Source organism: Streptomyces platensis (assembly GCF_008704855.1).
GTDB lineage: Bacteria > Actinomycetota > Actinomycetes > Streptomycetales > Streptomycetaceae > Streptomyces > Streptomyces platensis.
In genome coordinates this window covers 4576225-4632086 of record NZ_CP023691.1, presented here as the reverse complement: position 1 = coordinate 4632086, position 55862 = coordinate 4576225, and the positions used below count along the sequence as shown (strand labels likewise).

Sequence of the window (55862 nt, the reverse complement as noted above, 5' to 3'; positions counted from 1 at the left end):
GGTCGACGCGGAGCGGATCGCACAGGCGCTGTCGCATCTGATCGCGGATGTCGCGGGGGTCGATTCGACGGGCCGGATGCCGGCCGGTGAGGCCGCCCTGGGCGGGCGGCCGGGGCCCGTCCCGGGCGATTCGACGATCGTGGTGGCGGCGGCCAAGCGCGGTGATGTCGTACGGATCGAGGTGCGCGGCCCGTTCGGTGGCGGCGACCCGGTCCATGAGCCGATCGTCCGCGGCATCGTGCGGCAGCACGGCGGGCTGATGCAGACGCACGAGGTGCCCGGTGGCGGGCCCGGTGCGGGCGGCAGCGCGTATGTGCTGGAGCTGCCGGTGGCGGGGGACGGCGCGTCCCCGGACAGCACGTCCCCGGACGGTGGGACGGCCGGGGCGGACGTGCCGACCGGCAACGAGACGACGGTGATGCCGGTACCGGCGGCCCGTGCGCGCGGCACCCAGGGCAACGCGGCGGACGCGGGCGCGGCCGGCGGCGGCCAGGGGCCGGACGACGAAGGACACGAGGGCGGCGAGGGGCCGTCCGGGGGTGACGGCGGGCCGGGCGGTTCCGGCGGGTCCGGTGCGCCGCTCGGTGGCGGTGGTGCCGGGACCGGCCTGGCGGTGCCGGAGCAGACGGGCGGGGCGCAGCCGACCGGTCGCCGGCGGGCGCGGCACTCGGGTGCGGAGCAGGGCGCGCATCCGGGCGGCCAGGAAGCCGGGGTGCCGCAGACCGGTGTGCCGCAGACCGGTGTGCCGCACGGTGTCGTCGCCGATGGTGCGCAGGGTGCGACCGGCCCGGGCTCGGTGGACGGCGGCCCGGGGGCTCGTCCCGGGCAGGGTGACGCGGCGCAGGGTGCCCAGGGTGGCCCTGTCACGGACGGCCGGGGGCTGCCGCCCGGTATGGCGGGGGCCGAGACCGTACCGCCGACGGGACGGCGCCGGGCCCGGCAGGGCGCGACGGAGGGCGGCGGACTGCCCGCGCTTCCCCCCGGGGCCGGCCCGGCTCCGGAGCAGCCGCACGGGCCCGCGGCGGGACCGCAGGGGCGGACACCGCAGGGCCAGGGACCGGCAGTCGGTCCGCAGGGGCCCGCGGCGCCGTCGGCCAACGGGGCGCCGGTGCCGGCCTCCGCGTCGGCACCCAGGCGGACCGGCCCGCAGATTCCAGGTCAGAGCCCGGCTCCGGGGCAGTCTCCGGCGCCGGGCCGGCCGCATGTTCCGGGGCAGGCCACGGGCCCCGGCCAGACACCGCCCCCGGGTCCCCAGGGGCTCGCGCCCGTCCAGGCGGGTGGCCGACGGGCGCGCCGGGCGCTGGCCGAGGCGCCCGAGCGGACCGCCCCGGGTGAGCGGACCGGGGCAGCCGCGGCCTCCGGGGCGCAGCAGCAGACGGGCGCGCGTACCGCCTTCGCGCTGCCGCCCGCCGCCGCGGACCGGACCCCGGAGTCGTCGGTGCCGGCGCTGCCCGCGACCGCCGACCAGGTGCCCGCGCAGTCGGCCGGTCCGCAGGAGGCCGCCGGTACGGGACGCCGCAGGGCGCGTCGGCCGGTGGCCGGCGGGCCGGAGACGGCGGTGCCCGGCGGTCCGGAGGCGTCGGTGCCGGGCGGCCCGAACGCCGCGCTGCCCGGCGGCCCGCACGCGTCCGTGCCCGGCGCTCAGCAGGGCCACGAGCCCGAAGGGGCCGTCAGCTCCGGTGCGCCGCAAGGCGAGTGGGACGGCGAGCCGACCGGCAGACGGCGGGCCCGGCGGGCCGCGGCCGAGGAGCGTGCGGCGGCCGCGATGGCCGACGCCGAGTCGTCCGGCACCTTTGTCGCGGGCCCGGAGGGGCTCGTGGCGCAGCCCACCGAGGCGGCCGAGGCGACGGGTACGGCCGGTGGCACGGCGCCCGGGATCGCGCCCGCGCCGGAGGCCGGTCCGGCCCAGGCGCCCGCCGCGCCGCAGCCGTCCCCCGCTCCCGTCGCGCCTCAGGACCCGCAGAGCCCGCAGGCCCCGCAGGCCCCCACCGGCCGTCGGCGGGGCCGTCCCAGCCCTGCCGAGGAGGCCGCGGGCCCGCCGCCCGTGCCGCCGCAGGGCACGCCCGCCGCGGCGGCGCACCGGCAGCCGCTGCCGCCGGCCGCCGAGGACGACGGGCATGCCGCCGGGCACTCCCAGGGGCGGGCGTTCAGCGTGCGGACGCTCGGTCAGGGGGTGCCGTTCGCCCAGCAGATCGCCGACCAGCAGCGCCCGCCGGTGCCGCCCGGCAGCACCCCGCCGGGCGGTACGTCCGCCGGTTCGGGCCGCCGCCGTAAGCTCGCCGCGCCGCAGGAGGACCGGCGGGCGGCGGGCGCCGAGCCCACGCCGGCCGAGGCGCCCGCGCACCCCGGTGCCCCGCAGCCCGAGCCGCAGGCCCCGGCCCGGCCGCAGGCCCCGCCGCAGCCTCAGCCGCAGCCGCAGCCGCATCTGATGGATGCCAGTGAGGGCCGGGCCTTTGCGATCTCCGCGCCCGATGAGGGCAGCGAGGGCCCCGAGCCGCTGGACGGCCCGAACGGCGCCATAGAGGTGGTGGACCGTCAGCCGATGCCGATGGACGACGAGCTGCCGCCGGAGCCGCTGGACAATCCGCGCCGGCTGCTGGTCTGGCCGGCGCCGGATGTCGCCACCCAGCAGGCGCTGAGCGACCGCGGCTACCGCCCGGTGATCGTCAACTCCCGCGAGGAGGTGGACGCCCAGATCGCCGCGTATCCGGCGGCGCTCTTCGTCGACCCGCTGACGGGGCCGATCACCCGTACCGCGCTGCAGTCGCTGCGTCAGGCGGCGGGCGCGGCCGAGGTCCCCGTCCTGGTGACCGCGGGTCTGGGGCAGGCCACCCGGGAGGCCGCGTACGGTGCCGACCCGGCCGTGCTGCTCAAGGCGCTGGCCCCGCGCGACAGTGACGTGCACCCGCCGCGGGTGCTGCTGATCGAGCAGAACGACGACATCGCGGGCGCCCTGACCGCGTCGCTGGAGCGGCGCGGGATGCAGGTCGCCCGGGCCGGCGGGGATGCCGACGCGGTCACTCTCGCGTCGCAGATGCGGCCGAATCTGGTCGTGATGGATCTGATGCAGGTGCGGCGCCGCCGGGCCGGCATCGTCGACTGGCTGCGCGCCAACGGGCTGCTGGACCACACGCCGCTGGTCGTCTACACCTCCGCCGACATGGACCCGGCGCAGCTGCCCCGGCTGGCGGCCGGCGAGACGGTGCTCTTCCTGGCGGAGCGCTCCACGAGCGCCGAGGTGCAGGGCCGGATCGTCGACCTGCTCGCCAAGATCGGCACGAACTGACCCGTGGTGGGGCCCGGACGCCCGGGCCCCACCGCAGGATGTCCTACGCCAGCAGCGTCACGTCCAGCTCGCCCTCCGCGTACTGCTTGCGCAGCACCTTCTTGTCGAACTTGCCCACGCTGGTCTTGGGCACCGCCGGGATCACCGCCCACCGCTCCGGCAGCTGCCAGCGCGCGATCCGCTCGCCGAGGAACGCTTTCAGCTCCTCGTAGCCGATGGTCGCGCCGTCGTTGAGCACCACCGTCGCCAGCGGCCGCTCACCCCACTTGTCGTCCGGGACGGCGACCACCGCGGCCTCGACGACATGCGGGTGCGCCATCAGGTGGTTCTCCAGCTCGACCGAAGAGATCCATTCGCCGCCGGACTTGATGACGTCCTTGGCGCGGTCGGTCAGCGTGAGGTAGCCGTTCGGGGTGATGGTGCCGACATCGCCGGTGCGCAGCCAGCCGTCGGGGCTGAACTTGTCCTCGGGGCGCAGCGGGTCGCCCTGCGCGCCGCCGTAGTAGGCGCCCGCGATCCACGGCCCGCGGATCTCCAGTTCGCCCGCGGCCCGGCCGTCCCAGGGCAGCTGCTCGCCGTCGGGGCCGATCAGCCGGGCCTCGACGGAGGCGGGGAAGCGGCCCTGGGTGGCGCGGTAGGTCCACTCCTCGTCGCCGCTGACGCCGGCCGGCGGGTGGGCGACGCTGCCGAGCGGGGAGGTCTCGGTCATGCCCCAGGCGTGTACGACGCGGATGCCGTGCCGCTCCTCGAAGCCGCGCATCAGGGCCGGCGGGCAGGCGGAGCCGCCGATGACGACCGTCCGCAGACAGGCCACATCCCGCTTCGTGGCGTCCAGTTCGGCGAGCAGGCCCTGCCAGATGGTGGGGACGGCGGCGCCGATGGTGGGCCGGACGGTCTCGATCATCTCGGCGAGCGGCGCGGGCTGGAGAAAGCGGTCCGGCATCAGCAGCGAGGCGCCGGCCATGAACGCGGCGTGCGGCAGGCCCCAGGCGTTGACGTGGAACATCGGCACGACCGGCAGGGTGATGTCGCGGGAGCTGAGCGCGAACGCCTCGGCGGTGTTGACCTGCATCGAGTGCAGGTAGAGCGAACGGTGGCTGTAGAGGACGCCCTTGGGGTCGCCGGTGGTGCCGGAGGTGTAGCAGAGCGCCGCGGCCGCCCGCTCGTCGATCTCCGGCCAGGCGTAGCTCTCCGGGCGGTCGGCGATCAGCTCTTCGTAGTCGTGCACCCGGGCCTGCGCACCGTCGAGGACCGACCGGTCGCCGGGGCCCGCGACGACGATGTGACGGAGCTTCGGCAGCTGCGGGAGCAGCGGGGCGAGCAGCGGGAGCAGGGTGCCGTTGACGAGCACGACCCGGTCCTCGGCGTGGTTGATGATCCACACCAGCTGTTCGGCGGGCAGCCGCAGATTGAGGGTGTGCAGCACCGCCCCCATGGAGGGGATCGCGAGATAGGCCTCCATGTGTTCCGCGTTGTTCCACATCAGCGTGCCGACCCGTTCCTCGCCGGCCACCGACAGCTCGTCGCGCAGCGCATGGGCGAGCCGGGCGGCCCGGCGGCCGATCCCGGCGAAGCTGCGCCGGTGCGGGTCCCCCTCGGTCCAGGTGATGACCTGCGATTCACCGTGAACCGTCGACCCGTGGGTCAGGATTCGCGAGACGGTGAGCGGTACGTCCTGCATCGTGCTGAGCACCGGGTGCCTCCGCTGTATACGGGCGGGTAATGGTGCTGAGATTGTCGATGCATACCGCTTGGTATGTCACGCCCCCAGGGGTGTGTTCTTGCCCGCTCATGGAGGCATATGGCCGGGAGCGGGGCGGGGCACGGGGCGGGCCGCCGCGGGCCGCGCCGCCCCGCCCGGCAGTTTTCCGGCGCCATCGCCCCACCCGGCCGCCCCGCCCCCGTTCCCCCAGGTCAAAGGGCGGGCGGCCGCCGTTCACCCGGAGGGATGGCCCTTACGGCACGTTGCTTGTGCGGCGTCCGGACGGAGCAGCACGCTGACGAGCGTCCGGTTTTCCCGGTTTCCTCTTCTGACAGGAGCGTCTTATGCGCCCCCACCTCGGTCGTTGCCTCGTCGTTGCCGCCCTGAGCGGTGCCGGTGTCCTGGCCTGCGGCACCGCTCAGGCGGCGCCCTCGGCCGCCCCGGCCCCGCGGGCCTCCGTCGACGGCCCCTCCCTCGGCCGCCCGCTGTTCGGCGGGCAGTTGGACAGCGTCGCCGGGCTGGGCGGCGGCGTGATCTCCGGTGGCGGGCGGCCGGTGGCCACCCAGGCGGGCGGCGGGCGGTGAGGCCGCGGCGCTGACCGCCGGCCACCGGCGGGCCGGCCGGCCGCTCACGGGCGCCGATCGGCCACCGGGGTCACCGCTTGGAGGACCAGCACCGACAGATCGTCCTCGACCGGGCCGGTGCCGAAGTCGTGTGCGGCGCGCCGGACATGCTCGGCGAGGGCCTTGGCGCCCAGCCCGGTGCCGTCCCGCAGTACCTCGATCAGACCGTCGTTGTCGTCCAGCTGCCAGTTGCCGCACCGGCGTTCGGTGACCCCGTCGGTCACACACAGCAGCGTCTCGCCGGGGGCGAGGGCGAAGGAGCTGGCCTGGAATTCGGTGCCCTCGTCGATGCCGAGCAGCATCTGGGGGTCGGAGGCCGCCTCGACCCTGCCGTCCACGAACATGTGCAGCGGCGGCGGATGGCCGGCGGTGGCGACCGTACAGCGGGCCCCGGGGGTGCCCGGATCGACCTCCAGCTCGCCGTACAGCAGGCTCAGAAAGCGGGAGCTGGCCTGTTCGCCGCCGAGCTCCACGGCCTCCGCGCTCTCCTCGGCCATGGCCAGATTCAGTCTGTCGAGCACCGACTCGACGCCGTGCCCCTCGCGGGCCAGCAGCCGCACCAGGTGGCGGGCCAGGCCGGTGACGGACATCGCCTCCGGGTCCTTGCCCTGGACGTCGCCGAGCAGGAAGCACCAGCGCCGGTCGCCCATCGGGAAGACGTCGTAGAAGTCGCCGCCGACGGTCTGGCCCTCGCCGTGCGGCTCGTAGACGATCGCCGTGTCGACGCCGGGGATGCTGGCGAGCGTCGCGGGCAGCTGCCGCCGCTGGAGCGCCAGGCTGATCGTGGTCTGCCGGGTGTACTTCCGGGCGGTGAACACGGCCTGCGCGACCCGGCGCGCCACATCCTCGACCATCCGCACCACGGTGTCGGTCATCTGGAGGTGTCCCGCCCGGCCGAGCAGCAGCATGCCCTGGTCGGTGTCCCGGGCGACCAGCGGGAAGGCCAGCGCGGACCCGCCCGAGGAGGTCGCGCCGGCGCATTCCGGCCAGGGCCAGGGGGTCCCGGCGGTGCGGATGAGGTCGGCCGGCGGGTCCAGCTCCAGGTCGGCGCGGAGCGGCGCGATCCGCCGCTCATCGACATGCCAGACCCGGGAGAGCTGCATCGTGCCGCTGTCGGTGGTCAGCCAGATCGCGCACCAGTCGGCGAGCCGGGGCACCAGCAGCTGGGCGGCGAGCGCGGTGACCATGTCCTGGTCGAGCTGCCCGGCCAGCAGTTCGCTGGTCTCGGCGAGGAAGGACGGCCCGCCGCGGTCGGCCCACTCGGCGGCGTAGCCGTGCGGACGGCGGCGCTGGGCGGCGGGCTGGGCCGGAGGCGCGACGGCCCTCGTCTCGGGCCGGGGTACGGAGCCGATGGTGCCGGGCTCGCCCTCGGTGGCCTCCAGCCGGAACCACACGGTCTTCACCGACTTGCGGTAGGTCACGCCCCACGATTCCGCCAGCGCGCTCACCAGCTGGAGGCCGTATCCCGGCTCGCCGGTACGGGCGTCCACCCCGCCGCGTACACGCCGGGCCGGATGGCGGTCGGAGACCTCCATGACCAGACCCAGCTTGGCCCGGCGACGTTCCCCGTCGCCCTCGGCGGGGTCGTGGTGGTGCTCCAGCCGGCAGGTCACATCGATCTCGGTACCGGCGTACATCACGGCATTGGTGACCAGCTCGCTGGTGAGCAGGACGGCGTCGTGGATGAGCTCCGCGTTGATCGCTGCCGAGCCGGGCCCTGCGGTGGCGGGTGGTGCGGCGGCCCGTTCGGTGAGCAGCGCGCGCACGAATTTGCGTGCGCCGGCGGCCGCGAGCTGGTTCGCGGGCAGGCCTTTCCGGGACACGGATTCCGTCGTGTGCGGGGAGGACAGCGGTACCACTGCGCCCCCTGGATATGCCGGGAAAAAGTGATTACAAGCGCTTTATACTATGTCATACCTGCCCAAATGGATCACTCTGCCCGATGGGATTTCCCCGCTTCGATCACTGGGGGATGGTGTGCCATGGCGCTCGACCCCGCCCGGCCCGAGCCTCCCGAGCCCGCTCAGCCCGCCAAGCCCTCCGATCCGTCCGAGCCGCCGTCCGAGCAGTCCGGGCCCGCCGCGTATGTCCGGCCCGTATCGCCCGCCGCGCCCCCGTCCGACGGCCAGTGGGTACGCACGAGTGAGCTGCGGCCGCTGCTCGCCGCGATGAACGCGGTGCGCGACGGGGATTTCACCACGCGTGTGGAGAGCCCGCCGGCCGGCGGCTCCACGGACGGGGTGCTGGCCGACATGGCCGGCGTCTTCAACCAGATCGTCGCCCGCAACGCCCATCTCGCCTCCGAGCTCCAGCGCGTCCGCGGCGAGATCATCCGGCAGGGCCGGCTGGACGAGCGGATCTCCGCGAGCCCCGGCCAGGGGACCTGGACGACGAACATCGAGGCGGCCAACACCGTGCTGGAGGCGCTGGTGGTCCCGCTCGCCAAGGCCACCCGGGTGCTGGACGCGGTGGCCGACGGCGATCTGACCCAGCGGGTCGATCTGCACGACGGCAACCGCCAGCTCCGCGGCGATCTGCGCCGCCTGGGCAACGGCGTCAACCGGATGGTCGACCAGCTGTCGCTGTTCACCGGCGAGGTCACCCGGGTCGCCCGCGAGGTCGGCACCGAGGGCCGGCTGGGCGGCCGGGCCAAGGTCCAGGGGCTGTCCGGCGACTGGCTGCATGTGACCGAGGCGGTCAACACCATGGCGTCCCGGCTGACGGCGCAGGTCCGGGACATCGCCGTGGTCACCACCGCGGTGGCCACCGGCGACCTGACCCAGCAGGTGACGGTCGAGGCGACCGGTGAGCTGCTGGAGCTGAAGCTCACCGTCAACAAGATGGTGGACCAGCTGCGGGCCTTCGCCGACGAGGTCACCCGCGTCGCCCGCGAGGTCGGCACCGAAGGCCAGCTGGGCGGCCGGGCGCAGGTGCGCGGCGTCTCCGGCGTCTGGAAAGACCTCACCGACAACGTGAACTTCATGGCGTCCAACCTGACCTGGCAGGTCCGCAACATCGCCCAGGTGACCACGGCGGTGGCCAACGGCGACCTGAGCCAGAAGATCACCGTGGACGCCCGGGGCGAGATCCTGGAGCTGAAGTCGACGATCAACACCATGGTCGACCAGCTCTCCGCCTTCGCCGACGAGGTCACCCGCGTCGCCCGCGAGGTCGGCACCGAGGGCCGGCTCGGCGGCCGGGCCCAGGTGCGGGGCGTCTCCGGCGTCTGGAAGGACCTGACCGAGAGCGTCAACTTCATGGCGGACAACCTGACGTCCCAGGTCCGCAACATCGCCCTGGTCGCCACCGCCGTCGCGGAGGGCGACCTCGGCAAGACGATCACCGTCGAGGCCAAGGGCGAGATCCTGGAACTGAAGACGACGATCAACACCATGGTCGACCAGCTCTCCGCCTTCGCCGACGAGGTCACCCGCGTCGCCCGCGAGGTCGGCACGGAAGGCAACCTGGGCGGTCAGGCGCAGGTCAGAGGCGTCTCCGGGGTCTGGAAGGACCTCACCGAGAGCGTCAACTTCATGGCGCTCAACCTGACGTCCCAGGTCCGCAACATCGCCCAGGTGACCACGGCGGTGGCCAACGGCGACCTGTCCAAGAAGATCGATGTGGACGCCCGCGGCGAGGTCCTGGAGCTGAAGGACACCGTGAACACGATGGTCCAGCAGCTGCGGGCCTTCGCGGACGAGGTCACCCGCGTCGCCCGCGAGGTCGGCACCGAGGGCCGGCTCGGCGGCCGGGCCCAGGTCCATGGCGTCTCCGGCGTCTGGAAGAACCTCACCGACAACGTCAACTCCATGGCGGACAACCTGACCTCCCAGGTCCGCAACATCGCCCAGGTCGCCACCGCCGTCGCCAAGGGCGACCTGTCCAAGAAGATCGATGTGGACGCCCGCGGCGAGATCCTCGAACTGAAGACGACGATCAACACGATGGTCGACACCCTGTCCTCGTTCTCGTCCGAGGTCACCCGCGTCGCCCGCGAGGTCGGCAGCGAGGGCCAGCTCGGCGGCCAGGCCCGGGTCGAGGGCGTCTACGGCACCTGGAAGCGGCTGACCACCAGCGTCAATGAGCTGGCGCTGAATCTGACCACACAGGTCCGGGCGATCGCCGAGGTGGCCAGCGCGGTCACCCAGGGCGATATGTCCGGCTCGATCACCGTCGACGCCCAGGGCGAGGTCGCCGCCCTGAAGAACAACATCAACCTGATGGTCGCCAACCTCCGTGAGACCACCCGCGCCAAGGACTGGCTGGAGTCCAACCTGGCCCGTATCGCCAGCCTGATGCAGGGCCACCGCGACCTGGTCGAGGTCGCGGACCTGATCCTGCGCGAGCTGACCCCGCTGGTGAACGCGCAGTTCGGCGCGTTCTTCCTGGCCGAGGCGGGCGCCGAGCCGGGCGAGGGCCTGGAGCTGATCGCCGGTTACGGCACCGGCCAGCCCGAGGGCCGCCGTTCGCTGCCGCGGCTGCGGCTGGGCACCCCCGGCTGGGGCCTGATCACCCAGGCCGCCACGGAGAAGAAGCGCATCGTCGTCGAGGCCGTCCCGCCGGACTACATCACCATCAGCTCCGGACTCGGCGCCTCGGCCCCGGCCAGCATCGTCATCCTGCCCGTCCTCTTCGAGGACCAGGTGCTCGGCGTCATCGAGCTGGCCTCGTTCAGCCGGTTCAGCGAGGTCCACCTCGCCTTCATCGACCAGTTCGTGAACACCATCGGCGTCTCGATCAACACCATCATCGCCAACTCCCGTACGGAATCCCTCCTTTCGGAATCCCAGCGGCTGACCGCCGAACTCCGTCAGCGCTCCGACGAACTCCAGCTGACGAACGCCGAGTTGGAGGAGAAGGCGGCCCTGCTCGCGACCTCCTCGCAGTACAAGTCGGAATTCCTGGCGAATATGTCGCACGAACTGCGCACCCCGCTGAATTCCCTGCTGGTGCTCTCCCGGCTGCTCGCCGACAACCCCGACGGCCGGCTCTCCCCGCAGGAGGTGGAGTTCGCCGTCACCATTCACCGCGCGGGCTCCGACCTGCTCCAGCTCATCAACGACATCCTCGATCTGTCGAAGATCGAGGCCGGCCGGATGGACGTCCACCCCAAGACCCTGCCGCTGATCAAACTCCTCGACTACGTCCGCGCCACCTTCCGGCCGCTCACCGTCGACCGCGGTCTCACCTTCGATGTCACGGTCGGCGAGAACGTCCCCAAGGAACTGTTCTCCGACGAACAGCGCCTCCAGCAGATCCTGCGCAATCTGCTGTCCAACGCGGTGAAGTTCACCTCCTCCGGCGGCGTGGAACTCATCGTGCAGCGCGTTCCGGGCTCGGATTTCGAGGAGGAGTCCCTGCGGACCGCCGACGATGTCATCGCCCTCTCCGTCAAGGACACCGGCATCGGCATCTCGCCGGAGAAACTCGACGGCATCTTCGAGGCGTTCCAGCAGTCCGACGGCACCACCAACCGCAAATACGGCGGCACCGGGCTCGGCCTGTCCATCAGCCGCGATATGGCCGCACTGCTCGGCGGCCGGATCATCGCCGAGAGCGAGCCGGGCGTCGGCTCCACCTTCACCCTGTACGTGCCCGCCCGCTATACGGGCCCGTTCCCCGCCCCGAGCCCCACCGCCGCCACCCGCCCCGCGGACAGCACCGCCCAGTCCGGCCCCGTCCTGGCCGAACAGCTCACGGCCAAGCCCGAGCCGCAGCGGAGCGCGCCGACCGGTGACCTCTTCCCCACCCCGGCGGCGGACCAGGAGCTGACGTCCCCCACGGGAGGGCACTCCCCCGACGGTGCCGCCGTCACCTGGCCCGAAACCACCCGCCTCAAGGACTGGCTCAGCGGACGCGCCGGCCAGGTGCTGGCCCAGCGCCGGATCCTCATCGTCGACGACGACATCCGCAATGTCTTCGCGCTCACGCACGTATTGGGCCGGGTCGGTATCAGCGTGAAGTACGCGGAAAACGGCCGTGAGGGCCTGGAAGTCCTCGACCGGACACCGGATGTCTCGCTGATTCTGATGGACATCATGATGCCGGAAATGGATGGTTACGAGATGATCAAGGCGATCCGGCACGCGCCTCGATTCGCTGATCTGCCGGTGATCGCCCTCACCGCGAAGGCCATGCCCGGCGACCGGGAAAAGGCGATCGAGAGCGGGGCCAATGACTACATCCCCAAACCGGTCGATGTGGACCGGCTGCTGACCGTGATCTGCCGCCTTCTCGACCCGGAGCACGGTGAGCCGTCGCCGCACCCCGAGTCCGGTGACCCCGATATCCCCCATGCCGCCGAAAGCAGCGGCGGCATCGGCCAGGACGACCAGGGAATGACGGGGCAGGAATCATGACGACCACACCCGACACCTCATCCAGCATCCTCATCGTCGACGACATGGAGGAGAACCTCGTCGCGCTGGAGGCCGTTCTTGGCTCCCTCACCCAGAAAGTGGTCCGTGCGCGATCCGGCGAAGAGGCCCTCAAGGCCATGCTCCGCGAGGAATTCGCGGTGGTACTCATCGATGTGCTGATGCCGGGCATGAACGGTTTCGAGACCGCCGCCAATATCAAGGGCCTCGACCAGACCAAGGACGTCCCGATCATTCTCCTCACCGGTGCCTCGGTCGACCCGAATTACGCCTATCGCGGCTACACGGTCGGCGCCGCCGACTTCCTCATCAAGCCCTTCGACCCCTGGCTGCTGCGCACCAAGGTGAACGTCTTCCTGGACCTGCACCGCAAGAACCGTCAACTGGCCGCCCAGGCAGAGCAGTTGAAACGCCTGCTGACCTCGGACGAACAGCCCCGCGGCGAGGGCACACCCCCCGCCCCGCCGCCGGGCGCCGCGCACGCACCACTGCCCGCGACGACGGTGTCCGCCTCGGCCGCCCCTCACCCGCCGGTGGAAACCGAAGGCGCCCGGGAGGCCGAAGAAGCCGGGGAAACCGGAGAGGCTGGGGAAGCCGGGGAGGCCGTAGCGCCCGGAGAGGCCGGAACCCCCGGGGAGGCCACCGCGCGCCCTGTCACACCCCCCGCCGCACCCCCCGAAAGCCAGGAATTCCGGGCGCATTCCGAGCCTCCCCCGCCGCCCGTTTCCCCCGGGGCCGGCGACGCCTCCCGGCTGGCGGAGATCGCCGGTCAGCTCGCCGAGGTGGAACTCCTCCTGCGTGACGCCCAGGGCACCGACAAGGCACGCCTGGCCGACCGCATCGCGGAATTGGAACAGGCGGTGGGCAGGCTCCTGGTGAGCCGGGGCACCTGAATTCCCGTACCCCGCCCCGTACAGCCGTGCCGGCGGCGCCCGGTGGACACCGCCGACACAACCAGTTATTCCCTTTCGGCCCGCTGACGCGTGACGCCAAGAACGCTACGCTTCCGGACCTTCTTGGGCGCTCTCGCCCCGGATCCCCGGAACCTTGTTGACAGTAAAGGCGTACATTCCCCCGAGGACGAATATCGCCAGATACTGAGCCCAGGTGATGTCATCGAGCACACTGTTCACCGCGACGACCACACCGGCCCAGAGAAGAGTGAATACGATCTTGGCCATCAGAATTCCCTAAGCCGTCAGGAGAGCGACGCGAGGCAGCCGGTGGCTCCGGCGACCACGGTCTTCTTCGCGATGTCCGAGGCCGCGTCCTTGCTGACGTAGCGGCCGACGATCAGCGCACCGGCTCCGCCGATCGCCCCCTTGATCAGGCAGTTCTTCACCATCTTCTGCATCTTGGTGTGGTGCATGAGGTAGGCGCAGTCGTCCTTGCTCTTGGACATGGTGCACATCGAACGGGCTTCTTCGATGGGGTTCACCATGCTCGACTGAACCGCGGGCCGCGGGTCCGACTCGGCGTGGGCCACACCGGCGCCACTGGCGAGGACGATGCCTCCCACCATGACGGCCGACATCGCACCCGAGACAAGGCTCTTCATTGAATTTCCCCGATTCAACGTTCTTATGCGGCGCGGATATGGGTCAGATACCGCGCTCTCTTTGCCGCTCACAAACGTAGTTGCCGATATGCACTCGGGGAAACCCCATTGAGCCGATCTTGAGCTTGACGATTTTGTGAAACTCACCCGCGGCAATCGATGTTCGCGTTTCGGTCGACTGATACGCAATGTCCAAATATCTGCGGACGCGGGACGGTTGTGAAGCGGGGACCAGGAGCGGCCCGTGGGGGTGGCTCAGCGAGGCCGACGGATCACTGCTCTGCCCGCGTCCAGGTCGACGCCCGTCCGGGGCGGAGCGCCGTCATGTTGGTTGTCCTGCAAGGTCAGATCCACGCGGCGCTGTTCCAGCTGTATGTGCTTGTTGCCGTTCCACATCGTGTGCAATTCCTCGGTCATGGTGGCACCCAGGCCCACTCCACCAGCTGAGGTACGGCCGGTCAGGCGGCGGCGCAGCCATTTCGGATGTCCCGATCTGAGCACCACCTGCCGCGCCGCGGCCAGTAAGAATCCACCAATGACAGGCACCAAAATGGCCATCAGGCTCGCCAGCATCATCATGTTCGCCCAACGCTCATGGGCGTTCCACGGTTCCTCCCCCCGCTCGCTGGCATCCATGAAGGATGGCCCCGGTCCCTTACGACCGCCCGCCGAACTGCCAGTTGTGCACCTCGATGTCGGTGTACCGGTCCTGGGCCAGGACGGCGCGTGCCGTCTCGGGGTCCGCCGCCCGCACCAGCGCCGCCGTCCCCAGCCAGTCGGCGCCGTCGTCGGACAGCAGGGGCCCGTACGCGATCAACTCGTCCTGCTCGGGCGGCACGTCGAGGTCAGCGGCCGGCCCGGCGCCGAGGCCGAGCACCAGGTACCGGTTGCCGTCGGTCTCGCCACCGGGGAAGTCCCACATGGTGCGCCCCAGTGTGTTGCGCCACCGGCGCAGCATCACATCGCGGTACACGCCCGCTTGATAGCCGGGCTCGTCGAAGGCGAACGCACGGGCGGCGGCCGGATCCGGCAGGTCGACGATGTGCACACTGCCGGTGGGCGTCTCGCCGTCGCCGGCCATGGTCGGCCCACGGGCGATCATTTCCGCCCCGTACCCGTCCATATAGGACCAGTGCTCTTCCAGCAGCTCGTCACGCAGCGCCAGGGAATCGGACCGGTCGCGGTGATAGCAGAAGAATTCCATGCCCACAGTCTTCATCACCATGCGCATCAATCGCCCAACGGGCCGCATTGGAGCCGGAGTTCGGAAGTCGGGTGAGGTCCGGCTCTCCCTATCCTGGCCGCATGACTGAGACGCACACTTACGACGTAGCGATCGAATGGACCGGGAACCTCGGCTCGGGTACGGATACTTACCGTTCCTTCAGCCGTGCCCATGAAGTCCTGGCGACGGGAAAGCCGCCCATCGCGGCCTCCTCCGACCCTGCCTTTCGCGGCGACCCGTCGTGCTGGAATCCCGAGGAACTGCTCGTGGCCTCGGTGGCCCAGTGCCACATGCTCTGGTACCTCCACCTCTGCGCGGTGGGCGGAGTGACCGTCGTCGACTATGAGGACCGCGCTCACGGGGTCATGACCATGGACGCGACCGGCGGCGGAGGCCAGCTCACCGAGGTCGTGCTCCGCCCCGAGGTGACCGTTGCCGAGGCGTCGATGGTGGACACGGCTCGCGCCCTGCACGGCGAGGTGCACGCGGTGTGCTTCATCGCCCGCTCGGTGAACTTTCCCATCCGGCACGAGCCGCTCATCCGGGTCCAGTAGGGAGGCACTCGGCTGCCGCTGGGTGACGACAGTCGCGGCAGCGGCCCGGGGTGGAGGCACGGAAGGCGCGCTCGCAGCCGTCGCAGGTTTGGAGCGGGGCCGGGCGGGCGCGGGTGGTGGCGGCCGGTGACGCGGCCGGGAGGGGCGGCGGGAGCAGTTCCGTGAGGCGGTGGGTGAGCAGGGCTGCCGGGTGGCGGAGGGTGGCCGGGAGGCCGGTGGTCAGGGCGTTGCGTACGGCCTCCGGGGAGGCCCCGCGTTCCAGCCAGGCGGCGACGGCCGGGGTGAGCCGGTGGACGTCCCGTACGGAGAGCAGCAGGCGGGGATCCTCGTACCGGAGGTTCGCGAGGAGGGCGGCGGCCGGGGTGTGCTGCGCACGGGTACAGGGCTCGGGCGGCGGGGGCGGGGGCTCGGGTCGTGCGTGGGGCGGGTCGGTACGGCCGTGGGGAGACGCGGGGGCCGGAGCCGGTGTGGGTGTGGGTGCGGGTGTGCGGGAGGCGCGTGTCGGGGCGACCGAGCCCGGGGCCACCGGCGGCGGCGCAGCAGGGCCCGGGGTGACCGGGGCCGAGGCGACCGGGGCCGGGGTGACGGCGGTGCGGCGCTTGGCTTCCTCGGCGGACTCGCGGGCGCGGCGGGCGCGGGTGGCTGCCGGGTTGTTGTACGAGAGCGTGAGCGTCACCATCCGCCCGTCGTCCGTACGCCGCCGGACCCGCTCCAGGTAGCCGTGCGCCTCCAACTCCCGTAAGGCGGCGGCGATCCGGCCCCGCCCCTCGGGGAAGCGCTTCGCCAGCGTACGGATGTCGACCGGCGCGCCCTCGGGCAGCGACTGGATGTACGCGGCGAGCCCGATCGCCAGGCCCGACAGCGAACGGTGCTGGGTGAGGTGGTTGCCGACGATCGTGTAGCCGGGGTCCTGGAACTCGGTGACCTGCTGGACGCCGGACGGGTGCGGCGACGGTGATCGGCGAATCGCGTACTGAGCGCGCGCAGGCGCATTAGGCTTCTCTTCAGCCATCGGGAAGGGCTCTTCTTCCTCGGCGGTCAGGCCCTCGATCGGGATGCCAGTCCCGGCCGGGGGCCGTCGCATGTGTGCGGGTTTTTGGGGTTGTTGTTGCCGAGGGTGCATGCACGGCGGCTGCGGAAGCCAGTCCTCCGGTCATGGATCACCCGAGCGAGTGACGGCGCGGTGCACCAGGGCAGGCTGGGCTGGGTGGGATCGGTTTCTCTGCCTGGGGTTATGGGTCTTTTACGGGCCCAAACCCCGGCGTTCGGCACACCGGCGCCCGGTTTACCGGCCTCCGGTTGACGGGCGTCCGACCGCGCCTCTCCCCTCATCGCCCCCACATCGGCAGATCGAACTCCGCCCACACCGTTTTGCAAGGGAACGGCCCCCGACAGGTGCCCCAGCGGTCGGCGAGCGCGTCGACAAGGATCAGGCCGTGCCCGGATTCCCGTAGCCCCATGGCCTGCGGCGCCGGAAGCCGGTCACCGCGCGCATCGGTCACCTCGACACGGAGCGTGTCCACGTCAGACAACATCACGACCCGGAAGTCCCGCCCCGGCACCCGGCCGTGGGACGCGGCGTTCGCGGCAAGCTCGGCAAGAACCTGAGTCGGAACCTCGAACGGCATGCCCCAGGACCGTAGTTGCTCGGTCCCGAGCAGCCGCGCAAGACGGGCGCCCCGACGGGTGGCGGACAGCTGAACGTGGAAGTGGAGCTTGCGCTCGACGATTTCCTGATTCATGTCACTCAGCGTGGTCGTCCGTGCTTACGCTGAGAAGTGATTGCGCCGATACGTACGGTCACTGTCCCTAAGTGTCCAGGGACGTCCCCTACGGTCCAGGAGGTGGAGTGGATGAGTATTGACGGCACGGACGAGGCAGGTTGGGAGCCAGATCCGGAAGACGAGACGCGGGCCGTCGTCGAAGCTGTCGGGCGGCAGCTCAAGCTGTGGCGCGAGGCCGCCGGGCTACGACCCGCCGAGCTCGGGAAGGCCCTTGGGTACGGGGAAAACCTGATCTACAAGATCGAGCGCGGTGCACGTATCCCCCGCCCCGAGCTTCTCGACAAGGCTGATGAGGTGCTGGACGCGGGCGGCAAGATCGCCGCGATGAAGAAGGACGTGGAACGGGCCCGGTACCCGAAGAAGGTCCGGGACCTGGAGAAGCTGGAGACCAAGGCGGTCGAGCTCGGCGCGTACGGCAATCACAACATCAACGGCCTCTTGCAGACAGAGGAGTACTCACGAGCCCTCTATGACATGCGGCGGCCCTCCTATTCGCAGGACGAGATTGAGCGACACGTCGCGGCCCGCATGGCGCGGCAGAAGATCTTCGAGCGTCAGCCGCTCACCACGCTCACGTTCGTCCAAGAAGAGGTGACGCTCAGGCGCCCCCTCGGGGGCAGAATGGTGATGCGTCGACAGCTCGAACGGGTCTTGGAGATGGGCCAGTTACGCCACGTGGAGATCCAAGTGATGCCAACGGAGCGCGAAGACCATGCCGGAATGAGCGGCGAGCTTCAACTGCTCAAGCTAGGTGACGGCTCAGCGGTGGGCCACTGGGAGGGGCAGCTGACCAACCGCGTGATCTCTAACCCCAAGGAACTCCGAATCCTTGAGCTGCGGTATGGAATCATCCGATCGCAGGCTCTCACCCCTCGTGAGTCACTGGCCTTCGTCGAGAAAGTGCTGGCAGAGACATGACCCGCAACCCTCCTGTCGGAAGTGAACCCCAACTCGTGTGGATCAAGAGCAGCTACAGCAGCAACGACGGCCCCGCATGCGTTGAGGTCGCCCCCACCCCCTCCACCATCCACATCCGCGACTCCAAGAACCCCGACGGGCCGCAGCTGCACCTCCAGCCCGCCGCCTGGGTCGACTTCGTCGCGTACGCCGCCACTACGGGCTGAGTCAGGCGAGGGGCTCGGGGGCCTTGGTCCTCGGTCCGCCCGCGTCGCCCGTGTTGGGCGTGCCGGTCGGTTCGAGGAGCAGGACATCGGTCTCCTCGTCGGCCACCGGGCAGTGCTCGACGCCCTGCGGGACCACGAACAGTTCGCCGGGGCCGAGCACCACATCGCCGTCCCGGAGCTGGAGGGTGAGCCGGCCGCGGACGACCAGGAACAGTTCGTCGGTGTCGTCGTGGGTGTGCCAGATGAACTCGCCCTTCATCTTGGCGAGTTTGACCTCGTAGTCGTTGAGCCGGGCGATCGTCTTCTGCGACCACAGGTCGCTGAACTGCGCAAACTTGTCGACGAGATTCACGGGCACGGGGTGAGTGGTCATGCCTTGAGACTGCCGTGCCCGGTATCCGGGGGTCTTGTACGTTCCTGGCATGACAGACGGCCCGCCCCGTACGACGATCAGCGCATGGCGCCCGTCCGTGCCAGGAATCGCCGAGGTCTTCCACGCGCACTTCACCGAGCACGCGTATCCGTCCCACACCCATGACACGTGGGCCCTGATGATCCTCAACGACGGAGCGGTCGACTTCGCCCTGGACCGCCACCGTCATGACGCGACCGGCAGCGGCACCGTTGTCCTGCTGCCGCCCGGTGTCTCCCACGACGGCAGAACGGTCACCGCGAACGGCTTCCGCAAGCGCGTGCTCTACCTCGACGCGACCGTGCTCCCGGAGGAACTGACCGGCCGGGCGGTGGACGGCCCGGTCTTCGGCGACGAGCTGCTACGGCACCGCATCCACCAGCTGCACACGGCCCTGGGGCACGCGGGCGACGGGTTCGAGGCGGAGTCCCGGCTGGCCTTCATCCGGGAACGGCTGCACGGGCACCTGGACGCGCGGCGACCGACGCGTACGCCGGGCAGGGAGGCGAACCGGCTGGCCAGCGCGTTGCGCGAGCTGCTGGACGCCCGGCTGCCGGCCGGCCTCTCCCTCCAGGAGGCGGCCGCCGCCCTGCACGCCCACCCCACCCACCTGATCCGCTGCTTCAAGCAGACCTACGGGCTGCCGCCGCACGCCTACCTCACCGGCAAGCGCATCGAGCGGGCCCGGGGGCTCCTGCTCGACGGCCGCCGCCCGGCCGAGGTCGCGGCAACCGTCGGCTTCCACGACCAGGCCCATCTGCACCGCCACTTCACCCGCCACGTGGGCACGACACCGGCGCGCTACGCGGCCACGCCACGGCGCCGCTCGTCATGAACGGCACCGCACCCTCAGGACAACCCGTCGGACCGTCTGCCCGTCTGCCCGTCGCAGCTGGTCGATGAAGGCGTCGCGGGTCTTCGTCAACTGCCGGGCCGGCTCGACCGCGCTTCCACTGGTTGCCGCAGAATCGTCCTGAGCTTGGCGGGGTCGGTCCTGCGTGGGTCACTGAGGTAGATCTCGTGGTGCAATCCCGCCTCCCGCAAGTTGTTGGCGGGGAGGTATTCGTGGTGCAGCCTGGTCAGAATCGGTGTCTCGTCGTCGTAAGAGCCGATGTGGAGGACCTGGGCGCTGGTGCCCTCGTGCAGCGTCTCTGACCGCACATCCGTAATGGCCGGAAATTTCTTCTTGGTCAGGGCGGTGTCCCTGGCGTCTTCGATCATGCCGCCAGTGATCCAATCGGGGACGCTGATGAGAAGTCTCCATCGCCAGTTGTCCTTGCGTCTGGCCAGGAAGTCATCCATGTCATCCGCCCACCACAGTCCCTCCAGTGGGCCCACGACGAAGTCCTTGTCAAGGTCTCCTTTGCTCGCGAACTTGGCGGTATAGGCGACGGCGTAGAGCGCCTCGACCGCGTGGCGGTACGCGCCGCTGGTGTTTGGATCGCCGTGCCCGTCGATGGCGAGGAAGTGGAGCTCGGGGATGTCGACGATTTCCCAGTCAGTGTTCTTGGGCGCGTAGCACTGCTTGAAGTGGCGTTTGACGTCGTACTTGGCAGTCATGCCGAGGAACCTTCCTGTGAGTAATTGTCATCACGGATCAGCAAGGTTGTTCAGGGAGACAGTCTCGATGGTGCCGTCGTGGTTGACCACGCTCAGCGCGGGTGTGCCTCCCGACCCGGGATCCGAGACCGGCCCACACGTCGTGAGCACTGCTCGCGGTGGGGACCGGACGCTCACGCCCGGGACCCTCAGGCCGGGACGCTCACCTCATGGCGCGTGCTCCGGCCGTCCGGGGTGATCCGCAGCCGGTGCCGGTGCACGCCGGGACGGCCGGCGGCCACGTACTCCTCGTAGGCCCGGACCACCTCGTCCCACAACTTCCTCGTGCCGTACTGGGCCACGGCGAAGGCCGACGTCTGCTGTCCGTCGTAGTCCACGCAGGCCCAGCTGGACGTCCGGCCGTCGGCCAGCAAGAGCCGCGTATGGGCCTCGTCCACTTCGGTGTCCCACACGTGCCAAACTCCCGGCACGCGGAGGCCGATGTACATCTGTGCGTCGAGGTCGTTCCCGGCAACGGCCCAGGGGGACACCGCCGTCGTGGAGCACTCGGGCTCCTGGCCTGCAAAGGGGACGCCGGCTCGCAGCTCGGCGTCGACCTGCTGGGCGCGCAGGAGCATGAAGGACCCGTAGGGGGCGAGCGTCCCCTCGGCGGTTCCGTCTGCCTGCTTCGTGGCGAGGAGAGTCCCGAAGTTGCACCAGGGGGTGTCCCACGGGATGACGAGGAGACCGCCGGTCACGGTCTGCTCCAGCCACGCGAGCGGCACGGTCCGGACGGAGCAGGTGGCGATGATCCGGTCGTAGGGGGCGTTCGGCTGCCAGCCGCCCGCGCCATCCGCGCAGATCACCTCGGGCTGCCGGCCGCAGGCCTTCAGGGCCCGCTGTGCGCGGCGCGTCAGCTCGGGGTCGACGTCGAGCGAGGTCACGTTCTCCGGGCCGCAGACGAAGGACAGCAGGGCCGCGTTGAACCCGGTGCCGGTACCGATCTCCAACACCGAGTGCCCCGGCCGCACGTTGAGCGCCTTCAGCATCCGTACGACCACACTGGGCATCGACGCCGAGGAGGACGGGACGCGGTCGCCGTCGGGCCCCTCCGCGAACTGGGTGACCAGAGGGGCGTCGCTGTATGCCGCGCGCCACCACTGGTCGGGGGCGCTCTCCCGGTCACAGGGCTCGTGGCCGCCGTTCCCGTCGCGCAACCAGAGTGTGGACGGCAGGAAGAGGTGGCGGGGTACGGCACGCAGGGCGGCCCGCAGGTGAGCGGGGGCGGGGGAGCCGAGCTGCCCGGCGATCCGGTCCAGCAGATCGCCGAGGGCTTCGTCAGGGGCGGCCGGATACGAGGTCAACGAGCCTGCTCGGGCTGCGGCGGCGGAGTCGGCTCCGGGGCCGGTGGGCGCGGAGGGTGCATGCGCCGAGTGTGCCCGATCGGGCCCCTAGGGGCAGCCGGTTCAGGACGAGAGCATCGCCAGCTCAGGGTCATCCCGGAGTTTGGCCAGGGCGCGGGAGACGGCGCTCTTGACCGTGCCGATCGAGACCTCCATGACCTCGGCGGTCTGGGCCTCGCTGAGGTCCTCGTAATACCTGAGGACGACCATGGCCCGCTGACGGGCGGGCAGTCGCATCACGGCGCGCCACATCGCGTCGCGCAGTCCCTGGAGTTCGGCCGGGTCGGGAGCCGGCAGCGGGTCCGGCTCCGGGATCTCGTCGACGGCGAATTCCTCGACCTTGCGCTTGCGCCACTGGGAGGTACGGGTGTTGATCAGCGCGCGGCGGACGTAGCCGTCCAGGGCGCGGTGGTCCTCGATCCGGTCCCAGGCCACATAGGTCTTGGTCAGCGCCGTCTGGAGGAGGTCCTCGGCGTCGTTCGGGTTGGGAGACATCGACCGCGCGGCGCGCAGCAGGACCGGCCCCCGGGCCCGTACATAGGACGAGAACGTCGGGAACACAGCGGCGGTCGAAGCGCTGGTGCACACTGGCGTGGTCATGGGCACCACGCTAAGAGCGAGGGTGGGGTGGACGGATCGCCCCCAGGTGCCGAAGCCCTATCCGCCTGAAGTTGTACGGGTGGTCCCCACCCCACCTCCTCTAGGGGGACAGCCAGGTCGTACCCGTCAGACCTGCGGCCACGGATTCGGCTCCCGGCCGCCCCGTCAGCGGTCCGCGCCGAGGACCAGCCCCGAGGTCGGCACGCCCGTACCCGCGGTGACCAGCACATGCGCGGGGGTGCCCGCCTGGTTGACGGAGGTGCCGCGGAGCTGGCGGACGGCCTCGGCGATGCCGTTCATCCCGTGCAGGTAGGCCTCGCCGAGCTGGCCGCCGTGGGTGTTCAGGGGGAGCAGGTCCGCGGCGACGAAGTCCGAGGCCTCGCCGGGCGCGCAGAAGCCGAACTCCTCCAGCTGCATCAGCACGAACGGGGTGAAGTGGTCGTAGAGGATCGCGACGTCGATATCGGCGGGGGTGAGGCCGGCGGTGCGCCAGAGCTGGCGGGCTACCACGGTGATCTCGGGGAGGCCGGTCAGACCGTCGCGGTAGAAGCTGGTCATCTGCTCCTGGGCGCGGCCCGCGCCCTGTGCCGCGGCCGTGATCAGCGCCGGCGGGTGCGGCAGCGTACGGGCCCGCTCGGGCGAGGTCACCACGATCGCCTGGGCGCCGTCCGTCTCCTGGCAGCAGTCCAGCAGCCGCAGGGGTTCGACGATCCAGCGGGCGGCGGCGTGGTCGGCGAGGGTGATGGGCTTGCCGTAGAAGTACGCGGCCGGATTGCGGGCGGCGTGGCGGCGGTCGGTGACGGCGACCGGGCCGAAGGCGTCCGGGGTCAGCCCGTAGGTGTGGAGGTAGCGCTGGGCGGCCATGGCGACCCAGGAGGCCGGGGTGAGCAGGCCGAAGGGGAGGTTCCAGCCGAGCGCCGCGCCCTCGGCGGACGGCTCCCGCTGCTGTACGCCGGAGCCGAAGCGGCGGCCGGAGCGCTCGTTGAACGCCCGGTAGCAGACGACGACTTCGGCGATTCCGGTGGCGACCGCGAGAGCTGCCTGCTGGACGGTGGCGCAGGCCGCGCCGCCCCCGTAGTGGACCCGGGAGAAGAACGAGAGCTCGCCGATACCGGCCGCCTGGGCGACGGTGATCTCCGGGTTGGTGTCCATGGTGAAGGTGACCAGCCCGTCGACGTCCGCGGGCGTCAGCCCGGCATCGTCGAGCGCGGCCCGTACCGCCTCGACGGCCAGTTGCAGCTCACTGCGGCCGGAGTCCTTGGAGAACTCGGTCGCGCCGATACCGGCGATGGCGGCCCGGCCACCTAGAGAGTCGGGGCGGCGGACGCTCATGCCGTGGCCTCCGGGGGGTCTACGGGGAGAGCTTTGGGGAGAGCTTTGGGGAGGCCGTCCGGGACGCGTTTCGGGGCGCCGTCCGGGACGTCTTCGGGGATGCCCTCCGGGGCGCCTTCAGGGATCCCTTCCGGTTCAGGGATCCCTTCCGGGATGTCTACGGTCACCGTGCCGGTGACGTGGTGGCCGATGCCGTTCGTGCCGACGACCCGCACCACCGCCGTACCGTCCGTCACTTCGGTGACGGTGCCGCGCAACACCATGGTGTCGCCCGGGTAGTTGGGGGCGCCCAGGCGGATGGCGACCTTGCGCAGGGTGCAGCGCGGGCCGAAGTGGTCGGTGATGTAGCGGCCGACCAGCCCGTTGGTGGTCAGGATGTTCATAAAGATCTCCGGGGAGCCTTTCGCACGGGCCGCCTCGGGGTCGTGGTGCACGTCCTGGTAGTCGCGGGAGGCGAGCGCTCCGGCGACGATCAGGGTGCGGGTCAGGGGGATGGTCAGGGCGGGGAGGGTTTCGCCGGGGGTTGGGGTGGTGGTGGGGTTGGTGGGGCTCGGTTTCGTGTGGCTCGGTTTCGTGTTGCTGGGCGTCATGGGGCCTCCGTCCGGGGGGATGGGGTCGGGCGGGGGGCGGGGGTTGAGTCATTGGCGAATGCCGGGCGGTCGGCAGGCTCCGCGCTGCCGGTCGTCGCCGGGCGCTCCCCGGTGAGTAACTCGCCCAACTGCTCCAGGATTTCGGCGCCCGGGCCGAGGTATCCGGCGAGCTGTCTGCCCCAGAGGAAGTGCCGGTGGACGGGGTGGTCGAGGTCGGCGCCGATGCCGCCGTGCAGATGCTGGCCGGTATGCACCACACGGGTGCCCGCCTCGGACGCCCACCAGGCGGCGGTCAGCGCATGCGGTCCGGCGTCCAGGCCCGCGTCCCGGCGCCAGGCCGCCTCATAGGCCGTGACCCGGATGGCCTCGATGTCCATGTGGGCGTCGGCGGCGCGCAGCAGCACACCCTGGTTCGTGGAGAGCGGGCGGCCGAACTGCTCGCGGGTGGTGGTGTGGGCCACCGCGCGGGCCAGGGAGCCGGCCGCGACCCCGGCCTGGAGCCCGGCGAAGGCCGTCCGGGCGAGGGCCAGAATGTCGGCGTAGGCGTAGGCGTAGGCGTCCGAGACCAGGCGTTCGGCAGGGGCGGGCGGGGCGAGACGTTCGGCAGGGGCGTCTGCGGCCAGGGGTTCGGCAGGGGTGTCCGGGCCCAGCCGTTCAGCCGGGGCACCGTCCAGGGTGAGGCGGCCCGCCGACCACGGTGCGGTGGTCTCGACCGGATCCCGCCGCACACCGGGGGCGTCGGTGCGTACGAGCCACAGCGTCCGCGTGGCCCCGTCCGGCACCAGCACATGGGTGGCCGCGCACAACCACGGCACCACGGGCACGACGCCGGTCAGCCGCCCTGTCCCGTTCGCCGTCGGGTCCGCCGTCCCGTCTGCCGTCCCGTTCGCCGTCAGGTCCGCCGTCCCGTCCGCCGTGCCCTCGGCCCGTACGCCGCCGTGTCGCGCCGGGAAGGCCCCGGTGGCGACCGCCTCGCCGGTCCGCAGCGGCGGCAGCAGCCGTGCCCGCTGCTCCGCGCTGCCGTGGGCGCCGATCGCCAGCAGGCCGTACACACAGGTCGCGGCGAACGGCACCTGCGCCGTCGTACGGCCCTGCTCCTCCAGCATCAGGACGAGTCCGAGCAGGCCGGTCTCCTCCGCGGCGCCTGGTAGGCCGGCCGCGCACAGCGCCTTCCACAGGGCGGCGTCCGTACCGCTGCCGCCTGCGGCGAGCCGCTCCGGTGTGGACAGGTCGCCGAAGATCTCCGCGGCCAGCTCACGGGCCGCCGTCTGTTCCGGGGTGGGCGTGAAGTCCATCTCACCCCTCACCGCCTTCGGTCACCCGGAAGACGGGGAGCTCCAACTCCTCATCCGCGCGCAGGAATTCGAGCCGTACGGCCATCCCGATCCGCACCTTGTCGTAGGGGACGCCGACGATGTTGCTGACCATCCGCACCCCCTCCGCAAGCTCGATCAGCCCGACCGCGTAGGGGCTCGCGGTGCCGGACCCTGCTGCACCTGCCGCGCCAGGGGCCGTCGCGTCCGGGCCGGTCGCGCCCGAGCCCGTCCCGTCCGGGCCCGTCCCGTCGGCCGGTGCGTCGGGCGGTGCGCCGGGCGGTGCGTCGGGCGCCGTGAAGGCAGGGAAAGGCGGGTGGTGCATCACGACGTAGGAGAAGACCGTCCCCGAGCCGCTCGCCTCGACGGTGTCCCACTCCGGTGACCCACAGGTGTTGCACCCCGGCAACCAGGGGAAGCGCAGCGTCCGGCAGCCCGTACAGCGCTGAATCAGCAGCCGGTGCCCACGGACGCCCTCCCAGAAGCCGGCGTTGTCGCGATTGATGACGGGGCGGGGGCGACGGGGCTGGGGCTGCTGGGGTGGCGTCAGTCGCTGGTCGGTCCTGGAGGGCCGGTCGTCCGCCTGGGGACGCCGCTCCGCCGTCTTGGAGGACTGGTCCACCGCCTCTTGAGGCCGCTCCTCCGTCTTGGGAAGCCGCGCCGCCGGCGCGTACTTGAGGACCCGGAAGCGATGCGTCCCGGCCGGTTCGCCGTCCGCCCGGATATCCATCCGCGTCGTGATGAAGTGTCCGACCCCCAGCTTCGTGGTCTTGCACTCCGACACCGACTCGATCACCGAGTCGAAGGTGATCCGGTCACCGGGCCGCAGCGGCCGCAGATACTCCTGCTCGCAGTCGGTGGCCACGATGGAGGTGTACCCGGCGCCGTCCAGCAGCCCGGACAGCTCGTCGTACGCCCCCGAGCGGTCCGCGTGGCCGGAGAGGCCGCCCATCGTCCAGGCCTGAAGCATGGTCGGCGGAGCGACGGCGTCCGGCCCCCGGTAGGCGGGGTTGGCGTCGCCCACGGCCTCGCACCAGTGCCGGATCATCGGCTCGTTGACCAGATCCTTACCCACGCCGGGGGCCGAGGTCGGCCGGCCCTCATAGGACTTGAGCTGCTCGTATGCGAGCTGCACCGGGCTCATCGCCGCCCCCTCCGCATCCCCAGCCGCATCGTCGCGACAATCTCCCGCTGTACCTCGCTCACGCCGCCCCCGAAGGTGTTGATCTGCGCCGCACGGTTCATCCGCTCCAGCTCCCCGTCCCCGAGGACGCCCGGCGAACCGGCCCGTACCAGGGCGGCGTCCCCGGCCACCTCCTGGCACATCCGGTAGACCTCGACGGTGCTCTCCGTCCCCGCGAACTTGACACCGCTGGCGTCCCCGGGGCTGAGCCTCCCGGCGCCCACCTCGTCGACCAGCCGCCAGTTCAGCAGCCGGGTGGCGGCCAGCCGGGCGTGCGCCTCGGCGAGCCGGGACCGCACCCAGGGGCGGTCGGCGGGCCGCTCGCCGGTCTCCCGGTCCGGCGTACAGGCGTACGCCAGCGCCGCGTCCAGGGCGTCCTCGGCCTGCATACCGAGGGCGGCCAACGCGACGCGCTCATGGTTGAGCTGATTGGTGATCAGCTGCCAGCCGGCGTTCTCCTCCCCTACGAGGTTCCCGGCCGGGACGCGTATGCCGTCGTAGTACGTGGCGGTGGTCGTCAGCCCGCCGACGGTTTCGATGGGCGTCCACGAGAAACCGGGGGCGTCGGTCGGCACCAGGATGATCGAGATCCCCCGGTGCTTGGGCGCGTCGGGGTCGGTGCGACAGGCGAGCCAGATCCAGTCGGCCCGGTGGGCGTTGCTGGTGAAGCTCTTGGTGCCGTTGATCAGCCAGTGGGCGTCGTCGGTGATGCCACTGGCACCCGCGCCCTCGGTGGTGCTGCCGGGGCCCGAGGCGTCGTCGAAGCCCTCGGCTCCCTTAGTGGCGCGACCCGCGCCCGGTCGCTTCACCGCGCGGGTGCGGAGTGCGGCAAGGTCTGTGCCGGCCTCGGGCTCCGTATAGCCGATCGCGAAGACGAGCTCGCCACTGAGGATGCGCGGCAGGAAGTAGTCCTTCTGCTGCTGGGTGCCGTACTTCATCAGGGTCGGGCCGACGGTGTTGAGGGTGACCATCGAGACCGGGGCGCCCGCGCGGTACGCCTCGTCGAAGAACACGAACTGCTCGTCGGGGCCGCGCCCCTGCCCGCCGTACGCGGTCGGCCAGCCCAGGCCCAGCATGCCGTCGGCGCCGATCCGGCGCAGTACCGCACGCTGCGCCGCGGCGTCCTCGACCGGCCCGTCCGGCAGCAGCTCCCGGAAGTACGAACGGAGTGCGGCACGCAGCCGCTCTTGGCGCGCGGTGGGGGCGAGGTGCACGTCGGCGGCCTCCCCTTCTGGTGGCCGTACGCCCGGTGCGCTGGGTCCGGACACACGAACGAGCGAGCGGGTTTCTGACTGTCCGTCAGAAACCCGCTCGCTGTCAAGGTCGGCGCAGTGAACCCCGGAGAAGCCCCATTCCCTCCGTGCCGACCCTGACGTCTCCCCACCGGATGGCCGCCGCGTCCCCTAGGCGGCGGGCGGGATCACTCGAAGTTGTTGAAGGTGACGGTGGAGTTGGTCTGGTCGATGTCCATGGGGCCGGAGGAGCCGTTCACGCTCGCGGTGTTGTTCTGGTTGGAGGCGCCGGCACCGTTGGCGACCTGCTGGCCGGTGGTCGAATTGCCGAGGTTGTCACCACCGACACCGGTCCCCGTCTGGCTCGTCGCCGCCGAACTCGACCCACTGGTCGCGAAGCCGCCGTTGTCGGCCTGCGCGACACCGGTGAAAAGGGTGGCCGCAAAGGGCAGCGCGGCGGCAACGGCGAGGACGCGGGCGGTACGGGTGCTTGCCATGTCTCTTCCTCCTACGGAACACAACTGCTGGATCATCCGACCCGCGGGCCTGCCGGACGGGCTGCCGGACGGGCTGCCAGGTGGACTGCCGGGCGGGCTTGCCTTACGGGTCGGTCGTGCGGGTCTGCGGTTACGGATCTGTGGTCGTGCGGACCTGCGGTGGCGCGGGCCTGCGGTGGTGCGGGCCTGTGGTGCTGGTGGTGCGAACGCTGGTTGCCCAGTGCCGGCACTGGCGCCGACCACCGACCCTGGATGACTGAACTCCGCTGATGCATCGGTCAGTTGGCCGACCACCCCGACACCTACCTCAACGTCGCGAACTCAGCTTTGCCCACGAACGCCCGGCGAACCCGTCGCGAGGCGGCGATTCCCCCGCAAGCATGAGGAACCCCGAGTAAACCCCTGTCGCACGCGTACCCCCGGTCACACCCCCCGCGGCGACGCAGGGTCCCGCGGCGGCCCGTCCGTGGCGCGGCCGACGAACCCACCCCGGCGCATCGACGCACCCGGCGCGCGGGTCAATGCGCACACGCCCCCCTTCCCTTTGTCGAACATCCGTACGAAAATAGAGCCATGGCCATGCACCGCCGCCATGCCGGAAGACCGACCGACCACCCGCCCGACCCATGGACCGACAGCCGGCCAAAACCACGGGGAGGCATGACGCCTGACCCATGGCGCGGCGCGAGACCCGACCCGTCGGGCGGCAAGCAACCGGATCCGCGGGCCGAGCAGAAGCCCGACCCGAGGGCCCACCGGCAGCCCGACCCGTGGGCCGACCTGCGCCCCGCCCGACCCACGGAGGCGCCCACCACCGCGCCCGGGGACCGGCCCCCCACCGCGCCCATGGACCCGGCCGCCCCCGTGGACGCATCCGCCACCGCGCTCACAGACCCGCCCGCCGCCGCGCTCACCCAGGCGCTGCTCGCCGCCGAGGCCGGCTACCCCGTCATGCCGCTGACCCGCAGCAAGCTCCCCGCCATCCGGTCCCCGCACCGCGGGCACCCCGAGGTCCCGACCTGCCGCGGCGCCTGCGGCTGGCTCGGGCACGGCGTACACGACGCGAGCACCGACCCGCTCACCGTCCGCCGTATGTTCGCCGCCGCGCCTTGGGCCACCGGCTACGGCATCGCCTGCGGACGGCCCCCGCACCACCTCATCGGCATCGACCTCGACACCAAGAACGGCGCCGACGGCCTGACCGCCCTCCGGTTCCTCGCCGAAGAGCACGGCTTCCCGCTCCCGCCGACCGTCACGGTCCTGACCCCCAGCGGCGGCCGCCACCTCTGGTTCACCGGCCCGCCGTCCCCACCCATACCGAATTCGGTCGGCCGACTGGCCCCCGGCATCGACGTCCGCGGCGCGGGCGGCTATCTCGTCGGCCCCGGCTCACTCACCACCCACGGCCGGTACGTTCTCGCGACGAACACACCACCCCGCCCCGCCCCCGTGCCGAACACCCTGCTCACCCTCCTCACGGCCCCGCCCCCGCCCGCCCACCGCGAGCCGCCCTACGGCGTCCCGCCCCAGCCCGCCGCGGCGCTCATACGCTTCGTCCGGGCCTCCCCGCGCGGCCAACGCAATGCCCGCCTCTTCTGGGCCGCCTGCCGCGCCCAGGAATCCGGCCTCGTCCAGGAACTCGCCGCCAGGCTCACCGAGGCCGCCTGCCACACCGGCCTGCCCGCAGAGGAGGCCCGAGCGACGATCGCCTCGGCGACCCGCCGCGGTTAGGCGGCACCTGTCGGCCGACGGCCCGTCCCGGAACGAGCGGGCCCGAGGAGGCGCCCCAAGGAGGCGAACCGAGGCATCGGCCCGAGGGGAGAGTCCGCAGGGAGAGTCCGAGGGCAGAGTCTGAGGGGAGAGTCCGAAGAGCCGGACGCAGAGGCAGGCCGCAGAAGCCGACCGTAGGCGGACCGAAGAAGCAGCCCGGCCGGGAAAGGCAGGGGGCGGGCAAGACGGGGCGGGCAGACGAGCAGGCCTACCGGACACGCCATCCAGAGCCCCCGACCGGACAGCCGGCCCGGCGAGCCTTAGGGGGTGTCTTTCCGCGCCTCGATCAAAAACCGGGTCGTCTGTGCCACGAACGGCCCCTCCTCGCGGATCAGCTCATCCAACTCCCGCAGCCGATCCCGGTATTGGCCGACCCTGAAGCCGGGCACCATCCACACCACCTTCCGCAGGAAGTAGATGACCGCCCCGATGTCGAAGAACTCGGTCCGCAGCGACTCCGCGCGCAGATCGACCACCTCAAGGCCCGCCGCCTCCGCCGCCCGGCGCGCGTCCTCGGGATGGCGGCCGCGCCGTACGTGCTCCGGCTGCGGCCCCAGGAAGTACTCCACCAGCTCGAACACACTGGCCGGACCGACCTGTTGGGAAAAGTACGTGCCCCCGGGCCGCAGCACCCGGGCGATCTCCTCCCACCACACCGTCACCGGATGGCGGCTCGTCACCAGGCCGAATGCCTCATCGGCGAACGGCAGCGGCGGCTCATCCGCATCGGCCACCACCGCCGCACCGAGCGGGTGCAGCAGCGCGGTGGCCTTGGCGACATTCGGCGGCCAGGACTCCGTGGCCACCATCACCGGCGGCAACTTCGCCGCCCCGGCGAGCACCTCACCGCCGCCCGTCTGAAGATCCAGCGCGGCCGACGCACTCGCCAACCGCTCACTCATCGCCCGCTGATATCCCCACGAGGGCCGCTCCTCCGTGGCCCGCCCCGCCAGCCACGAGAAATCCCAGCCCTCGACCGATACGGCCTCGGCCTCGGCCACCAGGTCCTCAAATGATCGCGTCATACCGCCACAATCACCGCAAGAGACCTACCCCGCCAACGATTTTCCCCGCCCAGCCCGCAGCCTGCCATCCCACCCCGCGCGCCCCGCGCCCAGGCCCACGCCCCCGCGAGCTACAGCCAGGCCCGCCTCCCTGCCCCGAACGCACTGCGCCCTGCCCCGCGACCACAGGGTCAGCGCTCCTCGCCGGGCTCCACCAGGAAGACCAGCTCCGGCCGGTCCCACATCACCGCGGGTGGATTGGCCCGCACCGTACCGACCGGCCGGGCACCCACGCTCCGGTAGAAACCCTCGGCGGGCGGATGCGCCACCACGCGCACGCGGTCGAGGCCGACCCGCCGCGCCTCGTCCCGCATGTGCGCGACCAGCCGGCGCCCGATGCCGTACCCCTGCGCCTGGTCCGCCACAAACATCAGATCCAGCTCGGCCGGCTCCACCATGAGCGAGTAGAAGCCCCACACCCGCTCCTGCTCACCGGGGCCCGCACCGCCGGCGGCCTCCTCCACGGCAACGAACACCCGATGCGCCGCGATGTAGTCCGGCCCCACCCGATACCCCTCGACCATCGAGGAGTACCGGCCCTCGTACGCGCGAGAACTCCGCACCAGCCGAGTGAGCCGCCCGGCATCCCGCCCCTCGGCCCGCCGAATCACCACAGCCCTCTGCCGGGACCCGTCCGTTTCCCCCGCCCTCCGCGCACCCACCGTTACCCCTGCCCACTTTCCGCATCATGCCGCGAAGCTAATTCCAGATTCCACCACCACTTTACCGCGCCCCGGCCCCTCGCACGGCAATCCCACAGCAACCCACACTCCCCGCAACAATCCCCATCTCACAGCAATCCCCGCCCCGCAGCCGCCATTCTTCTTCCCGGCAGCCACACGGCAGGGATTCCAAGTGGTTCCACGCTATTCCAGCCAACTTGACCGGCATACCGGCTGGGACCACGAAGAGAAGAAATCCAGCAGACCGGCAAACCGAAGTGCCTCATTGGCGCGCCTCATTGGGCGTCACAGCCCTCCTCCGGGAACGGAACACGCAGTTGGTCCCAGGATTTGCGCCCCGGCCACCCGTCCGCATCCGAGCCCGAGTATCCCAGCGCACTCTGGAAGCAGGCATAGGCCTGACGGTGCTTGTCATTCCACTTCGGCCCGGGACCGCTGAACCCGTAAGCGGCGCCACACCCTTCCTCCACGAGGCGCAGCCCCATCATCTCGATGATCGGGCTGGTCGGCAGGGTCTTGAACCATTCGCCGCCAGGGAACGGAACGAAGCTGGGATCGCCCGGCTGCGGCTCTCCCGCCGTGGCCTTGGCGACAAGGAGCCGCTGGCCCACCTTGATGATGTTCGGATCCGAAATGTTGTTCCAGATCTGAAGCTGCTTCACAGTGGTACGGAAACGGGAAGCGATACCGGAAAGCGTGTCACCGGCAACCACGACGTAGTACTTGTCCTGTGTTGTCTGTTGAGTACCCATGACACTCACGCTAGAAGCGTTTCCAGACACCCGCATGTTTTCCCACGGCAGCCCCCGACCACCCAACTCCCTCCCCCACTCCCCACCTCACCGGCGCAATTTTACCGCCACCGCACACCCCTTGCATGGCAGATTCCCATCCCCCTCTCTCCCTCCAGCCGAGTCCCGCCCATGACAGCCTTCCAGGCGACCCCACCCCACAAAAGAAGAAAGAATGCCTCAATAAAAGGTGGCACCTTAAAAGGTGGCGCCATAAACCAATCCAGCCAGGCGGCGATCCGTACCAGCGACCGCCACGACCACCGCATTCGCCGCGACCACCGTGGCCGCCGCGGTCACAGCAATCACCGTGACCGCCGCGACCGCCGCGACCACTGATCGTCAAAGAACCGACAACTCAAAGGCGTTGGCAATGGCCTGGTATCCGGCGTCGTTCGGGTGCAGCCCGTCCTCGTAGACGTAGCCCGGCCGTGGCCGCTCCGGATGGGCCGGATCCGCCAGGGCCTTGTCGAAGTCGACGACCGCGTCATACGCCCCGCTGGTCCGTATCCACTGGTTGACCTGCGTACGCAGCCGCTCAACCTTGCCGGCAGGGCCCGGGTAGCCCGGATACCCGCTCAACGGCACCAGCGTGGCCCCGATGACCTTGATCCCCCGCCCGTGCGCGGCACGGATCAACGCCCGGTATCCCTCGGTGATCTGGCGCGCCGAGACCGGCTTGTGCGACGACGGAAAGCAGGGGCCCGTGGACCAGTTGGCCCCGACGTCATTGGCCCCCAACTCAACGATCACCGTTCGCACCCCCGGCCGGTCCAGAACATCCCGCCGGAACCGCGCGATGCCCTTCTCCCCGAAGCAGGAACTGCTGGTCAACAGCATGCTCCCGGCAATACCGGCATTGACCACACCAAGGTTCCGGCGCCCGGCGACCAGCCGCTCGCCGAGGACATCCGTATACCGGCCGTTGGCCTCCGCTGTGGCCCCCACTCCATCGGTAGCCGAATCCCCCAACGCCACCACCGTGTTCCGCCGCGCCCGAAACGGCCCGGAGACATCAACCCCGTCGAGGAAGTAAGACGACTGCGAGGACTCACGAAATGCCTGGGCCAACACATCGTCGAGGTGATTCCCGTCAGCCCGGTAGGAGGCCGCCAGCCCGACTCGGTGGAAGGTCGCCGGTCCGGTCGCACCGGCGAAGTACAGCGTGACCACCAGATTCTCCAACGGGGACGTGGACAGCGTCACCGCATCCCCGACCGCCTCCCCGCCCGCCGGGATCACCGTCGAACGGGCGCCCCGGAAGGTCACCTTCTTCGCGGTCCCGGGCCACGCCTGCGCCCCTCCCCCGGACCGCGCGATCACCGCCCCGTCCACCCGCAGCGGCGTCCTGCCGTACCGATTGGACAGCCTGATCCGCGCCCGTTCCCCGCCGACCCCGACCCGCACGACCTGCCGCACCGACTGATGACGAAACCCCCGCCTCGACCAGTTAGGAACGTCATCCACATCCCCCTCAACAGGCTGCTGCACCGCAGCACCCCACCCCTGCGTCCACCGCGCCCCCCGCTCCCCAGCGGCGTACGCCTCACCCCCGGCCCCACCCCCGACCGGCACCACCACCCCCATCAACGCCAGCACCGTCACCACCACCATCGCCACCAGCCGCGACACCCCAGGAACCCCACACCTGGCAGCCGGCACGCCCCGAAAGACACCCATAGACCGCTCGCTTCCCCTCGCCAGCAAACGCGCCCGGTTCGACCACCACAGCAAGCCGACGTCGACCGCTCCCCCGAGGCGCATCCGCAGTCTCGACCCGCCCCAGGCCCCACCACATCTGCCATTCGGCAGAGAAGCCCCCCATTCCGCTTCCCCGCCAAACGAACCGCTGCATCGCAGCACCGAGCCCTCGAAATCAGCGAATTCCCGTGAAGGAGGCATCAACTCCCCACCTGCGCACCGCGGTTACTCCCCTCTCACGACCGACCGATACGGTCGCAGCGGTGGACATCACCGACAACGAGTACGAGGAATTGCGCCGGCTCGACCGGCTCAGGTCCGACAACTCGGTCCTGAATGCCTGGCTGACCATCCAGCACTCCGAGTTCCCCGCTTGGGCCGAACAGACCCCCGGCACATGGGACTTCAGCCTCGACTCACTCGCCCGCGTCGAAGACCTCATCCGCAGCCGCTACGCCACCGTCGAGCAGGCCCACTAGGACGAAGGGGGCGACTTCCTCCAGACCGCCTCCTGGTACGTCGGGGAAGTCCACAACCGGCACTTCGGCACCGGGTGGCAGTTCCACCCCGACTCGACGGAGCTCCCCGGCGCGGTACGGAGCTGACTCGACGCCAACCGCGCAGCAGTCGGCCCCCGCACCTACACGGCCCCGGGCCGGGATGCGAGGGCCGGGACCGTGTCTCGGTTCTGCGGGTGCCAGTAGCTCCTAGCCGGAGATCACGGGCCGATGACCGCGATGGACTTGATCGTCGCCCCCGGCTTGGTCTGCCCCCAGTGACCGCTCTTGATGTCGACGCGCTTGCCGGAGCACGAGACGCCGCTGTACACCCGGATCGTCCTCTTGCTCTGATTGGAGACGGTCTTGCCGCTCCACGGGTAGCAGCCCGACGAGGGGTTCAAGCCGCTGGTGCTCTTCGTACCGCCGAAGTCATTCTTCGACCACGTGCAGACCGAGCCCTTCCGGCACACGGACGAGGCGGATGCGGTTTCGGCGGTGGCGAGCGGCAGCGTCGCGATAAGCGCGGCGCCACCGAGCGCGATGAGCTTCGTCCTCATGGGTGGTACTCCTGTTCCCCTGTTGACCATGGTCGGGAACGAGCATCCCAGCGCGTGATCGGCACAGCCAATCGCATTTCAGCCAAGCTCCGCGGCGCCGCGCCTGGCGCTGCCGCCTCACCCAGCACCCGGCTGGCCACATAGTGCCAGGTAGGCACCCCGGAACAGGTCGCGACCGTCGGTCATGGCGAATCGCCTACGGGTCGGAACACCGAGCGAAACCAGCTCTTTTGACGCCACGTGGGCGGCAAGGCCGAGGTGAGACGGCAGCCCCCCTCAGCCCCCTCCCCCCAACATCGAGTGCGGGACAAGATCTGAGCCATTGTTATGCGGGCCCTGTGGTGGGCCGGCAGAGTTGATGGCCCACGTGAACTGGCCCACCGCCCCCAACTGACCGGGAGGCGCCTGCCTGTTGCACAAGCTTCTCAGGGGTGCGGCTGACCAGAAAGTTGTGGCTGACCTGCGAGATGGAAGTCCGCCATGATCGAAAAAGAGGGGCCAGCCCAGGGTTATGGGCCACGGGCGGCTCGACGAGGCTCTTCTTCCAGGCGTGACTTCTCGACCCGAGCCTGGCTGATTGCGGTGGTTACTTCACTGGCAACCATCGCTCTGTGTTAGTGCGCCGCGTTATCGTCACGAACGGGCCAGCACATCAGCATTGGGGGACACATGGCAACTGTCAAGACGCTCGTGTGCTTAGCAAACTCGCGCAAGATTAAGGGTCGATGCGTGGCGGGAATGGTTGACGAGGGTTCAGGGCAATGGATACGCCCAGTCAGCGCCCGCCCGAACCGTGAAGTATCCGAAGACGAGCGCCAATATGCAGACAGCACTGACCCGCGAGTCCTCGATATTATCGCCGTGCCACTCCTCCGCCCTCAGGCACGCAGCTACCACAGCGAAAACTGGCTCCTTGATCCCCATTACTACTGGCAGAAGACCGGCAGGGCCGAGTGGGACACCCTGCTCACGCTGGAGCAGCATCCAAAAACCTTATGGACCAACGGACACAGCACATATCACGGCAACAACAACCGGGTGTTAATTGAGCAAGCACACACTTTGCCGGACTCGCTCAAGCTCATCCGCGTTGACTGTGTAACTTTACAGGTGCACACGCCTGGTGACAGGTTCGGCGCCACGAGGAAGGTCGTGGACGCACATTTTCACCATGCCGGATGCCCATACATACTGCGAGTGACCGATCCCGAGTATGAAAAGGCGTACGTGAACAAGCCGGAAGGGTCCTACAAACTGAGCGAATCTTTCCTTACGGTGAGTCTCGGCGAACCGCACGAAGGTTACGCTTACAAATTAGTGGCAGCCATCATAGAGCGAGCAAAGATTTAAGCAGGCAGCAAGCAATGACACTGAATACCGTGTTTACCGTCGGCCACTCCACGCACAGTGTTTCACATTTCCTCAGCCTACTTCACAAGCACGACATCACGGCGGTCGCCGATGTGCGGTCGACGCCCGCCAGTCGGTTCACCCCCCAGTTCAACCGAGATGCAGTGACTCGCAGTCTGCACGAGGTCGATATCAAGTACGCCTTCCTGGGCAAGGAACTCGGAGCGCGTACGAAGGACGCCGCTTGCTACGTCGACGGGCAGGTGCAGTACAGCCGTCTCGCCCAGACCCCGGCTTTCGTCAGCGGCATCAACCGCCTGCTGAAGGGTGCACAGAACGAGCGGATCGCTGTCATGTGCACTGAACAAGAACCACTCGACTGCCATCGCTGCATCCTCGTCGCGCGAACGCTCGAAAAACACGGGATCACCATCGACCACATTCACGGCGACGGCCATATCGAGAGCCATGCCATGGCAATGCAACGCTTGATGGCCAGTTTCGGGCTGGACCAGCCAGAACTATTCCGCACGCCGGCTGAGCGCCTCCAGGAGGCTCTCAGCCGCCAGGAGCACCGGATTGCGTACGTCAACGAGGAGCTTCGCATCAACGGGACGCCGGGAAAATGAAACTATACACAATCGGCTTTACGAAGAAGTCCGCAGCAAAGTTTTTCGGGCTATTGCGCGAAGCCGAGGTGACAACGTTGGTCGATGTCCGTCTGAACAACGTCTCACAATTGTCTGGCTTCGCCAAGCGCGATGACCTGAAGTACTTCCTCAGCGAGATTTGCGACGTGCAGTACGCCCATCGCATCGATCTGGCACCTACCAAGTCCATGCTCGATGACTACAAGAAGCGGGGCGCCAGCTGGGCATCCTACGAAGAACGCTTCCTGGAATTGATGAAGAATCGACGCGTCGAGAGCACCGTCCCTCAGGAACTACTCAACAACGCAGTCCTGCTTTGCAGCGAAGACGGTGCGGGGAATTGCCATCGCCGACTAGTTGCCGAATACATGGCGCAACAGTGGGGCGACGTCTCGATCGAGCATCTGACATAAGCCCCATCCCCCGCAAAGGGTGCGCGCCTGCGCGACCATGCCCCTCGCTCGAGTGCAGGAACCGGCCGGGTGAGAGCGCCGCACTCCCCGGCCAAGACAGAACAAACACAGAAGGGGTGCCCCACCAAAGCAGGGCACCCCTTCCGACCAGCTACTTCGCTGACCTCTGCGGAGGCTGTGGGATTTGAACCCACGGTGACGTTGCCGCCACGACAGTTTTCAAGACCGCTGAGCTTCCCGGCACGACACCTGCTCCGACCTGCGACGGAGCCGCGGTATCCCTGCCCCGGGTATGCATCTTGGCCGCAGGTTGGCCGCACACCAGGTAGCGCTGCCCCCCGCGGGCGCCCAACTCGACCCGGGTGCAGCTCTTGAGTTCGCTCTTGAGACCAGTGGTGCCGTCCAGAGCTGCTCGGTCCTGCTGCTGTTCGCCGTCGTTGGTTCTATGACGAGCACAGTGTCCTTGCGGAACCGCTGACGTGGCTGGAGCTCGGCGCTGACGCCATGGGCACACCAGCCAGATCCAGATCACATCAGCCTGACCAGCAGTTGCGGGGCAGGCTTTGAGTTCGGCGCCAGCACGTCACCAGTAGACGTTTATATGACCTTTGATACTGGGTAACTGAGGAAACTGCATGAGTTGCAGGAATGACGCTGGTCGAATTCACACACAATGCGTCACTTGTCCCTAAATATGAGGTAAGCGTGGAGTTTTACCGAGCGGTCTTCTCAGTAGTAGCTGCGCTAGTCGTGCCAATGGGACTGTCGTGGCACAAGAAGCCATGGTACGCAGTTCCATTCTCTACCGCTTACGCCTCTTTTGGATTACTTCCACTTCCTCTTGGCGAGAGAGGCTGGTTAACCTTAGGCGCGGTTGTCATGACCAGCGTTTCGGCAGCTCTCCTCTGCAGACCTTGGGAACGGTTCTCCATTAATTTTGAAAGGATTGCATCTTTCACAGCACTAAACACAGGTAAGCGTATCGCGTTAGCAATGCTCCTTATCGCAGGTGCCGTTTACGCTTACATTGGAGCAGGATCCACCTTCCGGCGAGTGATTGAACTATCCGACAGCAATCGCATCTTCATTGTAATTTCCGGCTGCCTCATCGCCGTAGTCGGCTGCGGCAACATTATTGCCAAAATCGTCAAGCCCCTCGTTGACGAGATCGAGAGCAATGTCGCCACCGGCATACTTGCGTCCGAAATTACGGAATTCGTCTCCTCTGCCGCGCATATCGGATGGATCGAAAGAGTCCTCTTATTTGGCTTCCTGGCTTCCGGGAAGCCTGAGGCTGCTGCCCTAGTGATCGCCGCGAAATCATTCACGCGATCCACTGCCATTAGCCAAGGAGGGAGACTTGTTGCCGATTACTACCTGGTGGGCACGTTAGCAAGTGTGGCATCAGCGCTACTGGTATCGTGCGCAACCAGACTCGCCCTCGGGCTGCCGCCAATCTAGGAGTCGCCATGAACCTTGATGAGCAGCCCCTATTTAGAAGTCTGGCGTCACTGGACCTTCCAGCCGATGACTTCATCATCGCCGGCAGCGGCCCCATGCTGGCGCACGGCATTAGGTCAACCCTCGGAGACCTCGACGTCGTAGCCCGAGGAGCGGCCTGGGCGAAAGCGCTGACTCTGGGCACCCCCTCGCCAGCCCCCCTCGGGTACGTCGATCATATCGTTCTCCATTCCGGAGAAATCGAAATCTTAAACGGCTGGTTCGATTACGACGCAGACAAAGTGATCGATGAGTTCGAACTTTTCTGCGGCATAAGATTCGCACCACTAGGTAAGGTCTTAGAGTGGAAAAAGCGGCTCGACAGGGAGAAGGACCGCGAAGATATTGACGCGATTAATCGCTACGTGAACGACGGCAACTGATTGCGCTCCGCCATTGCGATCTTTGAGAGATGGCGGAGCAAACAAGGGCCCATGGAGTGCAAATTCAGGTCATTGCCACAAGGTACGCGTCACGGCCGGTGACGTGACACTGGGCCACCAGGCCAAGGAGCGTGCCCGTGCTCCAGATACGCCACCCGCCCTTCGGTCCGTGCCGCTGCCGCTGCGACGATTCGCCGCGCCAGCCGCGGGATCGTGAGGTCAGCGACAGCGCCCAGCGGGTGGAAGTCGTACGCTCCGATTTCCGCGGCTTGCAGCTGAATCTGCTCCCGGAGTTCCACAGGCAGCACGCCGCCGTCGAAGAGGTAAAGAACCTTGTCGCCTTCAGCTGAGCTGGGCGCCCAGTCCACGGCGAGGAGACGGCCAATCTCAGGCGAGATACCCAGTTCTTCGCGGACCTCCCGGACACAAGCCTGCAGCGGTGACTCGCCAGCTTCGACGTAGCCCCCAGGAATCTCCCGGTAGTCCTTGTACGTCGGCTCCAGCATCAAGACCCGACCCTGCTCGTCAAAGAACAACGCGCCCGAGGCCATCCTCGGGCGCGCCATCTTCGCCTCGTGCTCGTTGTCGCTCATACGACCGAGCCTAACCAGCTCACACCACTCGTAGCCGCTCGGCCAGGTCTGCGATCGGCCGGCTCGGGCGTCCTCGGGTGCCGCGGACCCAGCCGAGGACGAGGTCTCGGCTCATGTAGTGGTGCCTGACCTGCTCAGGGGCAAGCTGCTCGGCTTCCAGCACGGCGGCGAGCGCGTCGTCGGTGCGGTTCCAGGCGCTCAGCGCCCGAGCGACCTCCAAGCCGTGCCGGACCCGCCGCTCCACCGGGAGGGCGCGGGTGTCCACCTGCGGGCCGAGGTCCAGCGCAACCTGTACGTCGCCCAGCTCGCCAGCAGCGGCTACGCGGTGGATCGCCACGTTCGTCGGGCCGAAGGCCGTCCACATGTGGTTGGCGTCGGCGCCGAGCCGGGACGCGGCGGTCTCCGCCTCCTGGAGGAACTCCCGAGCCGTCGCTCGATCTTCCGCTCGGGCCGCGGCCATGGCCCCGGTGAGGAACAGCGTGCCGTAGATGGACAAGTACGCCGGCGTCGGTTCGCCGAGGCCCGGCTCCAGGTAGCCAGCCGCATCCTTGACGAGCTGCGCGGCCGTCTCGAAGCGTCCCGCGGAGAGCAGGCAGTGGGTCACGGAGCGGAACAGCGACCCAATGATCACCTTGTTCCCACTCAGCTGTGCTGCGGCGAGTCCTCGGTCCGCGGCGATCCAGGCCAGCTCGTTCTCGCCGAGCTTGCCGAGCACCAGGGCGGCACCCTGGTAGGTCATGGCGAGCAGGCCGTTCGCTTCCTCCCGTTCGTCACCGGAGCTGGACCGGGCCGCGAGCAGCGCGTCGGACAGGAGCGAAGGCAACTGTCGGGCAGCGAATCCGTACCGCGAGTCCTGGTAGGCGTCCCAGACTTCGCCCACATCAGAGCGGAGCGCCGCCAGCGTCGGAGGTTCGCCGGCGTCCGGCGTCCCGATGAGCGGGGCGAGCTGCCGGTAGTCCATGAGCGCTTCGCGGAGCGCTGGCAGGGTGCGCCGGCCGCTGTCCTTCGACCACTCCAGCAGGGTCGGCTCACCGAGCAGATCGCCGATGGACACGTCGAGCGCGTGAGCAAGCGCCCGGATCACCGAGAGGCGGTCGAGTTCGATGCGGTTGTTCTCCGCCTTCCCGAGCCAGTCGGCAGTGCGGCCGACAAGGCCGGCCAGTACGTCCTGGGACAGACCGCGGCGATGGCGGTACCAGGCAACACGCTCGCCGGTCGTTAGGTGCTGCGTCATTCCTCGCATGGTTACAGCCTCAGCTCAGTTCGGCACGGGTCCCCGGAAGGATTTTCCGGGGTGTTCCGAGCCACGCGCCATAGCGTCGAAGGCGTACAGGGTGAGACGCGCTGAGACAGCAACTAGGGGGTTCAGCCGTGGGGTTGACGGCACGTGAGCGGCAGCAGGTCATCGCGGAGATCAGGCAGCTCACCGCGCAGGTAGACGCACTGTCCCGCAGGGCACAACGTCTGCCTGAGGGGATCACTCCGGATGCTTCGTCTCCTCCAGCTGATGAAGACGGTCGTCCAGGCGCGCCAGATGAGCCCGGATCGCCTCAATCTCCTTCATGATCGCTACGAACTCCGGACTGGGCTCCGAACCCTCCGGCTTTTCCGCCTGGCTGTTCACGAAGTAGCCACGCGTCGAGTCGGGGCGTACGACACCGCGCTGGGCGAGCAGTTGGAGCGCCTTGGTCGCGGTGCCGGCAGCCACCCCGAAGTCGCTCGCGATCGACCGGACCGCCGGCAGCTTCTCACCTGCTTTGAGCTTGCCTGACTCGATGTCCCTCTGAAGGGCGTCCGCGATCTGCTCGTTCACTCTGCGCGAGGCATCGGCGGTGGGCGTCATACCGCGATGCTATCCGCCCCTTGAACCAGCCCAACCGGCACACACAACACAACACAACACATTGTGCCGGTTGTATCAGTCGTGCTAGAACAGTCTCACTGCTGGTCATCCCGTCCAGGGCGATCAGCAACCAGCAGGACATTGCTTTGACCTGCGCAAAAGCTCCATCTGTGCCGCCCGGACAGCCCCGTGACACGGGCCGAAAGGAAGCGGTCGTTGCTTCAGAAGTGAACAGCGTGCCGTCCCAGCCACCTGCACAGGTGGTCGATGGGGCCGCCTTCGGCCCAGCAGCACGGGGCCCGGGAGGCCACCTCCAGCCCTCGCAAGGCTCGGGAGGTAGCTCGGAGCGATCCGGGCAACAGGACGCCGTCCCCTGCTCAGGGCGGCCCGGGGCCACTCACCTCCCCGGGGTGAAAAAAGGAGCGCCGCCCACTGACCTTCGGGAGTGGGCGGGAGTCGTCGCTACCCCGGCCTTCCGGCCGGCGGCGTCCGACGGCTACGGACAACCCGAGTCCGATCTATAGACAGGAGAACCCGTCATGGGTCGTCGACATACCTAGGCCGCTGCCGTGCTGGACCGGCACCGCAGCTCGCCCACCGCGTCCCTTGCGATGACGGTCTCGCCGACCTCTCTTCGGCGGCCGGGCATCGCCACCTGAGCACCAGTGCTCACGGTCCCCGCCACCACTGGCATCGAGCTGGTGGTGGCAAGGGCCGTGGTCACTCGTGACGAGCGACCGAAACAGGTGCGGGCCCCGGGGTTGCAGCCCCGAGACCCGCGCACAGGCCACCTAGTTGGAGGCAGTCCTGTGGTTCCCAGTTTCGCATTCCTGATCGCTGCTGAGTCCAGCGATTCGGATCAGATGAATGAGTTCCTGCGTCGCGCCCGGCAGGCCGACGCGACGCGCTCCGGGGGTGGATCCCGGTGAGCGAGATCGCCGAGCAGCAGGCCGCCGACGCGCTCGCCCGGCAGCGCATCGAGGAAGCCCAACGAGCAGCTGCTGCGGCGGCCGCGGCCGCCGCTCAGGCCGCAGCCCTCAAGGGCGGTAGCTCATGAGCGAGCCCGAGCCCCAGCACGATCGCGCACCGGACACAACCGATCAGATGCCGCCGCTGCCCCAGCGCCAGCCCGGCGGCTCGCTGTAGCACCGCCCGTCGGGGCGCCCGCCGGCCACGAGCCGTCGCGGGCGCCCCGGCCTTCGTTCCAACCCCGACTTCGGAGTACCCCTGATGAAGACGTACATCGGCCGCCATCAAGTCCTCACCGATACCGACGCCCTCGAACTCGCCCTCGGCACCCCGCTGGAGCTGTGGCTCGGCGAGGACGACGAAAGCGACGAGGAGCGCGCGGCCCGCCTGGACGCGGCCCGCGACATCCTCGCCGACGCCCCCGGCCTCTACGACCGCGCCCTGCGCACGGCCGCCACAGCGCTCCGCGACGACCGGACCCGCCGACTGACGGCCATGCAGCGCACCGCTCGCGGCCCCTTCCGCCGTGGGCACGATGACGCCCCCGCCGCCGTCCTCCCGCTGCGCACCCACCGTCCCTCCGGCAGCGCCTTCGGGATGAGGGATGTGGCATGAGCAAGTCCTTGCCTCCCGCCGAGCACCTGCAGGCCGCATCGGAGGCGGTGCGCCGGCACAACCACGCCGCCATGGACGGCGGGTACGACAGCACGCCCGAGGCCAGCCGCGCCGTGATCGCCCTGGTGGAGATGTCCGCGCGCCTGCAGCAGGCGATCGACCACATGGACGGGCGTGTGCTGCGTGACCTGGCCGCCGGACTGCTGTCCCCGGACGACGGGACCGTGCCCGGGATTCACGCCTACGGGGCCCAGGCGGCGTTCGCGGATGCACGCGTCGCCCTGGACGAGCTGCGCGGCCATCTCCAGGAGGCCAGCAGTCACCTGTGGCACCTGGGCATGGTCTACGAGCCTGAGGAGACCGAGGCATGAGCTACGAAGTCTCCGCCGTCGATGCTGGTGCGTCGAAGCCCCTCGACGGCCGGTCGACGGGCGTCGAGGGGTCCTCGACGCCCGTCGACATCGGTTACGCCATCGCCGTGCTGGCAGGCGCCCTGACCGTGCTCCTGACCGCCGCGGCGTTCTGGCTGTCCTACGAGCACCTGCAGGAGGTCGCCGCCCGTCACGGCATGGCCGACGCGACCGCCCGCTCCTGGGCCTGGCCCGCCACCGTCGACCTGTTCATCGTCATCGGCGAACTCCTCATCCTGCGAGCCTCCCTGGCCCACCGAGTCGACGGATGGGCAATCCTCCTGGCCGCAGCTGGGTCCGGCGGCTCCATCGCCCTGAACGTGGCAGGCGTTGGCGACCACGCCCAAGGCCTCGACTACGTCGTAGCCGCCGTACCGCCGGTTGCCGCCCTCCTCGCCTTCGGTGCCCTCATGCGGCAAGTCCACGCCTACCTCGCCGCCCGCATCACGACCCCCGTCGACGCAGATGCCGACACCGTCGACCGCCCGTCGACGCCCGTCGAAGAGGCCCCCGACCAGACCGCAGAACCGCTCACCGAGTCCGCCCCGGCGGCGGACATCCGGCTACCGGATCCGCTCCTGGAGGTAGCCGACATCGAGGCGCCGTCGATGCCCGTCGACGCACCGGCCGAACCCGTCGAGGAGACCTCGACGCCCGTCGACCTGTGCACGCCGGTGATCTACCCCAATCGCGTCGACCAACTGATCCGCGCCCTGTACGGCACGGACTTCACCCAGCCGAACACCGCCCGGATGACGGAAGCCATGGCCGCCGTCGGCCTCGGCGCCTCCGAGTCCACAGCCCGCACCGCCCGTGCCCGAGTCCGCACCCGCGAACCCCAGCTGGCCGCCTTTCCCACCGCCATCGCGAGCTGACATCGCCAGCCTCAAGGAGGAGGAACAATGCGCACTGATACCTGGGCCTCCCAGCGGCAGCGCCGTGGGCGTCCCTCCCGCCAGCCGTTCGTCGTCATCCCCGAACGCCTTTCTTTCACAGGGCAGATGGCCATGTCGCTGGGGGAGGCGGCATGAGCGAGCCCATTGTGCTGACGCGCACGATCCTGCCCGTCCAGGGGTGGTGGCGGGACGTTGAGCCCGCACCGACCAGCCTCCCGCCCGGCTACGTGGCCGCCCGGCGGCCGGTGGTCGCCGGTCCCGACGGTGACGAACTGCGGGTGCGGGCCTGGCTGCGCCACCGGATCGGGGGTCTCGGATGACCGCCGTCCCCCCGCTGCCGGAGTCCGCGCCGACTGTCCACCTGCCTGTCCAGGCCCAGGCGATCACCCCGAGCCGGGTGATCCCGGCGGACGCGTGGTCGGTCCGTCCGGGCTCGCCGTCCACCGCTGAGGAGCCGGTGTCCACCCCGGCCGCGTCGCCTGTCCCCGAGGTGGCCACCGCCGCTGGCGGGTCCGGCGATTGGCTGTGGCGCCTGCCGCCGTCCCCGCCCGTTCCGCCCGGCGGTGGAGGGATGGCGCCGTGGCTGCCGCCGCAGCCGCCGGCCCCGACCCAGCCGCAGCAGATCGACATCCACGTCACCATCCACCAGCCCGTCCCGGTCGAGCCGGACCTGACCTGGTGGCAGCGCCTCGCGCGGGCGGTCCCCTACCGGGTGTCCCCGCTGGTGGCGGTGACCGCGACGGCGGCCGCGATCGTCCCGCTGCCGCACCTCGGGTACGGCGCCGGCCGGGTCTGGGGCTCGCTGCTGCACCACATCGGCGCGGACGCGCACCCCGCGGTGTCCCACGTCGCGGCCGCCGTCGCCGTGGCGGTGGTGGCCGCGCGCATCCACCGGCCCTGCCGCCTCCGCACCACCCTCGCCGGAGATCTCGTCCGGCGCCTCAACTGGCTCGACGCATTCGGCGTCGCCACCACCCTCATCGGCGGCAGCTGGGGCGTGCTCGTCCCGGATGCGGTCGAGTTCCTGACAGGAGTACGAGCATGAACACCGCACTGACCATTGCTGGCGGGACCGTGGCCACCACCGTGCTGGTGCTCAGCGCGCGGACCTGGTGGAAGGGCAACCGGGAGATCAAGTCCCTGATGCCGTACGCCGGGGGGATCATCACCGGGTCGAGCTGGACGCTGTGCGTCGGCGGGCTCCTGGGCGCCGTCGCCGTCCAGGCCACCGAGATGACGAACAAGGTGGGGGAGAAGGCGGTGGGCGTCGCGACCGGCGCGCACGGCCCCACCACCCTCGCTCACGGCAGCATGGCCACGCTGACGTACGGCGGGGCCTGCATGGTGCTGATCGGCACGATTGTCGGCGGGATCGTCCTGAAGGCGTCGGGCAAGGCGGACAAGAAGCGGATGCTCGGCGGCGTGCTCGTGGGCGTCACCCTGTGCGCCACGGCCGGTTTCGCGTCCCTCATGCAGTGGGTGCCGGACCTCTACAACACCGGCGGTGCGTGGCTGACGAACGCGCTCAACGGCGGGTGGTCGCTGTGACGATCAGCCTGGACAAGCCGCTTGCCGAGGAGCCCGAGGCGGGCACGGAGGACACCGGCCTCAAGGCCCGGGTCGAGAAGGCGGAGCAGGTCGCGGAGAAGGCCGGCGCTTCCGTCGGGCGGCTCATCGAGGCGTTCGCGGACGGCAACTCCGAGCTGGCCAAGCAGATCGGGCCCGGCACATGGGCCTGGTGCCGCCGGGGACACCGGGGCGACCTGGACGGCATCTCCGCAGACCTCGGGGTCTGGGCGCGGGTTGGTGTCCTGGGCGGTGCAGGGTACGGCCTGTGGCGCCTGCTGGAGGCTCACCCGGGGGTCATGTGGCCGCTCGCCGCCGGGTGGTGCGTCGCCTGCCTCAAGGCCCGCGTTGCGGCCCGCAAGAAGGGCACCGAGGAGGACGGCGAGGAGGCGGGGGAGGAGACCCCCGCGGAGGCTCCCGCCGCACCCTCTGCCGGCGCCCCTGTCGAGCACCCGGTCGTGGCCCTGGTGCGGGCCTCGATCGGGGCTGAGAAGGGGGTCCACCTGAAGGTGCTGCTGCCCCTCATGCGGGAGCGGCTGGAGGGGTGCAAGGACGCCCGCTCAGAGGCCCTCAAGAAGGTGCTCGCCGACCACCACATCCCCACCCGCCCCAAGGTGCGCGTCGGGAAGGTCGGCGGATACGCGGGCGTGCACCGCGACGACATGCCACCCCTCCCCTCCCCCGCGGACCTCCCCACTCCCCACCCCACAGGGCTCCCCACGGGTGGGGACGCAGGTCAGAGCCCTATCGCGGGGAGTGGCGGGGAGCGGCGGGGAGTTGGCGGGGAGCCCGTGGGGAGCGGCGGGGAGCGGCGGCAGCGGCTCGTCCAGGACCCCGACAACCCCGCCCGGTGGCACTGCATCCCGGACTGACGGCCGCCCGGTCCGCCCCGGGCCACCCCCGGCCGGGACGGGCGGGGAGCCGCCAGAAGGCCCCACAGCCAGACAGGAGATCACCGATGCCCCTCATCCCGCACCGCTGCGAGGAGTGCGGCGAACGCCGCCCAGACGTCAAGCGGATGCCCGACCCGTTCGTCGAGGGCCAGGGCGAGGAGGGCGCTGAGCTCATGCGCCTCTGCCCGCCGTGCGCGACCGCCCGCTTCGAGGACAGCTAGCCCCAACTCGCCCAAAAAGCAAAACCCGGACCGGTCGTCTCATCCGACCAAGAACAGAACGCCCGGCCCGGGGCCCATCTCCGAAGAGACAGGAGCCCATCGTGGCACTCCGCAAGACCATGCCGACCCGCGACCCCGGCCGCGTCGGCGAACGCCCCGAGGACGTACGCGAGTACAGCGAGCGTGACGGCGGGTGGACCCGCAACCCCTCCACCCGCCCCGTCCCCGGCGCCCCGAAGGGAGCCCGGTGATGGACCGGGGAGCCCAGCAGGGCGCCTGCCCGGAACCCTCCCACCCCTAGGCATGGCTAGGGCGGGCCGCGGTCTTTGGCGAGAAACGGCCCGCCCTGGTCTCCCAGCCCTCACAACAGAACTGGAGACACTCAGCATGACCCAACCGACCCCCGAAACGCACCACTCCGGTGGTGGGTTCGCCAGCGTCCACCCGCTGAGGGAGGGACCGCACGACCACGCCATCGAGGCCGAACAAGCAGCGCTCGGAGCGATGCTGCTCTCCTCCGCCGTGATTCCAGAGATCACGGCCGTTCTCGACACGAGCGACTACTACCGTCCCGCGCACGAAACGATCCATCGCGCCATCATCACCATGCACGAGCGTGACGAACCCGTGGACCCCATCACCGTGACTGCCTACCTCGGCACGACCGGTGACCTGAACCGCGTCGGAGGTGCCTCCTACCTCCACTCCCTGGTCCAGCAGGTGCCCACCGCCAGCAACGGCGAGTACTACGCCGCCATCGCCCGCGACGCGGCCGACAACCGGCGTCTGGAGGCCACCGGCCTCCGTCTGAGCCAGCGCGCCCGCGCCGGCGAACTGACCGCCGATGCCACCCGCGCCGAAGCTCTGGCCGCCCTTGAAGGCGCCGAGCAGCGGACCTGGATCGAGCCGACTCCCTTGGGGGAGAACGCTCTGCTGCCCCACTTCCCCGTCGATGCGCTGCCCGGCTGGCTGCGCGAACAGGTAGTAGCCCTGGCGGAGTTCACGCAGACCCCGCCGGACATGGCCGCCACCATGGGTCTAGCGGCCCTGTCCACCGCCGCCGGCGGCCGGGTCCACGTCCAGATCCGCCCCGGCTGGACCGAGCAGTCCAACCTCTACCTGGTCTGCGCGATGCCGCCCGCCTCCCGCAAGTCGGACGTCTTCTCCGCGATGACCGCGCCGATCTACCGGATCGAAGACGAACTCGCCCAGCAGGCCAAGCCCGGCATCATCGAGGCACAGACCGCCAAGGAAGCCGCCGAAGCCGAAGTCGACGCCCTGCTGTCCAAGGCCCGCAAGAGCGACACCGTCGACCGCCAGCAGCTCGTCGCCGAAGCCTCCGCGGCCCGCATGCTCGCCGACGAGATCCACGTACCGCCCGCCCCGCGGCTGACGGTCTCCGGAGACATCACCCCCGAACCACTCACTCACCTGCTGGCCACTCACCGGTGCCTGGCCGCCCTCTCCCCCGAAGGCGACCTCTTCGACATCATCGCCGGCCGCTACAGCGCCCGTCCCAACCTGGGGGTCTTCCTCCAGGCCCACAAGGGCGAACGTCTCCAGACCGACCGCATCACCCGCGACCAGCCCACCATCGACCGCCCCGCCCTGACCATCGGCGTCACGCCCCAACCCGCCGTCCTCCAGGACCTGGCCGCCACCCCCGGCGCCCGCGACCGCGGGCTCCTGGCCCGTTTCCTGTTCGCCCTGCCGCCCTCCAACCTCGGCTACCGCAAGATCCGCACCCACCCCATCCCCGAGGCCGTCAGCAGCATCTACGACGCCCGGCTCGAAGCGATGGTGCGCACCTTCACCGACCTCCCCGACCCCGTCACCGTGCCCCTGTCCGCACAGGCCGACGCGGTCGTCGAGCGCCTCCAGGAGGAAGTCGAGGAGAAGCTGCGTCCCGACCAGCCGCTGTCCCACGTCACCGACTGGGCCGGAAAGCTCGTCGGCGCCACCGTCCGCATCGCCTGCCTGCTCCACCTCGCCGACCGCATCACCAACGGCTGGGGTGACCCCGTCAGCGCCGAGTGCGTCGAACGCGCCGCCGTCATCGCGGCCTACTACACCACCCACGCCCTGGCGGTCTTCGACCTCATCGCGGCCGACCCCGCGACCGAAGACGCCCGCCACATCCTCACCTGGCTCCAGCGCCCCAAGCAGAACGGCACCCACCGAACCACCGTCAAACGCCGCGATGTCGTAGCTGCCCACCGCCGCTTCCGCGGACGCACCGACGCCATCGACCCCGCGCTGCGCCTCCTGGAGGAACACGGCTACCTCCGCCCCGACACGCCGCCGGTCCAGGGCGGGAAGGGCCGCAGTGCCAGCGTCACGTTTCGTGTCCACCCCGCCCTGAAGGCGTCGCTGGACACTCCGTAGCCCCGCAGAACGTCAGCAATGTCAGCAGAAATCGCTGACCTGCTTCTTCACCCCGCTGACACGCGTCAGCGGCCGTCAGCAGCGTCAGCAGCAAGCCGGTTTTTGCTGACACTGCTGACACCTGCTGACGGGACTGCCACCAACGTTCTTGCAGGTCAGCGATTTTCGCTGACACTGCTGACACTTTCCACGCCAACACGGCGTCCGGACCACACCACTCTCACGCTGCGTGGCCACGCAGCACGTTCGACCTGCCTTAGAGGAGACATCTCAGTGTCCAGCCGCAAGAGGCTCAAGCTTCCCGAAGTCCTCAGTGAGATCAACATGAGCCGCGCCGCCTTCTACCGGATGCGGGCCCGCGGCCAGGCGCCCAAGCACAGCAAGCTCCCGAACGGCGAAATCCGCATCAGCCGCGCGGACCTTGACGCCTGGTGGGCCAAGTGCGAGGAAGCCGCCTAACTCCGCTCGAACGCGCCACGAGGGGCCTGCCAAATCGGCAGGCCCCTCTCCCTTTTGGAGGAGACGACACTGCATACCTACGAGGTGCGCATCTGGGGGATCCGGAAGCGCAACAGCAAAAGCGCTCCGTTTCAACTGCGCTGGCTGGTCGGCGGGGTTGAGCAGCAGCAGCCGTTCATGTCCAGGACCCAGGCCGACGGCCGGCGCTCGGAGCTGATGGCCGCAGTACGCAGCGGCGAACAGTTCGACACCGAGACTGGCCTCCCGCTCTCCGAGCTGCGAGAGCTGAAGTCGCCCACTTGGTACGACCATGCCTGCTCATACGCGCTGATGAAGTGGCCCCACATCGCCGCCAAGCACCGCGCGAACATCGCGGAGTCCCTCGCCACCGTTACGCCGGTGCTGGTCTCGCCCTCGAAGGGCACCCGCCCGGATCCGAAGGCCCTTCGCCACGCGCTGCACTCCTGGGCCTTCCAGGCCGCCAGGAACGGCGAGGGAGAGCTGATCCGAAACGACCAAGGCGAACCGATCGCCCGCAAGGACGCGACAGAACCACCAGCCGAAATCTCGGCAGCACTCGCATGGGTCGCCAAGCACTCCCTGAAGGTCGCCGACCTCAACGACTCAGACACCTTGCGGCGAGCACTTACGGCCCTGTCCCTGAAGCTGGACGGCAAGAAGGCAGCGGAGAACACGGTCCGGCGGAAGCGCACCGCCTTCAACAACGCTCTGCGATACGCCGTTGAACGGGATCTGCTGACCGGCAACCCGCTCTCGCGCATCGACTGGGAGCCGCCGGCAACCGACGACGAGGTGGACTTCCGCTACGTGCCGAACCCGGCGCAGACGCGGGCCCTGCTGGGATCGGTGCGAGACCAGGGCAAGCGGGGAGAGCACCTGTACGGCTTCTTCGGCTGCATGTACTACGCGGCCATGCGCCCTTCGGAGGTGGCCCAGCTCAGCAAACGGGACTGCAAGCTGCCCGCGACCGGCTGGGGCGAGCTCGTCCTCAACAGGAGTCGTCCAGAGGTCGGCGCGGGTTGGACGGACGACGGCAAGTCGTACGAGCTCCGCGGGCTCAAGCGCCGTGCGCGCAAGACCACCCGGCCGGTCCCCATCCCGCCCGTCCTGGTGGTGATGCTCCGTCGGCACGTGGAGACGTACGGCACCGCTCCCGATGGCCGGCTGTTCGTCGCGACCCGCGGGGGCCGGGTGCGATCCACCGAGTACGCCGAGGTCTGGCAGAAGGCGAGGGAGAAGGCGTTATCTGCCGAGGACGCGGCGAGCCCCCTCGCAGAAGTGCCGTACTCCTTGCGGCATGCCGGGGTATCGCTCTGGATCAAGGCTGGAGTGGACCCGGTGGAAGTCGCTCGGCGGGCCGGGCACAGCATCGCGGTGCTGTGGAAGTTCTACGCGAAGATCCTCCGCGGCCAGGAGCACCGGGCGAACCAGCTCATCGATGACGCCCTGGGGGTGTCGGAGGAAGCCGCCACCACAGAGTGAGGTCGCGCCACCGGCCGAATCCTGGCCACAGGCTGGCCACACGCCCTGGTCACGACTGAGATCCGGGCGCATGAGGTGAGACAGCAAACGCAGTCGGAGCGGGCTCCGGTAAATCCGGAACCCGCTCCGACCTGCACTTTTCCTACCTCTGCGGAGGCTGTGGGATTTGAACCCACGGTGACGTTGCCGCCACGACAGTTTTCAAGACTGTTCCCTTAGGCCGCTCGGGCAAGCCTCCCCGCGGCACCCGTGCGCAGGGCGCGTGGGTGTCGCGGGATCAGACTAGCGCGTCACTTGTCGCCCGTGCGCTGGCCCAGGGTGACATGGGCGGTGTGCTCCTTGCCGTCACGCTTGTAGGTGAGGGTGACGTCGTCGCCGGGCTTGTGTTGCCAGATCTCGCTGATGAGGGTGGGGCCGCTGTCGACCACCGTGTCGTCGAGCTTGGTGATGGTGTCGCCGGGGCGGAGGCCGGCCTTGTCGGCGGGGCCGTTCGGGGTGACGGCCTTGGAGCCGTTGTTGCCGGTCTGGGCGATGGTCGCGCCGTCGCCGCTTTCCCGCATGCCGACCTGGACGCCGATCTGGGGGTAGACCGGCTTACCGGTCCGGATCAGGTCCTGGGCGACCCGCTTGGCCTGGTCGATGGGGATCGCGAAGCCCAGGCCGATGCTGCCGGACTGCTGGGACTCGCCGCCCAGGCCGCCGCCGTTGCCCGCCGACTGGATCGCGGAGTTGATGCCGATGACATTGCCGGCGGCGTCCATCAGCGGGCCGCCGGAGTTGCCGGGGTTTATCGAGGCGTCGGTCTGGAGGGCGCTCATGTACGAGGCGCTGTTGCCGCCGCCGTCGCTGGAGGCCACCGGGCGGTCCTTGGCGCTGATGATGCCGGTGGTGACCGTGCCGGACAGGCCGAAGGGGGCGCCGATGGCGATGGTGGCGTCGCCGACCTGGACGTTGGAGGACTTGCCGAGCGGGAGCGGGTTGAGCGGGGCGCCGGAGGCGTTCTTCAGCTTGATCACGGCGACGTCGTAACCCTTGGCGTTGCCGACGACCTCGGCGTCGTACTTCTTGCCGTTGGAGAACGTCGCGGTGAGCTTGCCGCCGCCGGCCGCGCTGGCGACGACGTGGTTGTTGGTGAGGATGTGGCCCTGCTTGTCGTAGATGAAGCCGGTGCCGGTGCCGCCCTCACCGGTGGCACCCTGCGCCTCGATCGTCACGACGCTCGGCAGCGCCTTCTGCGCTATCCCGGAGACGGAGGTGGGCTTGCGGTTCAGCGCCCCGGGGTCGCCGGACGCGGAGACCGTCGTCGAGGCGTTGTCGTTCTGGCCCGCGGCCCAGAAGCCGATGCCGCCGCCGACACCGCCGGCCACCAGCGCGGCCACCAGGACGGCCGCGATCAGGCCGCCGTTACGCCGCTTGGGCGCGGGGCTGCCGACGCCCCAGGGGTCGCCGCCGTACGGGGGCTGCTGGCCCCAGCCGCCGCCCGCGCCGGGAGTGCCCTGGCCAGGGCCGGGGTACGGCGGGAGCTGGGTGGTCTGCTCCGTCGTGGGGGCGTCGCCGGGGTGGCCGAAGCCGGGCTGCGGAGGGTGTCCGGCGCCCGGGGCCGAGCCGGCGGTCGGGGCGAAGCCCGGCGGGGGCGGTGCGTACGGGGCGTCGGGAGCCTGGGCGCCGGAGGCGGACGCGGGGGCGCTGTCCGGCTGCGGCCCGGTCGGCGGCTTGGCCTCCGACGGGACGGCGGCTCCCTCGTTCTCGGTGCTCACAGCTCTCTCCTCAGCTTCATGACGGTCGGCTCCCACGGCCTTGGCAGGCTGCTTCCCTGTCGCCTCGGATCTCATCCATGCCCGAGGTCCGGGGCGGGCCGTTTCTTCCGGGGCTTGCAGGTCGGCCGGACCCTGGGGGTGCGTCCGGGTGGTGCGGTTCTACTGGGCCGGCGGGCCTCGCGGTCCGCCGGGTGATGCGGTTGTTCCGGTCCGGCGGGCCGGGGCCCTCCGGGTCGTACAGCTCCTCGTGCCGGTGGCCGGGGAACCCGGTACTCCAGGATCAAGGATCCCGGCGATACGGGCGAGTCCCGGTCCGCCGGTCCGGGGCCGCCGGCCGTGGTCCGCGGGTCCCGTCCCGCACACCCGGCCTGCGCGAGCCCCGACCGCGGGCCCGTCCGGTGATCCGGGCGGGGCGACACGGGCGGAGTCTCCCTACCACCCTTTCCCACTGCGCGTCAGAGCACCGTAAGCCGAGGCTGTGACTGTCCCCTCATCCTTTATGCCGGACAAAACCGGCGCATCCCCTGTTCCGGCACCTTGGGTAAGCGCCCGGCGGCCCCTCGGTGGCGGATGGCACGATAACGCGGTGACCTATGCACGCCCTGCTCAGGACGCCCGTCCGGGCCGTCCCGCCATTTCCGTCATCGCCCATCGCGGCGCCTCGGAGGACGCCCCGGAACACACCCTCGCGGCTTACCGCAAGGCGATCGAGGACGGGGCGGACGCCCTGGAGTGCGATGTCCGGCTGACCGCGGACGGGCATCTGGTCTGCGTGCACGACCGACGGGTGAACCGCACGTCCAACGGGCGCGGCTCGGTCTCCGCCCTGGAGCTCGCCGACCTGGCCATGCTCGACTTCGGCTCCTGGAAGGGCGACGGCTCCGCGAACGACGGGTTCGCGAACGAGGCGCCGGACCGGCAGCACGAGGACCCCGAGCGGACCTCCGTCCTCACACTGGAGCGGCTGCTGGAGCTGGTCGCCGATGCGGACCGCCGGGTCGAGCTGGCCATCGAGACCAAACACCCGACGCGCTGGGCCGGACAGGTGGAGGAGCGGCTGGTCGAGCTGCTGACCCGGTTCGGGCACACGAATCCGGCCATGCGCCCCGACTGGACGCCCTCGGTCCGGGTCATGAGTTTCTCGGCGCGCTCACTGCACCGCGTACGGGCCGCGGCGCCCTGCATCCCCGGCGTCTACCTGATGCAATTCCTCACGCCGCGGCACCGCGACGGCCGGCTCCCGCCCGGCGTCGGCATCGCGGGCCCGGGGATACGCATCCTCCGCTCGCACCCCGACTACGTCGCCAAGGCGCATCGCGCGGGCCACCGCGTCCACGTCTGGACCGTCAATGACACCGCCGATGTCGAGCTGTGCCAGGAGTTGGGGGTGGATGCGGTGATTACGAATCGCCCCAAGCAGGTACGAATCCAACTCGGCCTTGGGTAGAGCCCCTCACAGGGTGTGCACCGGCGCATTCGGCCCGTATTCGATCGTGTCCAATGCGTCACCATGTGCCGCTTGGCCGGTTTCCGGTCCAGTCCATTGGGGCATCCATCCCGTGGCGTGGGGCAAAGGAGGTCTCGGGGGTGGCGTTGGTGGTGGCACAAGAGGTGCCGGCGTCGTCGATCATGGCCGTACCCCATGGTCCTGTGGGTGTCGGCATGGCCAGGCGGCGCATGCGAGAAGAGCTGTTGGCAAGTGGAGTTCAGGACACAGTCGTCGATGACGCGGTCCTCATTCTTTCGGAGCTGCTGAGCAATTCGTGTCGCCATGCGCGTCCGATATACGAAAACGGATCACCGGGTTCCGCAACGACCGAGCCACACGAGGCTCCGGTGGCCTCCGTCCGCGCGTCCTGGCGTATCGACGCGCAGGGCAGACTGACCGTCGCGGTCACGGACGGCGGCGGCCCGACCCGGCCACTTCCGGCCACTCCCTCGGTCACGGCGCGCGGCGGCCGCGGGCTGGCGATCATCCGCTCGCTCGCCAAGGACTGGGGCGTCCACGACACCGTCGTCGGCGAAGTCACGGTCTGGGCGGCCCTCTCCTTGCAAG

58 protein-coding genes, 1 tRNA gene and 1 pseudogene (2 of these 60 only partly in view) are annotated in these 55862 nt (G+C 69.8%); 32 read left to right on the top strand and 28 right to left on the bottom strand.

The features are described from left to right. A protein-coding gene (locus CP981_RS20510) for a response regulator (RefSeq protein ID WP_244329717.1) crosses the window boundary here: on the top strand, window positions 1–3286 show its 3' portion. 1178 nt of this gene lie to the left of the window's left edge; only the last 3286 of its 4464 coding nucleotides appear in the window; its start codon lies off the left edge, out of view; it ends in the stop codon at window positions 3284–3286. A 43-nt stretch (window positions 3287–3329) separates the two neighbouring features. Here CP981_RS20510 and CP981_RS20505 read toward each other — a convergent pair whose 3' ends face one another. Continuing rightward, entirely contained in the window at window positions 3330–4979 is a 1650-nt protein-coding gene (locus CP981_RS20505) for a long-chain fatty acid--CoA ligase (protein ID WP_085924671.1), read from the bottom strand. Between the two features lie 353 nt (window positions 4980–5332). Here CP981_RS20505 and CP981_RS20500 point away from each other — a divergent pair, with 353 nt between their 5' ends. Next, a complete protein-coding gene (locus CP981_RS20500) occupies window positions 5333–5572 on the top strand; it encodes a hypothetical protein (RefSeq protein WP_085924670.1) in 240 nt (79 codons plus the stop codon). Window positions 5573–5616: 44 nt separating this feature from the next. On the opposite strand, the gene CP981_RS20495 is transcribed toward CP981_RS20500, so the two are convergent. Then, window positions 5617–7434: a SpoIIE family protein phosphatase gene (locus CP981_RS20495; RefSeq protein WP_244329716.1), complete on the bottom strand. Its 1818-nt coding sequence runs from the start codon at window positions 7432–7434 to the stop codon at window positions 5617–5619. 159 nt (window positions 7435–7593) lie between these two features. Between CP981_RS20495 and CP981_RS20490 the strand changes: the two genes are divergently transcribed. Both CP981_RS20490 and CP981_RS39550 read left to right on the top strand, forming a co-directional pair. After that, window positions 7594–11970, top strand: coding sequence for a HAMP domain-containing protein (locus tag CP981_RS20490; protein ID WP_244329715.1), 4377 nt, complete (start codon window positions 7594–7596; stop codon window positions 11968–11970). After that, complete coding sequence (locus tag CP981_RS39550; RefSeq protein ID WP_085924668.1) at window positions 11967–12881, top strand: response regulator; 915 nt, start codon at window positions 11967–11969, stop codon at window positions 12879–12881. The genes CP981_RS20490 and CP981_RS39550 overlap by 4 nt, the downstream gene beginning before the upstream one ends. Window positions 12882–12986: 105 nt before the next feature. Here CP981_RS39550 and CP981_RS20480 read toward each other — a convergent pair whose 3' ends face one another. From CP981_RS20480 to CP981_RS20465, 4 genes are all read right to left on the bottom strand, one after another. Continuing rightward, window positions 12987–13169 carry a hypothetical protein gene (locus CP981_RS20480; protein ID WP_085924667.1) on the bottom strand — a complete coding sequence of 61 codons (183 nt, stop codon included), beginning with the start codon at window positions 13167–13169 and terminating at the stop codon, window positions 12987–12989. 17 nt (window positions 13170–13186) lie between these two features. Further along, a complete protein-coding gene (locus CP981_RS20475) occupies window positions 13187–13546 on the bottom strand; it encodes a hypothetical protein (RefSeq protein WP_143658870.1) in 360 nt (119 codons plus the stop codon). Window positions 13547–13801: 255 nt separating this feature from the next. Continuing rightward, window positions 13802–14182 (bottom strand): DUF6191 domain-containing protein, encoded by a 381-nt coding sequence (locus CP981_RS20470; protein WP_143658869.1) that lies wholly within the window; start codon window positions 14180–14182, stop codon window positions 13802–13804. A gap of 19 nt (window positions 14183–14201) precedes the next feature. Further along, complete coding sequence (locus tag CP981_RS20465) at window positions 14202–14750, bottom strand: YciI family protein (RefSeq protein WP_085924664.1); 549 nt, start codon at window positions 14748–14750, stop codon at window positions 14202–14204. 101 nt (window positions 14751–14851) lie between these two features. Between CP981_RS20465 and CP981_RS20460 the strand changes: the two genes are divergently transcribed. After that, the gene (locus CP981_RS20460; protein WP_085924663.1) at window positions 14852–15325 is read left to right on the top strand and encodes an OsmC family protein; all 474 of its coding nucleotides are present in this window, start codon (window positions 14852–14854) and stop codon (window positions 15323–15325) included. Here the strand turns inward: CP981_RS20460 and CP981_RS20455 are convergent. Beyond that, window positions 15309–16337, bottom strand: coding sequence for a helix-turn-helix domain-containing protein (locus tag CP981_RS20455; RefSeq protein ID WP_085924662.1), 1029 nt, complete (start codon window positions 16335–16337; stop codon window positions 15309–15311). The two genes, CP981_RS20460 and CP981_RS20455, sit on opposite strands and share 17 nt — an antisense overlap. Window positions 16338–16653: 316 nt before the next feature. After that, window positions 16654–17067, bottom strand: coding sequence for an ATP-binding protein (locus CP981_RS20450; protein WP_085924661.1), 414 nt, complete (start codon window positions 17065–17067; stop codon window positions 16654–16656). 111 nt (window positions 17068–17178) lie between these two features. Here CP981_RS20450 and CP981_RS20445 point away from each other — a divergent pair, with 111 nt between their 5' ends. Both CP981_RS20445 and CP981_RS20440 read left to right on the top strand, forming a co-directional pair. Continuing rightward, on the top strand, window positions 17179–18027 hold the full coding sequence (locus CP981_RS20445) for a helix-turn-helix domain-containing protein (RefSeq protein WP_085924660.1): 849 nt from the start codon (window positions 17179–17181) through the stop codon (window positions 18025–18027). Continuing rightward, window positions 18024–18233, top strand: a complete 210-nt coding sequence (locus CP981_RS20440; protein ID WP_085924659.1) for a DUF397 domain-containing protein — start codon at window positions 18024–18026, stop codon at window positions 18231–18233. The genes CP981_RS20445 and CP981_RS20440 overlap by 4 nt, the downstream gene beginning before the upstream one ends. A 1-nt stretch (window position 18234) precedes the next feature. Here the strand turns inward: CP981_RS20440 and CP981_RS20435 are convergent, their stop codons facing one another. After that, a complete protein-coding gene (locus CP981_RS20435; protein WP_085924658.1) occupies window positions 18235–18606 on the bottom strand; it encodes a cupin domain-containing protein in 372 nt (123 codons plus the stop codon). 49 nt (window positions 18607–18655) lie between these two features. On the opposite strand from CP981_RS20435, the gene CP981_RS20430 reads away from it, so the two are divergent. Then, entirely contained in the window at window positions 18656–19480 is an 825-nt protein-coding gene (locus CP981_RS20430; protein ID WP_085924657.1) for a helix-turn-helix domain-containing protein, read from the top strand. Window positions 19481–19566: 86 nt separating this feature from the next. Here CP981_RS20430 and CP981_RS20425 read toward each other — a convergent pair whose 3' ends face one another. The 9 genes and pseudogenes from CP981_RS20425 to CP981_RS20385 all read right to left on the bottom strand — a co-directional run bounded on the left by CP981_RS20425 (window position 19567) and on the right by CP981_RS20385 (window position 28334). Next, window positions 19567–20205: a GyrI-like domain-containing protein gene (locus CP981_RS20425; protein ID WP_085924656.1), complete on the bottom strand. Its 639-nt coding sequence runs from the start codon at window positions 20203–20205 to the stop codon at window positions 19567–19569. 188 nt (window positions 20206–20393) lie between these two features. After that, a complete protein-coding gene (locus tag CP981_RS20420) occupies window positions 20394–21548 on the bottom strand; it encodes a methyltransferase domain-containing protein (RefSeq protein ID WP_085924655.1) in 1155 nt (384 codons plus the stop codon). Between the two features lie 102 nt (window positions 21549–21650). Next, entirely contained in the window at window positions 21651–22187 is a 537-nt protein-coding gene (locus CP981_RS20415) for a SigE family RNA polymerase sigma factor (RefSeq protein ID WP_085924654.1), read from the bottom strand. A 165-nt stretch (window positions 22188–22352) separates the two neighbouring features. Continuing rightward, a complete protein-coding gene (locus CP981_RS20410) occupies window positions 22353–23519 on the bottom strand; it encodes a lipid-transfer protein (protein WP_085924653.1) in 1167 nt (388 codons plus the stop codon). A 148-nt stretch (window positions 23520–23667) separates the two neighbouring features. Further along, window positions 23668–24109, bottom strand: a pseudogene (locus CP981_RS39200) (MaoC family dehydratase); the annotation flags it as partial. Next, window positions 24106–25404, bottom strand: coding sequence for an acyl-CoA dehydrogenase family protein (locus CP981_RS20400; protein ID WP_085924652.1), 1299 nt, complete (start codon window positions 25402–25404; stop codon window positions 24106–24108). The gene CP981_RS20400 and the pseudogene CP981_RS39200, both read right to left, overlap by 4 nt. 1 nt (window position 25405) lies before the next feature. Further along, window positions 25406–26566, bottom strand: a complete 1161-nt coding sequence (locus CP981_RS20395; protein WP_085924651.1) for a bifunctional MaoC family dehydratase N-terminal/OB-fold nucleic acid binding domain-containing protein — start codon at window positions 26564–26566, stop codon at window positions 25406–25408. Next, a complete protein-coding gene (locus CP981_RS20390; protein ID WP_085924650.1) occupies window positions 26563–27819 on the bottom strand; it encodes an acyl-CoA dehydrogenase family protein in 1257 nt (418 codons plus the stop codon). The genes CP981_RS20395 and CP981_RS20390 overlap by 4 nt, the downstream gene beginning before the upstream one ends. A 206-nt stretch (window positions 27820–28025) precedes the next feature. Continuing rightward, window positions 28026–28334, bottom strand: a complete 309-nt coding sequence (locus tag CP981_RS20385) for a hypothetical protein (protein WP_085924649.1) — start codon at window positions 28332–28334, stop codon at window positions 28026–28028. A gap of 660 nt (window positions 28335–28994) precedes the next feature. Between CP981_RS20385 and CP981_RS20380 the strand changes: the two genes are divergently transcribed. Further along, window positions 28995–30065: a bifunctional DNA primase/polymerase gene (locus CP981_RS20380; protein ID WP_425282145.1), complete on the top strand. Its 1071-nt coding sequence runs from the start codon at window positions 28995–28997 to the stop codon at window positions 30063–30065. Window positions 30066–30364: 299 nt separating this feature from the next. Here the strand turns inward: CP981_RS20380 and CP981_RS20375 are convergent, their stop codons facing one another. From CP981_RS20375 to CP981_RS38695, 4 genes are all read right to left on the bottom strand, one after another. Further along, window positions 30365–31129, bottom strand: coding sequence for a class I SAM-dependent methyltransferase (locus tag CP981_RS20375; RefSeq protein ID WP_085924647.1), 765 nt, complete (start codon window positions 31127–31129; stop codon window positions 30365–30367). A gap of 170 nt (window positions 31130–31299) precedes the next feature. Continuing rightward, window positions 31300–31830, bottom strand: coding sequence for a GNAT family N-acetyltransferase (locus CP981_RS20370; protein ID WP_425282144.1), 531 nt, complete (start codon window positions 31828–31830; stop codon window positions 31300–31302). A gap of 296 nt (window positions 31831–32126) precedes the next feature. Continuing rightward, on the bottom strand, window positions 32127–32603 hold the full coding sequence (locus CP981_RS20365; RefSeq protein WP_158092648.1) for a LysM peptidoglycan-binding domain-containing protein: 477 nt from the start codon (window positions 32601–32603) through the stop codon (window positions 32127–32129). A gap of 381 nt (window positions 32604–32984) precedes the next feature. Continuing rightward, on the bottom strand, window positions 32985–33815 hold the full coding sequence (locus CP981_RS38695; RefSeq protein WP_244329714.1) for an SGNH/GDSL hydrolase family protein: 831 nt from the start codon (window positions 33813–33815) through the stop codon (window positions 32985–32987). Between CP981_RS38695 and CP981_RS38690 the strand changes: the two genes are divergently transcribed. Together CP981_RS38690 and CP981_RS20355 are read left to right on the top strand one after the other, a co-directional pair. Then, window positions 33808–34068 (top strand): hypothetical protein, encoded by a 261-nt coding sequence (locus CP981_RS38690; protein ID WP_244329713.1) that lies wholly within the window; start codon window positions 33808–33810, stop codon window positions 34066–34068. The genes CP981_RS38695 and CP981_RS38690 overlap by 8 nt on opposite strands. A gap of 538 nt (window positions 34069–34606) precedes the next feature. Further along, complete coding sequence (locus CP981_RS20355) at window positions 34607–34822, top strand: hypothetical protein (RefSeq protein ID WP_085924644.1); 216 nt, start codon at window positions 34607–34609, stop codon at window positions 34820–34822. A gap of 239 nt (window positions 34823–35061) precedes the next feature. Here CP981_RS20355 and CP981_RS20350 read toward each other — a convergent pair whose 3' ends face one another. After that, a complete protein-coding gene (locus tag CP981_RS20350; protein WP_158092647.1) occupies window positions 35062–35400 on the bottom strand; it encodes a peptidase inhibitor family I36 protein in 339 nt (112 codons plus the stop codon). A gap of 669 nt (window positions 35401–36069) precedes the next feature. Here CP981_RS20350 and CP981_RS20345 point away from each other — a divergent pair. From CP981_RS20345 to CP981_RS20325, 5 genes are all read left to right on the top strand, one after another. Beyond that, window positions 36070–36750 carry a dual OB domain-containing protein gene (locus CP981_RS20345; RefSeq protein ID WP_085924642.1) on the top strand — a complete coding sequence of 227 codons (681 nt, stop codon included), beginning with the start codon at window positions 36070–36072 and terminating at the stop codon, window positions 36748–36750. A 29-nt stretch (window positions 36751–36779) separates the two neighbouring features. After that, a complete protein-coding gene (locus CP981_RS20340) occupies window positions 36780–37379 on the top strand; it encodes a DUF488 domain-containing protein (protein WP_208852959.1) in 600 nt (199 codons plus the stop codon). Continuing rightward, window positions 37376–37813: a DUF488 domain-containing protein gene (locus CP981_RS20335; RefSeq protein ID WP_085924640.1), complete on the top strand. Its 438-nt coding sequence runs from the start codon at window positions 37376–37378 to the stop codon at window positions 37811–37813. The genes CP981_RS20340 and CP981_RS20335 overlap by 4 nt, the downstream gene beginning before the upstream one ends. A 648-nt stretch (window positions 37814–38461) precedes the next feature. After that, window positions 38462–39274, top strand: coding sequence for a hypothetical protein (locus CP981_RS20330; protein WP_143658868.1), 813 nt, complete (start codon window positions 38462–38464; stop codon window positions 39272–39274). An 8-nt stretch (window positions 39275–39282) separates the two neighbouring features. Then, complete coding sequence (locus CP981_RS20325; RefSeq protein ID WP_085924639.1) at window positions 39283–39696, top strand: hypothetical protein; 414 nt, start codon at window positions 39283–39285, stop codon at window positions 39694–39696. Between the two features lie 89 nt (window positions 39697–39785). On the opposite strand, the gene CP981_RS20320 is transcribed toward CP981_RS20325, so the two are convergent. The 3 genes from CP981_RS20320 to CP981_RS20310 all read right to left on the bottom strand — a co-directional run bounded on the left by CP981_RS20320 (window position 39786) and on the right by CP981_RS20310 (window position 42132). Beyond that, the gene (locus CP981_RS20320; RefSeq protein ID WP_085924638.1) at window positions 39786–40289 is read right to left on the bottom strand and encodes an NUDIX domain-containing protein; all 504 of its coding nucleotides are present in this window, start codon (window positions 40287–40289) and stop codon (window positions 39786–39788) included. Window positions 40290–40308: 19 nt separating this feature from the next. Next, window positions 40309–41523 carry a helix-turn-helix domain-containing protein gene (locus CP981_RS20315; RefSeq protein ID WP_085924637.1) on the bottom strand — a complete coding sequence of 405 codons (1215 nt, stop codon included), beginning with the start codon at window positions 41521–41523 and terminating at the stop codon, window positions 40309–40311. Between the two features lie 243 nt (window positions 41524–41766). Continuing rightward, window positions 41767–42132 (bottom strand): GntR family transcriptional regulator, encoded by a 366-nt coding sequence (locus tag CP981_RS20310; RefSeq protein WP_085924636.1) that lies wholly within the window; start codon window positions 42130–42132, stop codon window positions 41767–41769. Between the two features lie 925 nt (window positions 42133–43057). On the opposite strand from CP981_RS20310, the gene CP981_RS39195 reads away from it, so the two are divergent. From CP981_RS39195 to CP981_RS20260, 14 genes are all read left to right on the top strand, one after another. Beyond that, window positions 43058–43189 carry a hypothetical protein gene (locus CP981_RS39195; RefSeq protein WP_280116715.1) on the top strand — a complete coding sequence of 44 codons (132 nt, stop codon included), beginning with the start codon at window positions 43058–43060 and terminating at the stop codon, window positions 43187–43189. A 173-nt stretch (window positions 43190–43362) separates the two neighbouring features. Next, window positions 43363–43716: a hypothetical protein gene (locus CP981_RS20305; protein ID WP_085924635.1), complete on the top strand. Its 354-nt coding sequence runs from the start codon at window positions 43363–43365 to the stop codon at window positions 43714–43716. After that, the gene (locus tag CP981_RS20300; protein ID WP_085924634.1) at window positions 43713–44087 is read left to right on the top strand and encodes a hypothetical protein; all 375 of its coding nucleotides are present in this window, start codon (window positions 43713–43715) and stop codon (window positions 44085–44087) included. Before CP981_RS20305 ends, CP981_RS20300 begins: the two co-directional genes overlap by 4 nt. Further along, window positions 44084–45001 carry a DUF2637 domain-containing protein gene (locus CP981_RS20295; RefSeq protein ID WP_085924633.1) on the top strand — a complete coding sequence of 306 codons (918 nt, stop codon included), beginning with the start codon at window positions 44084–44086 and terminating at the stop codon, window positions 44999–45001. Before CP981_RS20300 ends, CP981_RS20295 begins: the two co-directional genes overlap by 4 nt. A gap of 27 nt (window positions 45002–45028) precedes the next feature. Next, on the top strand, window positions 45029–45157 hold the full coding sequence (locus CP981_RS39190; protein ID WP_280116714.1) for a hypothetical protein: 129 nt from the start codon (window positions 45029–45031) through the stop codon (window positions 45155–45157). Beyond that, on the top strand, window positions 45154–45342 hold the full coding sequence (locus tag CP981_RS20290) for a hypothetical protein (RefSeq protein WP_143658867.1): 189 nt from the start codon (window positions 45154–45156) through the stop codon (window positions 45340–45342). The genes CP981_RS39190 and CP981_RS20290 overlap by 4 nt, the downstream gene beginning before the upstream one ends. Continuing rightward, window positions 45339–46067 carry a hypothetical protein gene (locus CP981_RS20285; protein WP_085924632.1) on the top strand — a complete coding sequence of 243 codons (729 nt, stop codon included), beginning with the start codon at window positions 45339–45341 and terminating at the stop codon, window positions 46065–46067. Before CP981_RS20290 ends, CP981_RS20285 begins: the two co-directional genes overlap by 4 nt. Beyond that, window positions 46064–46570 carry a hypothetical protein gene (locus tag CP981_RS20280; RefSeq protein WP_085924631.1) on the top strand — a complete coding sequence of 169 codons (507 nt, stop codon included), beginning with the start codon at window positions 46064–46066 and terminating at the stop codon, window positions 46568–46570. Before CP981_RS20285 ends, CP981_RS20280 begins: the two co-directional genes overlap by 4 nt. Continuing rightward, window positions 46567–47460: a hypothetical protein gene (locus tag CP981_RS20275; RefSeq protein ID WP_143658866.1), complete on the top strand. Its 894-nt coding sequence runs from the start codon at window positions 46567–46569 to the stop codon at window positions 47458–47460. The genes CP981_RS20280 and CP981_RS20275 overlap by 4 nt, the downstream gene beginning before the upstream one ends. Window positions 47461–47546: 86 nt before the next feature. Further along, the gene (locus tag CP981_RS37785; RefSeq protein ID WP_158092646.1) at window positions 47547–47702 is read left to right on the top strand and encodes a hypothetical protein; all 156 of its coding nucleotides are present in this window, start codon (window positions 47547–47549) and stop codon (window positions 47700–47702) included. 101 nt (window positions 47703–47803) lie between these two features. Beyond that, window positions 47804–47953, top strand: coding sequence for a hypothetical protein (locus CP981_RS37780; RefSeq protein ID WP_158092645.1), 150 nt, complete (start codon window positions 47804–47806; stop codon window positions 47951–47953). A gap of 136 nt (window positions 47954–48089) precedes the next feature. Next, window positions 48090–50087: a DUF3987 domain-containing protein gene (locus CP981_RS20270; RefSeq protein WP_158092644.1), complete on the top strand. Its 1998-nt coding sequence runs from the start codon at window positions 48090–48092 to the stop codon at window positions 50085–50087. Window positions 50088–50360: 273 nt separating this feature from the next. After that, complete coding sequence (locus CP981_RS20265; protein ID WP_085924628.1) at window positions 50361–50546, top strand: helix-turn-helix transcriptional regulator; 186 nt, start codon at window positions 50361–50363, stop codon at window positions 50544–50546. A 54-nt stretch (window positions 50547–50600) separates the two neighbouring features. Beyond that, window positions 50601–52049 carry a tyrosine-type recombinase/integrase gene (locus CP981_RS20260; RefSeq protein ID WP_341873684.1) on the top strand — a complete coding sequence of 483 codons (1449 nt, stop codon included), beginning with the start codon at window positions 50601–50603 and terminating at the stop codon, window positions 52047–52049. Window positions 52050–52200: 151 nt separating this feature from the next. On the opposite strand, the gene CP981_RS20255 is transcribed toward CP981_RS20260, so the two are convergent. Beyond that, window positions 52201–52287: transfer RNA gene (locus tag CP981_RS20255), tRNA-Ser, on the bottom strand. Between the two features lie 52 nt (window positions 52288–52339). Continuing rightward, complete coding sequence (locus tag CP981_RS20250; protein ID WP_085924627.1) at window positions 52340–53806, bottom strand: S1C family serine protease; 1467 nt, start codon at window positions 53804–53806, stop codon at window positions 52340–52342. Between the two features lie 586 nt (window positions 53807–54392). On the opposite strand from CP981_RS20250, the gene CP981_RS20245 reads away from it, so the two are divergent. Together CP981_RS20245 and CP981_RS20240 are read left to right on the top strand one after the other, a co-directional pair. Beyond that, complete coding sequence (locus tag CP981_RS20245; protein WP_085924626.1) at window positions 54393–55253, top strand: glycerophosphodiester phosphodiesterase; 861 nt, start codon at window positions 54393–54395, stop codon at window positions 55251–55253. A 53-nt stretch (window positions 55254–55306) separates the two neighbouring features. After that, on the top strand, window positions 55307–55862 hold the 5' portion of the coding sequence (locus tag CP981_RS20240; RefSeq protein WP_341873683.1) for an ATP-binding protein. It continues 119 nt past the right edge of the window; 556 of the gene's 675 nt are visible here — the first part of the coding sequence; it begins with the start codon at window positions 55307–55309; the stop codon falls past the right edge of the window.

Coding starts and splice junctions, on each gene's coding strand:
- CP981_RS20470 (WP_143658869.1), bottom strand. CDS start 14,182: ATGGATGCCAGCGAGCGGGGGGAGGAACCGTGGAACGCCCATGAGCGT.
- CP981_RS20450 (WP_085924661.1), bottom strand. CDS start 17,067: ATGAATCAGGAAATCGTCGAGCGCAAGCTCCACTTCCACGTTCAGCTG.
- CP981_RS20335 (WP_085924640.1), top strand. CDS start 37,376: ATGAAACTATACACAATCGGCTTTACGAAGAAGTCCGCAGCAAAGTTT.
- CP981_RS20410 (WP_085924653.1), bottom strand. CDS start 23,519: ATGAGCGTCCGCCGCCCCGACTCTCTAGGTGGCCGGGCCGCCATCGCC.
- CP981_RS20320 (WP_085924638.1), bottom strand. CDS start 40,289: ATGAGCGACAACGAGCACGAGGCGAAGATGGCGCGCCCGAGGATGGCC.
- CP981_RS20290 (WP_143658867.1), top strand. CDS start 45,154: ATGAGCGAGCCCATTGTGCTGACGCGCACGATCCTGCCCGTCCAGGGG.
- CP981_RS20365 (WP_158092648.1), bottom strand. CDS start 32,603: ATGGGTACTCAACAGACAACACAGGACAAGTACTACGTCGTGGTTGCC.
- CP981_RS20465 (WP_085924664.1), bottom strand. CDS start 14,750: ATGGAATTCTTCTGCTATCACCGCGACCGGTCCGATTCCCTGGCGCTG.
- CP981_RS20375 (WP_085924647.1), bottom strand. CDS start 31,129: ATGACGCGATCATTTGAGGACCTGGTGGCCGAGGCCGAGGCCGTATCG.
- CP981_RS20445 (WP_085924660.1), top strand. CDS start 17,179: ATGAGTATTGACGGCACGGACGAGGCAGGTTGGGAGCCAGATCCGGAA.
- CP981_RS20285 (WP_085924632.1), top strand. CDS start 45,339: ATGACCGCCGTCCCCCCGCTGCCGGAGTCCGCGCCGACTGTCCACCTG.
- CP981_RS20400 (WP_085924652.1), bottom strand. CDS start 25,404: ATGGACTTCACGCCCACCCCGGAACAGACGGCGGCCCGTGAGCTGGCC.
- CP981_RS20270 (WP_158092644.1), top strand. CDS start 48,090: ATGACCCAACCGACCCCCGAAACGCACCACTCCGGTGGTGGGTTCGCC.
- CP981_RS20315 (WP_085924637.1), bottom strand. CDS start 41,523: ATGACGCAGCACCTAACGACCGGCGAGCGTGTTGCCTGGTACCGCCAT.
- CP981_RS20430 (WP_085924657.1), top strand. CDS start 18,656: ATGACAGACGGCCCGCCCCGTACGACGATCAGCGCATGGCGCCCGTCC.
- CP981_RS20500 (WP_085924670.1), top strand. CDS start 5,333: ATGCGCCCCCACCTCGGTCGTTGCCTCGTCGTTGCCGCCCTGAGCGGT.
- CP981_RS20415 (WP_085924654.1), bottom strand. CDS start 22,187: ATGACCACGCCAGTGTGCACCAGCGCTTCGACCGCCGCTGTGTTCCCG.
- CP981_RS20380 (WP_425282145.1), top strand. CDS start 28,995: ATGACGCCTGACCCATGGCGCGGCGCGAGACCCGACCCGTCGGGCGGC.
- CP981_RS20295 (WP_085924633.1), top strand. CDS start 44,084: ATGAGCTACGAAGTCTCCGCCGTCGATGCTGGTGCGTCGAAGCCCCTC.
- CP981_RS20425 (WP_085924656.1), bottom strand. CDS start 20,205: ATGACTGCCAAGTACGACGTCAAACGCCACTTCAAGCAGTGCTACGCG.
- CP981_RS39190 (WP_280116714.1), top strand. CDS start 45,029: ATGCGCACTGATACCTGGGCCTCCCAGCGGCAGCGCCGTGGGCGTCCC.
- CP981_RS20395 (WP_085924651.1), bottom strand. CDS start 26,566: ATGAGCCCGGTGCAGCTCGCATACGAGCAGCTCAAGTCCTATGAGGGC.
- CP981_RS20350 (WP_158092647.1), bottom strand. CDS start 35,400: ATGAGGACGAAGCTCATCGCGCTCGGTGGCGCCGCGCTTATCGCGACG.
- CP981_RS20435 (WP_085924658.1), bottom strand. CDS start 18,606: ATGACCACTCACCCCGTGCCCGTGAATCTCGTCGACAAGTTTGCGCAG.
- CP981_RS37785 (WP_158092646.1), top strand. CDS start 47,547: ATGCCCCTCATCCCGCACCGCTGCGAGGAGTGCGGCGAACGCCGCCCA.
- CP981_RS20490 (WP_244329715.1), top strand. CDS start 7,594: ATGGCGCTCGACCCCGCCCGGCCCGAGCCTCCCGAGCCCGCTCAGCCC.
- CP981_RS20300 (WP_085924634.1), top strand. CDS start 43,713: ATGAGCAAGTCCTTGCCTCCCGCCGAGCACCTGCAGGCCGCATCGGAG.
- CP981_RS20330 (WP_143658868.1), top strand. CDS start 38,462: ATGACGCTGGTCGAATTCACACACAATGCGTCACTTGTCCCTAAATAT.
- CP981_RS20455 (WP_085924662.1), bottom strand. CDS start 16,337: ATGGCTGAAGAGAAGCCTAATGCGCCTGCGCGCGCTCAGTACGCGATT.
- CP981_RS20310 (WP_085924636.1), bottom strand. CDS start 42,132: ATGACGCCCACCGCCGATGCCTCGCGCAGAGTGAACGAGCAGATCGCG.
- CP981_RS20385 (WP_085924649.1), bottom strand. CDS start 28,334: ATGGCAAGCACCCGTACCGCCCGCGTCCTCGCCGTTGCCGCCGCGCTG.
- CP981_RS20345 (WP_085924642.1), top strand. CDS start 36,070: ATGGCAACTGTCAAGACGCTCGTGTGCTTAGCAAACTCGCGCAAGATT.
- CP981_RS20460 (WP_085924663.1), top strand. CDS start 14,852: ATGACTGAGACGCACACTTACGACGTAGCGATCGAATGGACCGGGAAC.
- CP981_RS20480 (WP_085924667.1), bottom strand. CDS start 13,169: ATGGCCAAGATCGTATTCACTCTTCTCTGGGCCGGTGTGGTCGTCGCG.
- CP981_RS20305 (WP_085924635.1), top strand. CDS start 43,363: ATGAAGACGTACATCGGCCGCCATCAAGTCCTCACCGATACCGACGCC.
- CP981_RS20325 (WP_085924639.1), top strand. CDS start 39,283: ATGAACCTTGATGAGCAGCCCCTATTTAGAAGTCTGGCGTCACTGGAC.
- CP981_RS20440 (WP_085924659.1), top strand. CDS start 18,024: ATGACCCGCAACCCTCCTGTCGGAAGTGAACCCCAACTCGTGTGGATC.
- CP981_RS20475 (WP_143658870.1), bottom strand. CDS start 13,546: ATGAAGAGCCTTGTCTCGGGTGCGATGTCGGCCGTCATGGTGGGAGGC.
- CP981_RS39550 (WP_085924668.1), top strand. CDS start 11,967: ATGACGACCACACCCGACACCTCATCCAGCATCCTCATCGTCGACGAC.
- CP981_RS20280 (WP_085924631.1), top strand. CDS start 46,064: ATGAACACCGCACTGACCATTGCTGGCGGGACCGTGGCCACCACCGTG.